Genomic DNA, 48,334 nt, shown 5'->3' with positions numbered 1-48,334 from the left:
CGCCCGTCCGCCTTGTCCGCGACCCGCGACACCAGCCCCGCGTCGACCGCGCTCGTGACGAGCTTGCTGGCGCGCGGCTGATCGACGTGCAACGCCGACGCCACACTGGACACCGTCGCCTGCGTGCCGGTGCGCTCGGCCGTCTCGACGACGTCGAGCACGTCAAAGGCCGGTACTGCCAGGTCTGCGAGCGCTCGGCGTGACTGACTGCGCCGCATCGCGATCAGCGCCTGCTCCACCGCGGCGAGGTGGGAGTCCACATCCACCGTGAGATCATTGCGGTCCTGCGCCGTGACGAAAGCTGTCAGCCGACATCTCACCCCAGAGAGCGATTTATGCCGTAGGCACGGATCGTTATCTGCTCGACGGAGTTACCCGCCGCATCCACCGCTTTCACTTTGAGCGACACGAACTCGGCCCCCTCCGGATGCCCGACGAGCGCCTTCCACCGCGTCTTCGCGCCGACCACCGGCACACTCCGCCACGTCGTCCCGTCGTCGGTGGACGCCTGCACCGTCACGCTCTTCACCGCCGCGGCACCGTCCGACCCGGTCTGCGGCGTGACGCTGATGTCCACCGGAAACACTCGGCATGCCGCCGGCACGCGGTTGAGGTCGTCGAACGGCCCGGTGATCCGCAATGTCGGCACTGGCAGGTAGACCTGATCGTCCGTCTTGGAGGAACTGAACGTGAACCGAGTCGTCGCCTTGGGAGCGAACGGCGTCCACTTCGGGCTGCGCTGCGCCTCGACGTCGAGCACGTACCGGGTCGGCTCATCCGGCAGATCCCGGAAGTTCGCGAACACACCGGCGCTGTCCGCGAGCACCTTTCCGTCCACAGTGGACAATCTCGTCCGCGCCTGGACGTACGGCCCGCCGAAGATGAACTCGTCCGAAGCGCCCGCGTCACCGGGCGCGAACGGCCAGTGCTGCACGTACCCGTTGTTCCCGTACCGCACGAGCCCGTGGAACCCGCGCAGGTTCAAATCCGTAGTCGCAGCAACGCTGTTCCACGACCGCTCGCCACTCCGTCCCGCCACGAAAACGGGCCGCCCCGCCCCGATGTGCCCGTCGAACCCGAGACTCGGCTGCGACAGTGGCCGCTGGAAGAAGTCCATGACCCACTTGACGTCCGGCCGCCCGGTGAAGTGCTCGACCCGCCGCTGCGGAACGGGCAGGTCGAACACGACACCGAACGTGATGCTCTGCCCCTTCACGTAGAACGGCGTCGACGACCGCGACCCGATCGCCGGCGAGCCCTGCGCCCGATACCGCACCTTCTCCGTGTAGAGCTCCCGGTCCCGCACCCTCGGCGTCAGCTCGACCGGAATCCCGCCTTCGTGCGGCGACGCCACGAAGTACTCGTGCCCGTCCGCGCCCCAGATCTGGAACGTCCCGAAGTTGAAGTACCCCGAGCCTGCCTTCACCGGCACCGCGAACAGCGCGTCCTGCGACCGCGTCGACACGCCGGTCTGCACCCTGCTGCCACCGGCCTGGTAGACCGCGTCCACCCCCACGTACTTCCGCCCGACCTTCCGGTCAAGCCTTGCCCCGACCTCTTTGCCTTGCCGCGCATCGATCGTGATGGCCGTCGGCTTGTCGAGGCTGATCTTCCCGGTGCTCGCCCACGTGTGCTCGTGGTCGCCGTGCACCAACGCGTCCACGGAGTAGTTTCCCTTGAGCAGACGCAACTTCACGACCCCGTTGACCGGCTGCGCGAAGTCCTGGCTCTCGCCACTGTCGAGCTCCAGCGCACTGACCTCGGCGTCCGACGGCTTCCCGTCCCGTCCGATCGTCGTCACGGTCAACTCGTGCATCTCTGGCTCAGCCGTGAACCCGATCGCGACCGCGCTGCTCCCCGCCGTGATCCGTGCCCCGCCAGACCCTGCCGCGACCTTCGCCGGATCCAGCGTCACCTCGACGTCCGCACTCCCGTTGCCGGGCACGGTGATCCGCTCGGCCCCGGCCTTGATCGCGGCATGATCCACGCTGATCGGAACGGTGACCGGTTGAGCCGACACGTTCCGGTAGGTCAGCTTCTTGGTGATCGGCGGCAACTGCACGTGCGGAAACGCAAGCAGCCCGAAGTTCAAGCTGGACACCGTCGCCACAACCGGGCCGGCCACCGCTTTGGCGACGTCGAGCCGCCCGCTTCCCTCCTCGTACACACCGCGGCCGATCGACGTGGCCGCGCCCGTGAGCGCCGCCTTCAACTCCCTGCCGGACCACCGCGGATGCGCCTGCTTGAGCAGCGCCGCCGCCCCGGCAACGTGCGGTGCGGCCATGGAAGTCCCATCGGCCCGCGTGTGCACCGCGTCGATCGGCTGCCCCATGCTCGTCCCAGCAGCCCGCGCGGCCCCGATGTCCTCCCCCGGCGCCACAACGTCAGGCTTGACCGCCCAATCACCCACGCGCGGCCCCCGACCGGAGAACCCGCTCAACCGATCCGCCTTGCCCACGCTCCCCACGGCCAGCGCCGCATCGGCCGCAGCCGGAGCACTGACCGTCCCCGGCTGCCCGTCGTTGCCCGCCGCGACGACGAACAACGTCCCGTGCTGCTCGGAGAGGCGGTTGACGGCAAGAGACAGGGGATCCGTGCCGTCCGTCGCCCCGCCGCCGAGACTGAGGTTGACCACCTCAGCCCGCGGCGCAGCCCACTCCATCGCCGCCAGCACCGCCGACTCGTCACAGGTGTCCCGCTCACACACCTTGCCGACGAGCAACCGCGACTCCTTGGCAACGCCCCCGAACGCCCCATCACCGGCAACGGTCGCCGCCACGTGCGTCCCGTGCCCGAACGTGTCCCGCACCCCGCTCCCGGTGAAGTCCTTGGCCTCCAGCACCTTCCCCTGCAAATCGGGATGCGCCGCGTCGATCCCGCCGTCCAGCACCGCCACCGTGACCCCACGCCCGGTGAGCCCCAGCCGCCACGCCGCGGGCGCCCCGACCTGCTCGAAGCTCTCGGCATCCAGCAACCGGACGCGCCCGTCCAACCAGACCTTCGAGCCCGAGCTCTTGATGCCCTCCCAGGTCGTGGCGAGGGTGCTCTTGGCAGGAGCACGCGAGTCGCGGTCGACGATCAACGGCAACGTGTCCCGGCTGCCGTCATCCCGCCCTTGCTCGATGAGGGTGGTGACGTCGAACAGCCGCTTGTCGACCCGACCGGTGCGAACGAGCCGGACGGCGTCCTGAGGCACGACGTGAACGTGCCCGTCCTTGGTACGCCGCTGGTGGAAGAGCACCTGCTCACGCCCGGCACCCGGCACCACCGTGACCTGATCCCCTTGCACGGCAACGCGATCCCCGGACACGAGCGTGACCGACTTGAGCGCGGCCGGCTGCTGATGCGGCGACGGTCGTCGTTCAGCGCCCGCCGTCGGGACCAGCACAGTCCCGGCGAACACGACAAAGACAGCACCAACCGCCACTCCGCGCAGCATGAAACGCCTCCCGCCGACAGCGACCGGACCTCGGTTGCGCAGCGGCGAGTGCGCGAGATCGACACTGGCCGGGAAAAGGTTTTCCGTCAAGCGCCATCAGGAGCAGCAGCGCACACTCACGTGCACGGCCCTGACGCCCTGCCGGCAACTGCTCGATGAACGGTGATCCACCCGCGGCGGCGAGCGCGTGCAGCCGGATCGACCTACAGCGTGCCCGGTGACGGCGCGCTCATCGTGCGGCCGGGAACCTGGCCTTCCGCCTGGGAAACCTCAGGTACCTCCGCAGTCGCGGCGACAAGCTCCTCGACGAGCCGGGTACGAGCCGGCAGCCAGGCGTCGACGTCGGCGTCGACCGGCGCTCTTCCCCGGCGCCGGCCCGCCAGACCACAGGTGACGACGATCGTCCGGACCGATCTCGCGTCGACGGGTTCCAGATCTGGAAGTCGCTGCACACCAGCACGCCCGGCTACCGGTGGATGATGGGCGAGCACTCCTCGAAGGACGCCGACGCCGGCAGGGTCGGATCCAACGGCACACCGGTGCAGCTCTGGTACCTGCTCGGCGACGAAGCCCAGACCAACCAGCGCTGGACCTTCAAGCACGCCGGGGACTTCTGACCGGCTCCGCCCTGATGTGCGGGGACGCGCGTGCCCACCCAGTGAGCACGCGCGTCCGCGTCACTTGACCCCGGCCGCGTCCATCCCCCGCAACTCCTTCTTCAAGTCCTGAATCTCGTCGCGCAACCGAGCCGCCAGCTCGAACTGGAGGTCCCGAGCCGCGTTCATCATCTGATCGGTCAACGACTGCACCAGGTCCGCGAGCTCCGACCGAGCCATCCCGGCCCGCTCGTGCGCCTGCAACACCCCGGCCGACCGGCCGCCCTCGCCAGTGGCCCGCTTCCCCCGAGACTGGTTACGCCCGGACCCGCCGACCGGAACCTCGTCCTCGATCTCGGAGTACACCGCCTCCAGGATGTCGGTGATCTTCTTGCGCAACGGCTGCGGATCGAGCCCGCGCTCCGTGTTGTAGGCGACCTGCTTGGCTCGCCGCCGATTCGTCTCCTCGATCGCGTGCCGCATCGAGTCCGTGATCCGGTCCGCGTACATGTGGACCTCGCCGGACACGTTGCGGGCCGCGCGGCCGATCGTCTGCACCAGCGACGTTCCCGACCGCAGGAACCCTTCCTTGTCCGCGTCGAGAATCGCCACCAGCGACACCTCGGGAAGGTCGAGACCCTCCCGCAGCAGGTTGATGCCGATCAGCACGTCGAAGTCGCCCAGCCGCAGCTGCCGCAGCAACTCGACCCGGCGCAACGTGTCGACCTCGGAGTGCAGGTACCGGACCCGGATCCCCAGCTCCAGCAGGTAGTCCGTCAGGTCCTCCGCCATCTTCTTCGTCAGCGTCGTGACCAGCACGCGCTCGTCGCGCTCTGCCCGCTCCCGGATCGAGTGCACCAGGTCGTCGATCTGGCCCTCGGTCGGTTTCACCACGACCTCGGGATCGATGAGACCCGTCGGGCGAATCACCTGCTCGACGAACTCACCGCCGGCCTGGCCCATCTCGTACGGGCCCGGAGTCGCCGACAGGTACACGACCTGCCCGATCCGGTCGGCGAACTCCTCCCAGGTCAGCGGCCGGTTGTCCAACGCGGAAGGCAGCCGGAACCCGTGCTCCACCAGGTTCCGCTTGCGAGACGCGTCGCCCTCGTACATGCCACCGATCTGCGGGACGGTCACGTGCGACTCGTCGATGACCATCAGGAAGTCGTCGGGGAAGTAGTCGATCAGCGTCGCCGGCGCCGTCCCCGCGCCTCGCCCGTCGATGTGGCGGGAGTAGTTCTCGATGCCGTTGCAGAAGCCGACCTGACGCATCATCTCGATGTCGTAGGCCGTCCGCATGCGCAGCCGCTGGGCCTCCAGGAGCTTGCCCTGGCGCTCCATCTGAGCCAGCGTCGTCTCCAGCTCGGCCTCGATGTCGCGGATCGCGCGTTCCATGCGCTCCGGGCCCGCCACGTAGTGGGTGGCTGGGAAGATCCGCAGATCGGAGACCTCGCGGACGACCTCGCCCGTCAGCGGGTGGAGGTAGTAGAGCTTGTCGATCTCGTCGCCGAAGAACTCGACGCGGACGGCCAGCTCCTCGTAGGACGGGATGATCTCGACGGTGTCGCCGCGCACGCGGAACGAGCCGCGGGTGAACGACATGTCGTTGCGGGTGTACTGCACGTCGACCAGCAGGCGCAGGAACGCGTCGCGGTCGACCTCCGCACCGGCCTCGAGCGGGATCGAGCGGTCGAGGTACGACTGGGGCGTACCCAGGCCGTAGATGCACGACACCGAGGCGACCACGATGACGTCGCGCCGGGTGAGCAGCGACATGGTGGCGGAGTGGCGCAGCCGCTCGACGTCCTCGTTGATCGAGGAGTCCTTCTCGATGTACGTGTCCGTCTGCGGGATGTACGCCTCTGGCTGGTAGTAGTCGTAGTAGCTGACGAAGTACTCCACCGCGTTGTGCGGGAAGAGCTCCTTCAACTCGTTCGCCAGCTGCGCGGCCAAGGTCTTGTTCGGCGCCATCACCAGCGTGGGGCGCTGCAGCCGTTCGACCAGCCAGGCCGTGGTCGCCGACTTGCCCGTACCGGTGGCGCCGAGCAGCACCACGTCGCGCTCGCCTGCGCGCACGCGGCGTTCCAGCTCGTCGATGGCCGCGGGCTGGTCGCCAGCCGGCTGATAGTCGCTGACGACGCGGAACTGCCCGTCGGTGCGGACGATATCGCCGACGGGGCGGTGCTCGGAGTGCGCCTTGACGGTGCTCTCCTCTGGCGGGAGCTCGGTTGCGAAAGCCACGGGAAGCACGTTACGCCGGAGGTCTGACAATTTCAGATCGCGCCTGGTCAGAGCCCCTTAGTCGCACGGGCAACAGTTGCAATCGCAGTCGCAGCCGTCGCAGTCGAACGGGTTGTCCCGCCGCTTGTCGCTCCACGGGCCGGGGAACGGGTCGCGGCAGCAGAACTGGCAGGTCCCGCACATGTAGAGGAACGCACCGCACCCGGCGAAGCACCCGCGCGGCTGCGGCTGCCAGTTCAGCCTCGGGTACGCCCACAGCCCGCTGCCGGGATCCGACCAGGTCGGCTTACCGGACCCACGCCGCTTGCCGAAGACCCGGATGATCGACTCTTCCAGCTCGTGCACCAGAAGCTTGTGCACGAGACGCGCGTCGGTGAACTCGACCTCGTCGAGTGCGAGCCTGATGCCTGTCACGGCGTCAAGGCACAGCCGATGCGCCTCGTCGACCGAGGTTCCGGTGGAGAGCAACGGGTTCCACGCGCCCGACGCGCGGTCGTCCTCCAGGTCCTCCACCGCGTCGATCAAGTGCGCGACCCGCCCGAACAGCCGCCCCACCTCGCGCAACGGCTCGGCGTTCTGCGGCTTCCCCGCGATGAACGCGGTCTGCGCGACGGCGAACCCCGTCGCGGTCTCCGTCGGCTCGGTGACCACGAGCACCGAGCTGCCGAGCCCGGCCGCGGCCTCCACCTCGGGCTGCCGTCGCACCGAGTCCACCATCACCGACGCGTCGAACCCGAGGTCGGCAGCCGTCCCGAGGCCCTTGGCGGCCCAGCGCTGCGCCACCGCGCGCCCCGCCCACCCCATCCGGCCGGCCAGGCCGTCACCGTCGTCCACGTGGTCGTGGATCTTCAACGACGCCAGCACCAGCGACACCGACGCCGCCAGCCGCGCGCCGGAGCCGACGGCCACGTCCGCGGACTTCAGCCCGCGCAACGCACACGGACCCGCCGGACGCCGCGAGACTCCGGACTGCGCCTCCACAGCGGCCGAGATCATCAGCCCGTCGTAGTTCGTGACGAGGCGCGAGAGATGACCGTGCTCGTCGCGCAACGACAGGCACATCCCGCACAGGTGCGCGAGCCACGCGGACCGCAGCTCAGCGCCCATTCTGTTGCGGCAGGGGCGGATGATCCCGAACATGCGCGGCATCCTAAGTGGCCGCACGGCCGAACGATGGCAGTATCGCGGACGTGGCACACATCCATCCGCCGAAGATCGAGTACTTCGACCTGGACGCCAAGAGCAACACAGATCCCAAGGGACAGCTGAGGAGCGTCGACGAGTTCCGCCTCACCCCGACCGGCCTCTACATGTTCCGGCCGCTCGCCGGGCATCCGAAGATCAGTCACTTCGAGAGCTGGTTCCTGCCCAAGCTCAACATCCGGGTCACGCGCCAGTCGTGGCACCGCGGTCATCAGATCGACTTCGACTTCTACGTCGACGTCGTGGAGATCTCCGCGATAGGCAGCGTCTGGAAGACGACCGACCTGTACCTCGATCTGATCGTCCGAACGGGTCACAGCGTGACTGTTCTGGACACCGACGAGTTGATCGCCGCGGTGCAACACAACTTGATCTCTGCAGAACGCGCGCAATGGGCACTGGAAACCACCTACTCGGCGGTATCGGGCATTTCGGCGCACGGTCACGATGTGGTCAGGTGGCTCACCTCTTCAGGGTGTCCCACCTCGTGGCGTTGATACACAGAGTGTGGTCGTCATCTGACCGTGACGTAACAAATCAACCCGGCGTGTTACTGGGAGCACTTATTTGACTACCCTCGGCGTCGTGGGAGCGGTCACTACACCTCAGCTGGTCGATGTCGTCGACACCATTTCGGGCGTGCGAAGTTATTCATCCGGCGGCACGCGGACCCTCAGTTCTTGCTACGTGGAACGCTGGGGTCTGCGGATCGAGCATCCCACCCCGGAAGATCCTTTCTCGGACGCCGAGGTCACGTGGCTGCTGCCCGATCTGGGTCTGCGCCTGACGACCTACCGCCCGCGCTCCCGGCACGCGCGCAGCGGCCCGAGCGTGCTGTCCGCGGTGCGGGTCGAGCGCGACCACCGGCACTGGCAGACCACGGACCTGTTGCTGGGACTGGCGGTTCCAGGCGGCACCACGGCCCGCATCGTGCGCAGCGAGGAGTTCGCCGCCGCCGTCGCGGGCCGCGTGCTGCGACCGGGTGACGCCGACCAGGCGCTGCGCACGGTCCACCGCACCCTCGAAGAGCTCAGCAACGTCAACCACAACCTCACGTCGTGGCTGACGTGGCACGGCATCTACGACGCCTGGCCACCCTTGTAAGACTCGACGCGCTTGACAGCCGCCTCCATCCACGGTTCCTTCGCCTCACCGTAGGCGAAGGCGCCGGTGTCGGCCGCAAACCGTTGGGACAGCTCAAGTTTGAGGTTCGCGTACTCTTCACGAGCCTGGGCGTCGTGCCGCAGCCAGTCGCGGAAGTCGACAGCCCACCGCCAGTTGGCAGCACCTTCGACGCGCAGGTGCAGGTTCACCCGCCGCCCAGGATCCGCCCCGGCGTGCAGCCTCTTGCTCCAGTCACCCGCGCCACGCGGCGTGTCCTCGTACGGCCCCACGTACGGGAAACCGGCCCGTGCCAACGTCTCCCGCAGCAAGTCGGCCGTCTCCATGTCCTCGACGGCGAGCTGGAAGTCCAGCACGTCCTTGGCCGCGAGCCCGGGAACCGACGTCGACCCGATGTGCTCCACGTGCCGGCCACCGGCCGCCAGGCTGATCCGCCGCGCGATCCGCCGCGCCTGCGCGGGCCAGCGCGAGTCGTACGGCACGACGATCGGCGCCCCAGGCGCGTAAGACTGCGTGCGCACGTTCTTCTCGAACCCCACCAGCCGGTCCCACAACGCCGTGACGTCCGGAACCTCACCGCTGTTGTCCAGCCACACGTCCGCAACGGCCCGGCGCTGCTCGTCGGTGGCCTGCGCGGCGATCCGGTTCTCGGCATCCCGCCGATCCATGCCCCGGCTGGTGACGAGCCGCCGCAACCGCGTCTCCGAGTCCGCGTACACGACGATCACCAGGTGGTAGGCCGCCGCCATGTCCCGCTCCACCAGCAACGGGATGTCGTGCACCACGATCGCGTCCTCAGGCGCCTCACCCATCCGCTGACCGGTGAGCGCGCCGATGCGCGGGTGCGTGATCCCGTTGAGCGTCTGCCGCGCTTCCTCACTGGCAAACGCCTTGGCCGCCAGCGCCGCACGATTCAACGTGCCGTCACCGTGGAGAACGTCCTCACCGAACGCCTTGACGACCTCCTTGAGCCCGTCGGTACCAGGCTCCAGCACCTCACGCGCGAGCTTGTCCGCGTCGATGACGACAGCGCCGCGCTCTTCCAGCAGCTTCGCGACCGTCGACTTGCCGGACCCGATTCCCCCGGTCAACCCCACCCTGAGCATGCCGGTCAGGTTAGCCGGGCCAGCGGAACCAGCAGGACCGACACCACCACCGCGACCACGGCGACCGTGCCGAAACCCGTGGCAGCCCCGACCGTCCCGATCACCGCGACGCCCAGCGCCAGCCCGAACTCCATCCCCGTCTCCGACACCGCCGCCGCCGATCCCGCCTTCTCCGGCGGCGCCGCCCCGACGATCAGATCGGTGCTCAACGCCATCACCGGCCCCTGCCCGATATAGACCACGAAGATCCCGAGCACCGTCGCGAACGGCACGATCGCGAACCCGGCGGCCGCCACGACCAACGCCACCGCCACGGTCCGGCCGGCCCCGAAGGCACCGGCGAGACGCGGAGCGAGCACCGACGTCAGGACCATCGCGACAGACGCGGGCAGCAGGAGAAGCCCCGCCCGCAACGGCGAAAAGTGCTCCTGCAACTGCTGCGTGACCAGCAGGTAGACCCCAGCCGTGACCGCGGCGTCCGCGATCAGCACCACCACAGCACGCCCGAACCGTCCCCGGAACAGCGTCATCTCGATCAACGGCCGCGCGATCTTCCGCTGCCGCCGCACGAACCACACGCCGAGCCCCAGCCCCGCAACCGCCGGAACCACGTCGAAGTGCTTGATGCCGTAAACCGTCAGAACCGTCGCCCCGAGCACGAGCCCGACACTCGGCAGATCCACCCGCTCCTTCGGCCCATGCTGCTCCGGCAGCACAAACGGCCCAATGACCAGCAACAACACCATCACCGGCACCGCCGCCAGAAACGCCGACCCCCACCACCACGTCTCCAGCAACGCCCCGCCGACCACCGGCCCCAGCGCCACACCACCGGACATCGCCGCCGCCCAGACCCCGATCGCCGTGCTCCGCCGAGCCCGGAACATCGTGCTGATCAACGCCAGCGTCGACGGCATCAACGTCGATCCCGCAACACCGAGCAGTGCCCGTGCCGCGATCAACGCCTCCGGCGAAGGCGCATACGCCGCCAGCACCGACGCTCCCGCGAACGCCGCCGCACCGATGAGCAACAGTTTCCGCCGCCCGATCCGGTCGCCGAGCACCCCCATCGGGATGAGCAGCGCGGCGATCACGAACCCGTAGCTGTCGAGAATCCAGAGCAACTCCGTGTCGCTCGGCTGCAAACTCCTCGCGAGGTGCGGCGACGCGAGGTAGAGGATCGTGACGTCCATGGCGAGCACGGCCGTGGGCAGCGCGAGGACCGCCAGCCCCAGCCAGGACCGCACACCCTCCGTTGATCGAGTTGTCATGTGCCGACGCTAAAGTCTCACATGGGTGTGAGAGTCAAGGGGGAATTCGCATGCGGATCGGAGAGCTGTCCCGCCGCACCGGCGTGAGCCAGCGGCTACTGCGCTACTACGAGGAACAGGGCCTGCTCACGCCACAACGCCTGCCCAGCGGCTACCGCGTGTACGGCGACCCCGACGTCCTGCGCGTGGCCCACATCCGCAGCCTGCTCGCCGCCGGCCTCTCGACGGAAACGATCGCGGAAGTGCTGCCCTGCATGGGCGTGGACGGCGAACGCCTGATCGCCTCGATCTGCCCCGAACTGGTGGACGAACTCCTGGTCGAACGCGCCCGGATAGCCGAGTCGATCCGCGCGCTTCAAGAAGCTCAGTCCGCTTTGGACACCATCATCACCGCTAGACCGGCGGCGTCATCGACTGCTGCGCGAGTACCGGCAGGATCGCCGTGAGCTTGGCCTGGGGGATGAAGTTGTGCCGGTTGCGCACCACGAACGTGGACTTGCCGAGCCACCCGATCAACAGCTGCTCGTCCTTGCCCTCGATCAACATGCCCTTCTGCTTCCCGACGTCGACCTCGGTGACCTTCGCCCCGTCCTGCCGCTCAGCCTCAACACTCTCGTTGACCCGAGTACGAGCCGTCAGCTCGTCCGTGTAGGTCGAGAGCCCGATGACGATCTTCGCGTCCGGCAGGTTCCGCTTCTCCGGAATGCCGTAGTAACAGTCGATCTTGCCAGTGCGCCCGATCCCCGGCTCCTTGATGCCATGATGATCCGAGGCTCACCAGGAAGCTCCTGCCCCAGCGCGGCGTTCATCGCATCAGCGGACACGACGAGCTCGCAGTCGTCAGGCAACGGCCGATCAACCATCAACGGAACCCGCGACGGCGTGGTCGGCGGCGTGATCTTCGGGATTTGTGGTGGCGGCGCTTGGGTTTGCGGAACCGCGGACGAGCAGGCCGCGCAGACCGACAGCGCCGCCGCGCTCAGCACCACGAAGAACTTGTTCCCACGCATAGGTTTGCCAACCTACACAACGGACTTGACCCTCCACCACAGAGTGAACGGTGACGCGCCACCACGAAAGCAAGGCCGAGCAGTCCCTCCGCGATGGCGCAGCCGAGCCCGTCCACCCCCGCGAAGGCGCAGCCGAGCCCGTCCTTCACACACCCAGTGGGTGGGGTGGTCCCGTCACGAGTCGTGCCGATGCTGTTGCCGCGCCCAGGGAGGAGGGTCAAGTCGACACGCTTTTCGTCGACTTGACCCTCCTCCCTGGGTGTGGCTGCCTTCGAGTACGACTCGTGACGGGACCACCCCACGCCAACCGCAACCACCTACGCAGCAGCAAGCCGCCAACAGCAGCAGGCGTGCCATCAACCCGCCGACGGCGCTGGACAGGTCTTTGATCAGATTGGCGGGGTCTGGGGCGGAGCCCCAGAAAGCAACCGGCACACCAGCACGCAACCCAACCCACCTACGGACAACAAACCGGCACCCGCCAACGAAACAGGGGGACGACCCACGGACCGTGGGCGACCACCTCCGGCAAGAGCGCGCACACCGCACGCTAACGCAGGCGTCCCCCCGATCCGGGAACCCCTACAACTCAACCTACTCAGCACCCCCGACAAAAAACGACAAAGACCCCCGCACCCAAAAAGGATGCGAGGGCCTCCGTCAGTCAGCTACACGAAGCAGCGACAGCGACTCACATGCCGCCCGACAGCTTCTCGCGAAGCGCCGCGAGCTGCTCGTCCGAAGCCAGCGTGCCACCGGACTGAGCCGGCGCACCGACCGAAGCGGAAGGAGCGTCGCCACCGGAGGTGTAGTTGCCCGCACCCTCGGCCGTCGCCTCTTCCTCGGCCTCGGCGGCCTTGCGGATCTGCTTCATGTGGGCCTCGTAACGAGTGTGCGCCTCGGCGTACTGGCGCTCCCACTCCTCACGCTGCTTGTCGAAGCCGTCCTGCCACTCCTGGGTCTCCGGGTCGAAGCCCTCGGGGTAGATGTAGTTGCCCTGGTCGTCGTACTCGGCGGCCATGCCGTACTGGGTCGGGTCGAACTCGGTGTCGACCGTGAAGCCCTCGTTGGCCTGCTTGAGCGACAGCGAGATGCGGCGACGGTCGAGGTCGATGTCGATGACCTTGACCATGACGTCGTCGCCGACCTGGACGACCTGCTCCGGGATCTCGACGTGGCGCTCGGCCAGCTCGGAGATGTGGACCAGGCCCTCGATGCCCTCGTCCACGCGGACGAACGCACCGAACGGAACCAGCTTGGTGACCTTGCCCGGCACGATCTGGCCGATCGCGTGGGTGCGGGCGAACTGGCGCCACGGGTCTTCCTGGGTCGCCTTCAGCGACAGGGAGACGCGCTCGCGCTCCATGTCGACGTCGAGGACCTCGACGGTGACTTCCTGGCCGACCTCGACAACCTCGGACGGGTGGTCGATGTGCTTCCAGGACAGCTCCGAGACGTGGACGAGACCGTCGACGCCACCCAGGTCCACGAAGGCACCGAAGTTGACGATCGAGGACACGACGCCCTTGCGGACCTGGCCCTTCTGCAGCTGGTTGAGGAACTCGCTGCGGACCTCGGACTGGGTCTGCTCCAGCCACGCGCGGCGGGACAGAACCACGTTGTTGCGGTTCTTGTCCAGCTCGATGATCTTCGCCTCGAGCTCACGGCCGACGTACGGCTGGAGGTCGCGGACGCGACGCATCTCGACGAGCGAGGCGGGGAGGAAGCCGCGGAGGCCGATGTCGAGGATGAGACCACCCTTGACGACCTCGATGACCGTGCCCTTGACGGGCTCGTCCTTCTCCTTGAGCGCCTCGATGGTGCCCCAGGCCCGCTCGTACTGAGCGCGCTTCTTGGAGAGGATCAGGCGGCCTTCCTTGTCCTCCTTCTGGAGAACAAGCGCCTCGACCTCGTCACCGACCTTGACGACCTCGTTGGGGTCGACGTCGTGCTTGATCGACAGTTCACGCGAGGGGATGACGCCCTCGGTCTTGTAGCCGATGTCGAGCAGGACCTCGTCCCGATCGACCTTGACGATCGTGCCCTCAACGATGTCGCCATCGTTGAAGTACTTGATCGTCTTGTCGATAGCTGCGAGGAAGTCCTCCTCCGTCCCGATGTCGTTGATCGCGACCTGCTTGGGAGCAGCGGCAACGGGGGCGGTGGTGGTGTCGGTGGACATTAGGTAGGTGGCTCCGGTACGGATTGGCATTGATGGCTGGTAGTGGTGCGCGCGCAGCGTCGCAGCGACCTGGAATCCCGACCGTTCTGGATCATGGGCAGCACTAACCCACTACGCACGCGATATCGTACGCGGCCGCGAGACGCGCAAGCAAACCAGCCCCCATGTGAAGGAGCAGTGTGTCCAACCAGCACGCGAGCGCGGAACAAGCGCTCGGCACCGCCGGCATCGTCAAGCGCGGGGCGGACGCCGCCGAGTCACGCGTGGCGAACCGAATCTGGTGGGACGCGGACGCCGACGACTACCACGAGACGCACGGCGACTTCCTCGGTGCGGCGGACTTCGTCTGGTGCCCTGAGGGCCTGCGCGAGGAAGAGACCAGGTTCCTGGGTGACATCGCTGGTCAGAGCATCTTGGAGGTCGGATGCGGCAGTGCCCCGTGCGCACGCTGGCTCAAGGCCAACAAGGCGAACGTCACCGCACTCGACATCTCCGAGGGCATGCTCCGGCACGCGCGTGAAAGCAACGCCAGCACCGGCATCGACGTACCACTCGTCCAGGCGAGCGCCGACCAGTTGCCGTTCAGGCAGGACACCTTCGACGCCGCCTGCTCGGCGTTCGGCGCCGTGCCGTTCGTGGCCGACGTCCAGGAGATCTTCAGCGAGGTCGCCCGCGTGCTCAAGCCCGGCTCGCCCTGGGTCTTCGCGGTCAACCACCCGATGCGATGGATTTTCCCGGACGACCCCGGCCCGCTCGGCCTCACGGTCACGCAGTCGTACTTCGACCGCACTCCTTATGTAGAGGTCGACGGCGAGGGCCACGCCACCTACGTCGAACACCACCGCACGCTCGGCGACTACGTCCGGGCGCTCACGAACACCGGTTTCGTCGTCGAGGACCTGGTCGAGCCCGAGTGGCCGAAGGGGCACACCCGGATCTGGGGCCAGTGGAGCCCGCTGCGCGGCAAGCTCTTCCCCGGCACCGCGATCTTCCGCACCCGCTTGACGTCGTAATCTCATCGTTCATGACCTCGGCACGCGGACTGGTGGCGGCCCAGTCAGCACGTTTCGCGTCGCTGGACCCGTTGCTCCCGCCCGCCACCGAACCGCCGCCGGACGGCCACGTCATCACGGCGGCGCTCGCGGACGGGACGCGCGTCGCCGGGGTCATCAGCCACCAGACCTTCGAAGCGCACTCGATCACGAGACTGTGGTCGGCGGCGGAGGTGTGGGAGCTGCTGCCACTGGTCGGCACCACGCAGGGCATGGACGCGTTGCTCACGCGGTGGCGGAAGCACCTCGACACACAAGAGATAGGCGAAGACACGGCGTGCGTCGTGCACTGGCCGAGCCGTGACACGAAGGCCGCACGCGCGTTCCTCGACCACGGCCTGGTGCCGCTGTCCGTGCTCGGCATCAGGCTGCGGACCCCTCAGCCGCACGTTCCGCGGACGCTCACGATCCGCCGCGCCACCCCGCACGACCTGGAAACCGTGCTGGAGCTGTCACTGGCCGAGCTGGAGTACTCGTCGTTCGTCGGCTCCACGATCGTTCGACCCGAAGCACCGGCTCTCAAACGACGCGCGCTCGCCGAGCGTCTCACCAACGCGAGCCCCATCTGGCTCGCCGAACGCGACGGCATCGCGGTGGCGCTCGCCGAGTGCGCGATCGTGTCGTCCGAGCCGGGTACCAGCGCGGCGGCGAGACTGCCGCGCGGACGCTGGGGCTATGTGAACTGCGTCTCCGTGCTGCCGGGCGCCCGCGGCACCGGCATCGGTCAGCAGCTCGTCGCCCACGCCCACCAGGAACTTCACCGGATGGGCACGGTCGGCACGTACCTCTACTACAACCCGCCGAACCCGCTGAGCTCGGTGTTCTGGCCACGTCAGGGCTACCGGCCGCTGTGGACCGTGTGGGAAGTACGCCCCGCCTCCGCCCTTAGGTGACCTATGTCCGAGTTGCCACGCGGCCATGACTGCGTGAGAATTTGTACTGACCGGTCAGTTTAAACGGAAGGTAAAGCCGTGGAGATCCGCGCTCAACGCGCAGGCGTCAACGGGGCACATGGTCCTCTGCTCCTGCCGACTTCGCTCACCGCGAAGCCAGGAGAGCTGACGCTGGTCGCGGGCGAACCCGGCACCGGTCACACGGCGCTCGGCCTGCTGCTCTCCGGCCGGATGAAGCCCTCCACGGGCACGGTGTCGCCGGACGCCAAGACGCTGCGCAAGCAGGTCGTGCTCATCGACGCCCCCGAGGTGAACGAGCCGGAGGAGGCGCTGTCGCTGGCCGCCGTCGTCGGCGAGGAGCTCGCGATGAACGGCATGCCGTCCGGCAAGAAGGCCGTGCACGACTGGTTGGTGGAGCACGCCGCCGACGAACACGCCGCCAAGCGCTTCGAGCACGTGCCGGCGCAGACGCGGTGCGCGGTGATGCTCGAACTGGCCTCCGCGCGCCCCGGCGTCACGGCGCTCGTCCTCGACTGCCCTGACCGCTACCACCCCAACCCGCGCGAGTGGTTCGCCTTGGCGCACAACTACGTGACCCCCGAACGGTCCGTGGTCGCCCTGTGCTCGAACTCCTCCGCTCACATTCTCCTTTCGGCCAACATCCTCGACATCCCGCACGCACGCCTTGGTGAGGACAACGACACCAAGATGGAGATCACCGCATGAGTGCCCTTCGCATGGCCTTCAACGAGCTTCGCCGGGTCACCTCCGGCAAGCTGCCCAAGCTCGCCGTTCTGGCACTGGCGCTCGTGCCGCTGCTTTACGCGTCGCTCTACCTGTACGCCAACAAGGATCCGTACGCGAACCTCAACCAGGTTCCCGCCGCGTTGGTCGTGAAGGACAAGGGTGCCAAGGACCTCAACGCCGGCAAGGAGGTCGCGGACGAGCTGCTGAACGGCAAGAAGTTCAACTGGCAGGTCGAGGAAAGCGCCGCCGATGCCGACGAGGGCGTGCGCAAGGGCAAGTACATCTTCGCCCTGACGCTGCCGGAGGACTTCTCCGAGGCGCTCACGTCGCCGGAATCCCAGAAGCCGCGCCAAGGCGTGCTGACCCTCACGACCAACGACGCCAACAACTATCTGGGCAGCACGATCGCGAACCAGGTCGTCTCCGAGGTGCGCCGCGCCGTCACGGCGAAGGTCTCCACCGAGGCCGCCGACAAGCTGCTGCTCGGCTTCTCGACGATCCGCCAGGAGACCACCAAGGCGGCCGACGGCGCCACGCAGCTCGCTTCCGGCAACGCCGAGCTGCGCGACAAGCTGAAGGAACTCGACAAGGGCGTCCAGCAGCTCTCCACCGGCGCGGTGACGGCCGCGAACGGCGCCGCGCAGCTCCGTGACGGCACGCACCAGATGCGTTCTCAGGCCTCGGTGCTGCCCGACAGCACCCGTCAGCTCGCGAACGGCGCACGCCAGGTCGCGGACGGCAACGAGACCGCCGCGCGCCAGGCCGAGGAGTACGCGAAGAAGGCCCAGGCGCTGGTCGGCGTGCTCGACCAGGCGAACGGCGACATCGCGAACCGCTTGCGTGCCCTCGGTTTCAGCGAGGACCAGGTGCAGAACGTGATGAACACGCTCGGCCAGGTCCGCAAGCCCGTCGACGACGCCAACGGCAAGGTCCAGGGCGCGTCGGGCGATCTGCGCAAGCTCGCGAACGGCGCGGACCAGGTGGCCGACGGCGCCGAGACGCTCGCCTCGAAGATGCCGGGCCTGTACGACGGCATCGTGAAGGTCGACGACGGCCTCACCACACTCGCGGACGGCAACGCGAAGATCCGCGACGGCCTGCGGACGGCCGCGACGGGCACTCCGCAGTTCGTTGACGGCTCTTCGAAGCTCGCGAACGGTTCGGCGGAACTGCGCGACGGCCTGACCGGCGGCGTGAACAAGATCCCGAACGCGGACGACCCGACGCGCGCCGCGATCGCGCAGGCGATCGGTGACCCGGTGGCGGTGCGCGGGCTGTCCCAGACGAAGGCCGCCACGTACGGCGCCGGCCTGGCCCCGTTCTTCCTGGGCCTGGCGACGTGGATCGGCGCGTTCGTGCTGTTCCTGCTGCTGCGCCCGTTGTCACGCCGTGCGCTGGCCGCCGGTCAGTCCGCGCTGCGAGTCGCGGTGGGCGGATGGTTGCCGGGTGCGTTGCTGGGCATCGTGCAGGTGCTGGTGATGTTCTCGGTGGTGCGGTTCGTGGTGGACAATCGAGCCGTCGAACCCCCTCGGCACGTTCGCGTTCCTCGTGCTGATGTCGCTGACGTTCGTGGCGATCCTGCACGCGCTCAACGCCGCGTTCGGCGCTGTCGGCAAGTTCCTGGGTTTGATTTTGCTGATCCTGCAGCTGGTCAGCGCGGGCGGCACGTTCCCGTGGCAGACGATCCCGGTGCCGCTGTATCCGCTGCACTACGGCCTGCCGATGGGCTACGCGGTCGACGGCCTGCGCCATCTGATGTACGGCGGCGACCTGGGCAGCGTGGGACAGGACGCTTTGATCCTTCTCGCCTGGCTGGTCGGAGCCCTAGCCTTGTCGTCCGTGGCGGCCTACAAGCAGCGGGTGTGGACAGCGTCGAAGCTGAAGCCGGAGCTCGTGCTGTGAGCGCGCGGACCACGGCGACCAAGCAGAAGCTCTTCGACGCGGCGTTGAAGCTGGTCGGCGAACGGGGCGCGGCCTCGGTGACGGTCGACGAGATCGCCGCGGAGGCGGGCGTCGCCAAGGGCACGATCTACTACAACTTCGCCTCGAAGGACGCACTGGTCGAGGCCCTGCTGCGGCACGGGGTGGAGATCCTCGCGGTCCGGCTGCGGTCCGCGGACAGCTCGGAGGACTCGCTGGAGGCACTGGTCGACGAGATGCTCGGCTTCTGGGCCGAGTACCCGGCGTTCGGCCAGCTGCTGGTCTCCGAGCTGTGGCGCACACCGGGCCAGTGGCACGGCACTCTCTCGTTGCTGCGCGACGACATCGTGTCGATCGTGCGAGGTCACATGAAGCGCCTGTCCGACGCGGGCCGCCTCCCCGACGGGGTCGAGGTCGGCACCGCGTCGGCGGCGTTGTTCGGCACCCTGCTCGTGATCGCGCTGGACTGGCAGGTGTTCCAGCCGGAACGGTCGCGGGCGGAGGTGCGCGAGTCGGTCATGCTGCTGGTGCGGGGCATGCGGTCGGCTCGCTAGGCCAGTCGTCCCCACGCGACGAACACGCACAGGGCCAGCAACACCAGGTTCGTCGCCACGGCACGCGGCTCCTTCAGCCGCGTGTGGCTGGCTGCCGCGCCCACCATCACCACGCCCAGCCCGATGGCAGCCGCCGGCGTGAGCACTGGTGCGACGCCGGTGAGCCCCGGCAGCAGGAGCCCGGCGACGGCCACCAGTTCCAGCGCGGCGACCGTCCTGATCACCGGGAGCGGGAAGAACACCACCCCGGTCTGCCCGGTCGCGAGCATGCGGTCCTTGGACTGGCTCGACTTCAGCGTGCCCGACACCAGGAACACGGCGGCCAGCACGCCCTGACAGATCCACAATGCGAGGTTCATGTCATGAAGACGTCGCTACGCCTCCCGGCGTGACAGACGGCCCGTACGGAGCGGGTCCGCCAACCGCCCGATCGAGCGACCCGTTTGGCCGCGCGGGGCCACATGGCCGCCGGTACGAACGAAGACATGCCGAAACCGCTCAGCATCCTCGTCGCTCTGCTCGCGTGCACCGTGCTCACGGCGCCCCAGGCCATCGCCGCCGCTCCCGTGACCGCCACCGCCAGCTTCCAGGAAGCCCTGTTCTCCCCCGTCGACGGCACCCTCGACTTCGAGGAGACGGCCGACGGCATCAAGGTCACCGGCAAGTTCAAGAAGGGCTTCGCCTCCGAGAAGCCCGCCGACTACCAGGTGCAGGTCCTCGACGGCACGACGGTGGTCGTGGACTTCAGCGAGGACTTCCGTGAGGTCGCCGAACTGGAGCCGCCTGCGGTCGCGGACTTCGAGTTCACGACGAAGACGAAGACGAAGATCGCCGACATCCGCAACGAGGACGCGGTGGTCCGCCAGCTCGTGGACGTCGCGGCCGGCATCAAGGTGCAGGCGGAAATCGGCCGGGCGAAGATCCAGAAGGGCTGAGACCCGGACGAACGCTCAGCGGGCGTCCTCGTAGTGCAGCGAGGGCGCCCGTCCTTCCAACGCCCGTTCCACCGCCTCCAGCACCGCACGGCTCGTGCGCTGCGAGGCATCGTGTGCGAAGTGACCGAGCAACACCTGCTGCGTCGGGTTCGGCAGCACCGGGTCCGGCACCGGTGTGCACGTGTGCACCTCCACCACCGGCGCGCCTTCTGCCAGAAGGCGCTGAACGGCGTTCAACACACCCGCTCGATAGCTGTCGTGCACCCACGCCACCAGCAGGTTCACCGCACGGCCCTGCAGCTCGTCCTCGACCTCGGACGCGAGCTCGTGAGGCTTGGTCCAGTCGGCCCTGATCCACGTCGGCCGGTGCCCCTGGCTGATCGACGCCCGCGCCGCCCGTCCCGGCCCGTCGTCCGCCATCAGCGGCCGGGTCCGCGACGGCAGCACCACCTGCCATCCGCGTGCCACCAGTTGTTGCGCACATCCGGCCAACATCCCGGTCCCGCCGAGCACCAGCGCCGTTCTCACCGAGCACGCTCCTGTCCGACCGAGGCCAGCGGCCCCGCCAGCCACCGCTCCACCTGCCCCTGCCCACGCAACCGCACGACCACGACCTCGTCGACCAGGGCGAGCACCCTGGTCCGGTTGCGCCGGTAGGTCTTCCAGCCCCACCGCAGAATGTGCTCGGGATCCGTGAACGCCGACCACAGCGACGGTTCCTGGTTACCGTTCCACAACTCCACCCTGCGCGCGCGACGTCTGACCGTGCGGCTGACCAGCCGTCCCATCACCATCGCGAACGGATGATCGAGCCACACCAACGTGTCCGCCCGCGCCAGCAGCGAGCGCCGCACCTCGTTGTACTGGAACTCGGTGACCCAGGTCTCGTCCTGGGCGAACGCCGCGACCTCGTCGCGGAACTCGGGCCGCGGAGTCCACTGTGGACCCCAGTAGAGGCTGTCCAGCTCGACCCGCCGCAGGTCATGCAGCTCGGCGATGCGCGTGCAGAGCGTCGACTTGCCGGATCCCGCGTTGCCGGCGACGAGGACGCGCCGGGGCGCGTGCGGCAGCGGATCGGCTGGTCCGAGCAACGGCATCGGGCCAGGTTAACGAAAACCCGATGATCACAAAACGAACGCAGGGCCCCCGGAACACCGGGGGCCCTGCGCTGTGAACGGACGTCAGAGAGCGGTGACGTTCGTCGCCTGCGGGCCCTTCTGGCCCTGCGTGACGTCGAACGAGACCTTCTGGTTCTCCTCGAGGCTGCGGTAGCCGCCACCGTTGAGGGCCGAGTAGTGGACGAACACGTCAGCGCCGCCGTCCTCGGGGGCGATGAAGCCGAAGCCCTTTTCGGCGTTGAACCACTTGACGGTGCCGTTTGCCATGTACTGCTCCTTCAATGCTGAAGAGCAACCGCACTTTACGGATGCCCCGTGGTTGGTCGTGAGCCGACATCCCAACCGCGAAGAAGGAGAAGCGCTCGCAACTGAAGTTCGGCGAGCGTGCAAAATAGACACGAACACAAAACCGCAACCAATTAGACAGTGTAGCGCATGTTCGCCGTCTAGTGGCGCTTGCGCTGCGGGACCGCGAACCGCTGCTGCATCGTCGAGATCCTGAAGATCAAAAATCCGGCGAACCCGGCCGCTACCAGCGCAAACACCGTGGACAGCGTCGAGAACACCACGTACACCGGCGTGTCGAGCATCAGCGACTCGAGGACGTCGGACAGCACCATCGCGAGGAACGTGTACTGCCACGGCTTGATCAACGGGCTGGCCACGCGCTGGTCGAACGGCACGTCGCGCTGCGCGGGGTCGCTGGCCTTCCACACCTGCGGCATCGTCCGCACGCCGCGCAGCGCGATCGCCTCGGCGTTGTGCGTGGCGGCGCGGAACCACAGGATGCACGCCACGGCGGCCGGCACGACCAGCACGATGGCCAGGAAGCTCCACGACGACGACCCGCCCTGCCAGTCGTTGATCGTGCCCCAGACGGACTCGGCGGCGACCAGGGCGATCAGGCCCGTGCTCACGTACCCGGTCAGCCGGACGTCCTTCAAGTCGATGTAGGTGTCCAACGCACAAACCCCCGAACACAGCGGACTCGGCGGGGAGACTACCGCCCGAAACCGCAGCCCAGCTCGGCGAACGTCGCGATCTTCTCCGCGGCGCGCACGACGACCTCGTCGACGCCGTCGAGCACCATCCGGTCGCCGACGCGGCGGGCGGGCAGCAGCGGCACGTCCGCCTGTCCGCACTGCTCGACGACCGACGTGAACGCCCGCGCGGCCGCCAGCGGTGCCACGAGGGGCTCGCCGGTCTGCCGGTGCCGGATGAGGTTCTCGAGGAGGTCAACGGGCGGCGACACGGCCATGCGGTGGTCGTTGACCGTCAGCCGGTCGTCGTCGTACCACCAGACGGCCTGCCCCAGCGATCCGTGCACCAGAACGACCGGTGGCAACGATGTCGCGGCACACAGCGTCGTCGCGACCACGACCGGCGGTGCGCCATCAGCCGTCACCCTGACGCAGGCGGTGTCGTCCGCACTGATCGTGTCGCGGCACCGGAACAGCTCCAGCTCGACGGCGATGTCCGCACGTTCCTCGACGTCGGCGAGCAACAGCGCGTTCTGAAGCGCGTGCGCGAACGGGTTCACCAGCGTCCCGTCCTCGCCCAGCCGTCCGGCCCAGGTCGTGCGCGAGTAGTAGTCGTCCGTGCGCACCCAACGCCCGGCGGCACCGATGCCCGAGATGTCGCCCAACGCGCCGGAGCCGATCAACGAGCAGAGCCGCCGGTACGAGCCCGTCCCCTGCGACTGGAACCCGACCTGGCACACCAGCCCGCGCTCCAAAGCCGTGGTGGAGATCTCGTCGAAGTCGGCCGCCGACAGCAGCGCCGGCTTCTCGACGAGCACGTCGCACCCGAGCGCGAAGGCCGACAGCACGATGTCCCGGTGCGTCGACGGCGGCGAGGAGACCACCACGATCTCGGGATGGAGCTCGGCGGCCAGCGACGGCAGGTCGGGGTACGACGGCACCGGCACGTCGACGTCCGCCACGTCGACGACACCGACGAAGGTCGCGACCCCGTCGTGGCCGAGCCGGAGCAGGTTCTCGACGTGCCGTGCCCCGTGCCCACGCGCTCCGACCAGCGCAACACGCATCGTCCTCACCCTTCTCGGGTGGACTCCGCCGCCAGCGCGAGGGGTCCGGCGATCACCAGCGCCAGCGGAGGCAGGGCCCACACCAGCACACCGGCGACCACCAACGCGGCCATCAGCATCGGCCGAGGTGCTTCGAATTTCAATGCGCCGCGCCAACCAAGACCGGCTTGCGCCAGCAACCAGGCACCGGCAGCGGCCGAAGCGGTCAGAACAGCCACCCGAACGGGCGCAGGCGCCGGCAACACGGTCAGCACCACCACGACGTCCACCACCAGCACCGCCCACAGCACCGCGAACACCACCCCCGGCACCCACTGAACGCGCAGCAACGACCAGAACCGCCCGGCGGGAAGACCGCCTCTCAGGACGGCGCACCCCGCCCCGAACGCCGAGAACGCGGTCACCAGCGGCAGCGAGGCCACGAACACGAACAGCCCCACGAGCAGGGTGTCGGCGAGGACCTCCAACCGTTCGCGAGTCATCCCTTCAGCCCCGTCGTGGCCACCCCGGCGACCAGGAACCGCTGGAACGCCAGGAAGAACAACCCGATCGGCACCAGCGACAGCACCGACATCGCGAACATCGGCCCGTACGAGGACGACGAGGTCTGGTCGATGAACAGCCGCAGCCCCATCGGGATCGTGTAGTTCTCCGTCGAGGACAGGTAGATCAGCTGGGAGAAGAAGTCGTTCCAGGTCCAGATGAACGTGAAGATCGCCGTCGTCACCATCGCCGGCCTCGACAGCGGCAGCACCACGTACCGGTAGTTCCTGATCGGCCCGCAGCCGTCGATCTTCGCGGCCTCGTCCAGCTCGTACGGGATGCCGCGCATGAACTGCACCATCAGGAACACGAAGAACGCGTCGGTGGCCAGCAGCTTGGGCAGGATCAGCGGCACGAACGTGTCGATCATCTCCAGCCGCTGGAACACCACGTACTGCGGGATGAGCGTGACGTGGGCGGGCAGCATGATCGTGACCAGCGCGAACGCGAACAGCGGGCCGCTGAGCCGGAACCGCAGCCGCGCGAACGCGTAGGCCGCCAGTGAGCACGACACGACGTTGCCGATCACCGCCCCCGAGGCGACGATCGTGGAGTTGGCCAGGAACGTCCAGAACGACTCGCCGCCCACGCCTTCCAACGCGCCCGCGTAGCCGTCGGTGGTCACGCGTCCCGGGAACAGCGACCGCAGGTTCGCGACGAGGTCCTCGACCGGTGTCAGCGACGCCGAGATCAACCACACGATCGGGTACAGCACCAGGGCCAGCGCGGCCAGGCACAACGTGAAGATCGCTGCCCGTTTCATCGCTCGTCTCCGTAGAACACCCAGTACCGCGAGGTACGGAACAGCACCGCGGTGATCAACGCGATCGCCACCAGCAGCACCCACGCCATGGCCGACGCATAGCCCATGCGGAACTCCGTGAACCCGCGCTCGTACAGGTAGAGCGTGTAGAACAACGTCGAGTCGGCCGGTCCACCGCGGCCGCCGCTCACCACGAACGCCTGCGTGAACGCCTGGAACGCGTGGATCGTCTCCAGCACCAGGTTGAAGAACAGCACCGGCGACAGCATCGGCAGCGTGATCGACCACAGCCGCCGCCACCACCCCGCGCCGTCCACCGCGGCCGCGTCGAACAGGTCGCGCGGGATCTGCTGCAGCCCGGCCAGGAAGATCACCATCGGCGCACCGAACTGCCACGCGGACAGCAGCACGATGGTGACCAGCGCGTGGTCCGGCGTGTCGACCCAGGTGTCGAAGATCGCCCGCCACGCCAGCGCCAGCCCGACCGACGCGCCCAGCAGCGAGGGCGCGTAGAAGGCCGAGCGGAAGAACGCCTGTCCCTTGCCGCGCAACGAGTTCAGCAGCAACGCGACGGCCAGCGCGAGTACGAGCTTCAACGGCACCGACCACGCGACGTACCGCAGGGTGACGCCGACCGAGTGCAGGTAGCGCGGGTCGTCGCCGAAGAGCTTGGCGTAGTTGTCGACGCCGACCCACCGCGGTTCGTTGAACAGGTCGTAGTCGGTGAACGACAGGTACAGCGACACGACCATCGGTGCGACGGTGAGGCCGATCGCACCGAGCAGCCACGGACCCAGGAACAGGTAGGCAACGCCCTGCGAGCGCCGTTGAGCAAGCGCCACTACTTCAACGCTTCTTCCGCATCACGCCAGAACTCGTCCAACGCCTGATCGATCGTCTTCTTCCCGAAAACGACCTCCTCGTGCTTTCGCTGCATCAGCTTGTAGATCGTGCCGTCGCCCTTCGGCGGTGCGGCCGGGGCGTCGCCGAGCTTCGCGTCGACCGACTTCTGGTACTCGAAGATCACCTTGTTGGCACCGCTGAGGTTCTGCGCCACGGCCTCGCGGATCTTCAGGTTCGCCGGCAGGCCGCGGTTCGCGCCGAGGATCTTGCCCGCTTCCTGGTCGTTGAGCAGGAAGTCGATCAGCTTGACCGCAGCGTCCTTGTTCTTGGTGCGGGCGGACGCACTGATCAGCTGCGACGGCTTGCGGTAGGAACCCAGGGCTTCTTTGCTGTCACTGGGGTACGGGCCGAGCTTGAGCTCGTCAGGGCGCACCGTGTTGTAGCCGCCGTAGAGGCTGTCGTAGCTGTGTTCGGACGCCGAGAGCTTCTTGCCCATCGGGGTCTGCTCTGCGCCGGCGTTCAGCGTGGTCACCAGCTCGGCGGGCGTCGTGGCCTGGGCGTCGCGGAAGTCCTTGGACAGCTGCCAGAACGCCTTCAGGTCGTCCTTGGTGTAACCGAGCTTGCCGTCTTGGTAGAGAGCCTTGCCGCGCTGCCGCAGCCAGGTCTCGAAGACGTCCTCGGTGCCGCCGAAGTCCGTGGAACCCGCGATCTTGCCGCCGGTGCTCGCCTGGATCTTGCCGGCGATCTGTTTGTAGTCGGCCCAGGTCCAGCCGATCGTCGGTTCAGGCACTCCGGCGGCAGTGAACAGCTTCGGGTCGTAGACGATCGTGGTGGCGTTCTGCGCCAACGGCATCGCGACCTGCTTGCCGTTCAGCTTGCCGCTGCCGATGAAGCCCTGGTTCCAGTCCGCGGTCCGGATCTCTTTGCCCACGTACGGGGTGAGATCCAGCAGCACGTTGCGACCCGCGTACTCGTTGAGGTAGCGGTAGTCCATCTGGATCACGTCCGGCGCGTTGCCGCCGGCGATCTCGGTGGAGAGCTTCTCGAAATAGTTCTGGAAGTTCTGGAACGACGTCGAGACCTTGATGTCCGGGTTGCGGCTCTCGAACAGCTTCACCGCCTCGTTGGTGACCTTGGCGCGGTCGTCGTTGCCCCACCAGATGAAGCGGATCTCGGCCTGGCCGCCGCCGCTTTTCGAACCGCATCCGGCCGCCGCCAGCACAGTGCACAGCATCAAGCCCACAGCCTTGTGTGCTCCCACAGATCTCCCTTTCAGCGAAGGTCGATGACGTCTGCCACGCGGACCGGTTCCCCGGTCTCGAAGCTGCGGTTGGCGGCGAAACCAGTCAGCAGCGAGAGCGCGCCGTCGTAGTGCGTTGCCTTGCGTCCCAACGGGTCTTCCTGCCCGGCCGGTCCGTACAGCGCGTCGACCATCCGTTTGTCGGCGCCACCGTGACCGTCACGGTCGTACTCCAGCGGGATCTCCTCCCGTTCCTCGAACAGCCGTTGCACGGAGAGCTTCGCCCACCCCTCCTCCGGGTTGGCGTTGACGCCGTGCACAGTCGGGTTCTGGCTCGACACCCAGGAGTTCTCGACCACCTCGAGCTCAAGGCGTCCCTTGCTGCCGTTGACCATCAGCCGATAGCCCTCCCACGGCGAGTAGGCCGTGAGGTGGTAGGTCAGGTTCGCGCCACTGGCGTAGCGGACGAGCACCGACATGTCGTCCTCAATGGACACACCTGGCTCGAACGGGTTCTGGTCGCGCCGGTAGCCGTCTTCGTGCTGTGCGTCGAGGTAGAGCTTCTTGAGCCAGTCGTTCTGCTCCAGCTTGATCGCGAACCGGTCGTCGTGGGAGTAGCCGTGCCGCTCGCCGTTTTCCTCGCCGTAGAAGAACAACCGGCCGTGTGCGTACACGGTCTCCGGCACCGAGCCGACCCACCAGTTGAGCAGGTCGAAGTGGTGGGTCGCCTTGTGCACCATGAGGCCGCCGGAGTTGGCCTTGTCGCGGTGCCAGCGGCGGAAGTAGTCGGCCCCGTGCCTGGTGTCGAGCAGCCACTCGAAGTGCACGGACCCGATCTCGCCGACGGCGCCGTCCGCGAGCAGTTCGCGGACCTTCTCGTGGACCGGGTTGTAGCGGTAGTTGAACGTGACGGTGACGTTGCCGTCGTTGCGGTGCACCGCGTCCAGGATCTTGCCCGCCGACGGGACGTCCGTCGTCATCGGCTTCTCCGTCACGACGTCGCGACCGGCGTCCAGCGCCTCCACGACGTACATGTCGTGATACCGGTCGACCGTGGTCACCACGACCACGTCGACCTGCTGCTCGTCGAGCATCCTGAGGAAGTCTTGGGCGTCGTAGGTGGGAACCGGCTCGACCCCCAGATCGGCGAGCCGGTCGTTGTGGACGTTCATCCGGGTGTGGTTCACGTCGGCGAACGCGACGAGCTGACAGGTGTCCGCGTGCTCGACCGCGATGGCGTGGATGTGCCGCTCCGCCCGTGATCCCGTGCCGACCACGGCGTAGCGCCTGCGGACCATCGCAAACCTCCCCGGTAAACGGTGTCCACACGCTAGCCGCACCGGCCCTGACCTCGTCAAGAGTTCGCGAAAACGTTTTCGGCTGTTTCATAGACGTGAACTGGATGATGGGCCCATGCCGACCCCTGTTGTCCTCGACTGCGACCCCGGCCACGACGACGCGATCGCGATCTTGCTGGCCGCCGGTGCACCCGAGATCGACCTGCGCGCGATCACCACTGTCGCCGCCAACCAGACGCTCGACAAGGTCACTTTGAACGCTCAACGGGTCTGCTCGGCCGCCGGAATTTCGGTGCCGATCGCCCGTGGTTGCGCACGACCGTTGGTGCGGCCGTTGTACGTGGCGGAGGACATCCACGGTGAGTCCGGAATGGACGGTCCGGCGTTCGGCTCGCTCTCCGTTGACGTGGTTGAGGATCATGCGATCGACGTGATGCACGCCCAGATGCCGGCGACGTTGGTCGCGACCGGGGCGTTGACGAACGTGGCTTTGTACTTGCGGCGCTACGGAACGTCCGCGGTGCGCGAGATCGTGTTGATGGGCGGGTCGACCGAGCGCGGCAACACCACGCCGTACGCGGAGTTCAACATCTACGTCGACCCGGAGGCCGCCGCGATCGTTTTCGGAAGCGGTGTGCCGGTCACGATGATCGGGCTCAACGTGACGCACCAGGCGCTGGTCACACCTTCCGTTGTGGCGCGGTTGAACGCGTTGGGCTCGCTCGGGCGCATGTGCGGGGAGCTGATGACGTTCTTCGCCGCGACCTATCGCGAGGTGTTCGGCTTCGAGGCGCCGCCGTTGCACGACCCGGTGGCGGTGGCTCGGGTGATCGATCCTTCACTGGTGACGTGCGTCGAGGCGTTCGTGGGGATCGAGACCTCGGGGACGTTCACGCGTGGCGCGACGGTGGTGGATCTGCACGGCCGGTTGGGGCACCCGCCGAACGCGCGGGTGGCCATCGGGTTGGACGTGGACCGGTTCTTCGATCGGGTCGTCGACGCTGTGGGGCGCCTCACGTAACAGCTTTGACGCTGTGGCGATGGAACGCGAAAGGGGCCGATCCTGGGGGGACCATGACCAATCCCGTTTTCGATCCGCAGCAGCCTGCGGACGCCGCGGTGCAGCCGGAGATCCCGCCTGCCGGGCAGGAGATTCCGTCGGCTGGTCCGGAGATTCCGCTGGCAGGGCCGGAGTTCGAGGTGTACACGCCTCCGGCGTTCATGCCACCGCAGCCGCCCGTCATGCCGGCTCCGGTTCCGCCGAAGCCGAAGAAGACCGGTGTGGTCGTACTCGCGATCTTCACCGTGCTGCTGTTCGGCACGGCGGGTGCCTTCGGCACGCTCTTCTTCGTGGAGAAGAAGCACTCCGCCGACCTGTCCACGCAGATCGAGTCCCAGGATCGGGAGATCGCCGACCTGACCAAGAAGGCCAAGGACAGCAAGGACGAGGCCGTCAAGGCCGCGGACGTGCAGAAGAAGGCCGAAGAGGCGCAGAAGCGGGCAGAGGCGGAGGCGGCGACGTCGCTGCAATGCCGTGACGCGGCTCGTGCGCTGAGGGCGGCGGCCATCGCGAACGACCAGACCAAGGGCGAAGCGGCGGCGAGGGACGTCTTCACCCACTGCTGATACCCGAACAAAAAGCCGGGGCCCGCGGCCCCGGCTTTTGCTTTGTCAGATCAGGCGATCCCGCGGTCGCTCAGCAGCGCCCACTGGCTCCAGCCCGCCTTCTCCTTGTGGAAGCGGCGGATCAGCTTGCCGTCGTCCGTGCGGGCGAAGACCTCGACCGTCTTGGTCTGCGCGTGGTACATCGCGGTCGGCGCCTCGGCGACCTTGGTGGTGCCGAGCTTGGCCCACGGGGTCCAGCCGCTGTCGGTCGCGCGGGAGTGCTCGGCGTAGCCGCCCTCACCAAGCTGCACGACGTCGATCGAGCCGGTCGTCGTGTTGAACACCGCCGACGGCGCGCCGGTGCCCTTGCCGCCCAGCGACTTCCAGACACCCGCCGCGTACTGCTCGACGCTGCCGGACGCGGTGCGGACGAAAACCTGGTCGACGGCGACGCTCGGGTCGCTGACGATCTTCGTGTCGCCCTGGTCCTTCCAGGCGGTGCCGTCCCACTTGACCAGCTTGTCGTCGGCGGAACGCGCGTAGACGTCCTTGTCGGCGACGGCCGGGTTGCCCTGGATCTTGCGGTCGCCCAGCGGCGCCCACTTGTCCGTGAAGCGCAGCAGGAGGCCGTCCGCGCCACGAGCGAGGACCTCGACGGCCTTGGACTTCTCGTTCCACTGCAGCGTCGGGTCGCCCGCGACGGCCGTGTCGCCCAGCGCGACCCACTTGCCGTCGACACGGCGGTAGACCTTGTCGTCCGTGCCGCGCGCGAACACCTCGACGATCTTCGTCTCCGGGTTCATCAGCGCGACCGGGTCACCGGCGAAGAGCTCGGACCCGAGCTGCTGCCAGCCGTTCCAGCGGCTCGTCTTGTGGAAGTTCGTGATGATCGTCCCGTCGGCGGCGCGCGCGTAGATCTCGAGCTGCTGCTGGCCGGTGTTCGAGATCTGCGGGCCGGCGTTGACGATCGGCTTGTCCGTCACCGGGGTCTCGCTGCCGGCGCTGCTGCCACCGGACTCGACGAGGTTGTTGTAACGCAGCGGCACGTACCTGCGCGCGGTGGCGGCGCTCCAGACCCGCTGGACCGGCCGGCTGCCGTCCGGGCCCGCCTGCTCGCGCACGATCGGCCGCGTCTTGGCGGCGTCCGCCCAGCCGATGAACAGCGCGACGTGGTTCAGGCGGTCGTTGAGCGCGTCGCCGGGACGGAGGTCCTCCCAGTCGATGCGGTGCGCGACCTGCTCGAGGATGTGGGTCGTGTAGGAGATGCGCAGGCCCCAGGCCATCGACACGAAGCCGGAGCAGTCCGTCCGGTAGGCGCCGTACTTGTTGCCGAAGCAGTCGCTCTGGCTGTACGGCACGCGGGCGCTGATCCACGTGCGCGAGCGCGCCAGGACCTCGCTGCGGGTGATCTTGGAGTTCGCCGCGTACGTCCCGCAGCTCACCCCGCCCTCGGCAGCGGCAGCGGCGACCGCGACGTCCGGCATCGCCAGCGTCGAACCGAACGTGATGGCCGCCGCGGCGACCGTCAACATCCCCCACGATCTCATGCCGTGCACCGTAGCAAGGCGATGTGAAGTTTTGGTCCAGTCGAAGGTCCCATGTTCCTACACATCGCGCTGCCGACTCTTCGCATTACCTGCGGCGACTTCGCCTTTCGATGCCGTCCAGCCGGTCAACCGTGAAAGGCCAGCCGAATCCTCGGGCGGCGAACTCCGCCCGTGCGGCCGCCACCAGCTCGTCCACGCGGGCGACGTCGCCCTGCTCCGCGAGCAACCGCGCCGCCACCGGTTGCACGGCGAGCCAGGTGAGGTCCTGCTCGTCGCTCACCGCCGCGGCCATGGCGAGTTCGGCGGACGCCTCGGCGTGGTCGCCACGGCGCAGGAGCGCGTAGGCGAGGTCCACGCGCAGCAGACCGGTGTCGGCGCCTGCCTCTGCGTCGTCCAGCACGGTGCGGAGGCGGTCGACGGCCTCGTCGAACCGGCCGGCGAGCAGGGCGGCCCTGGCCCTGATCATGCCCACGTGGGTGGCGCCGATGGCGTCACCGAGGCGTTCGGAGAGGGACTCGGCCTCGTCGGCACGGGACAGTGCCGCCTCGACGCGAGAGCCAGCATGCAGCTCAACCGCTCGTGCAACGGATGCTCGCTGACGAGCTCCTCCAGCTCGGCGCGCAGCTCGATGCCGGCGCCCGCCTCCTGCGAGCCGGCCAGCAACGCCACACGGAGATCAACGCGCAGAGCGTCGAGGCGCTCCCCCTCGGCGAAACCGAACGGCACCGCGCGCAAGTCGGCCAACGAGTCGCCACGCCACAACGCCAAGGCACTGGCGACCGCCTCACGGCTGCCATCGGACAGCGCCTGTTCGGCGGCGACCACATCGGACGGTTCGGCGTCCAGGACGTAACCCGCGCCGGTCCGCGACAGAGCGGAGGAAGCCTCACCGAGGTTCGCGCGCAGCCGCGATGCCAGCACCCGCAAACGTTCGCGCGGACGGGCCAGGTCGACGTCACCCCAGAGGTCGCGGGCGAGGCGCTCGTCGGAGACGGCGACGCCGCGCGCCAGCGAGAGGCGTGCGACCAGCGCGCGTTCTAGCGGCCGGTCCAGCGTGATCGTGACGTCGGAAAAGCGCACGTCAACGGGCCCGAGAAGGTGTACCGCGAGGGTCGGCACAAGGTCAGCATCCCACGGTGAGACGTCCGTGAAACGCCGGATCGCCACGCTCTGTTCCATAGACATCACGACGTTGTGCACGGCGGTCAGGGGAACCGTGCGGACGCCGGCCTCCGGGGCGAGCGCCGAGGTGCGTGTGGCCACGCCGCACGACATCTCGGCGACCATGAGGTTCGCGCGGCGGCAACGGCTCGGGTCACGACGAGCAGCCGACCGAAGCGGAACGAGATCGCTCTGGACCTGACCGCGTTGAAGGGGATCACGGTCAACGCCGGGGAGCGGACCGCCGAGGTGCAGGCGGGCGCGACCTGGGCGGAACTGGACGCGGCCACGCAGGCGCACGGCCTGGCCACGCCGGGATCGAGGCTGTCGCGCACCTCGGTGGTGAGCGCCGTGCTGGGGAGGGCGCAGGGCTGGCTGACGCCGTTGCACGGGACGTCTCGCCATGTGCCGCACGATCTGCGCTGCGAGACCGCCGAAGTCTCCGCGTTGACGGCCGAGCTGTTGCGCCACTTCGAGGACACGAGCACCGCGTTGAGGGTCCTGGTGCCGAAGCCGTCGGGCTGGACCGTGCACGAGGGAATCACGGTTCGAGCAGGCTGACGTAGCGGCGCGGCACGTACAGCTCCGCCCCCGTCTCGTACGGTAGGTGACGGCGCGCAGGCGGGTGCGGTGACCACCCGCCTGTTCGTACGCCCAGTACCGGCCAGGCTCCTCCGCCCACGCCGCGAAGATCACGACGTGCCGGGTGAGGTTGGTGCCGTCCGCGCGGATGATCACGTCACCCGCGCGCAGCTCCTCCGGCAGGATCAGGCTGCTGACCACCACCAGGCCGGGGGTGTCGAGCCCGCCGTGCCGGTCTTCCGGTTTGCCGGGCAGCCCCCACGCCATCGACACGAACCCGGAGCAGTCGGCGCGGTAGATGCCGTGCTCGTTCTGGTGGAACCTCGTCTGGCTGTACGGAACCGAGTCGCGCAGCCACGAACAGGCGCGCTCCACGATCTCGGAGCGGCCGATCAGGTGGCCGGCGGGACGTGCGATGGTCACGCGGCCATCGTCGGAGCACGACCTCTAAATCCCCTGCAAGCTGTCTATAAGGTCGGCGTCGGTGATCTCCGCGGTCACCCACGCCAGCGGGTAGCTCAGCTGGATCGTGTCGATCTCCCTGGTCAGACGCACGCCCGGCAGCACCTTGCGCACCAGCGCGAGCATGGCCTCGTTGTCCGGCAGCACGTCGCCGTGCAGTTCCGCGACACCCATCCTGGCCGCGACCGCGGTCAGCTCCTCCAGCAACCGGCGCCCCACGCCACGGCGTTGCCACAGGTCGACGACAGCGACCGCGATCTCCGCACAGCGCTCACCGGTCTTGATCAGCCGGGCGATGCCGACCGGGTCGCCACCGATGCGCGCACACACGGCCGCGTGACGTTCGCCGTCCACGTCGATCAGCACGCGGCGGGCGGACGCGGTCAGGCGTGGCGTCGGCGAGTGGAACCGCAGGTAGCGGCTTCGCGCGGACAGTCCTTCGAACACCGCGTCGACAGCTTCCGGCGCGGTGTCGCGGTTGAGCTCGGTGACGCGCATGAGGATCGACTCCCTGAGTTCGGAATCCGAACTGTAGCTGAGTTCGAAAAACGAACGCAAGGAGTATTCTTGGCTCATGCCGTACGCGAGTTTCGCCAGCATGCCCTGTGCCCTGGGCCGTCCCGCGGCGCTGCTGGGCGAGCGCTGGACGCTGTTGCTGCTCCGCCAGATCTTCCTGGGAACCCGCCGCTTCGAGGACTTCCAGGCGACGATGGAGATTTCCCGCAGCGTGCTGACAGACCGCCTCAACGTGCTGCTGCAGGAAGGCGTGCTCAAGCGCGTGCCCTATCAGGAAGACGGCCGCACACGGCACGAGTACCGGCTCACGGAGAAGGGCAGGGATCTCTACCCGGTGCTGATGGCGCTGCGCACGTGGGGTGAGAAGTGGATGGCTCCGGAGGAAGAAGAGTCGTTCCACCTGCACCACCGCGACTGCGGCGGCGGCGTGCGGGCGAGGGTCGAATGCACCGACTGCGGCGCCGAACTGACCGCGCGCGACGTGCAGGTGACGGCCAGGCAGTGAACTTGTACTGACAACCGTCGAAGCCCGGGTGAACTTGAAGCCCAATCCATTGCTGAAGACGGTTTCAGAACGCAAGTCTGCTTGTCATGACAAGAGCTGCTCTTGCGTTACTGCTGCCCCTGCTGCTGGTCATCCCGGTAGCCGTCGCGGAACCCGCGAAGACGCCGAAGGTGCTCGTGATCGGGCTCGACGGCGCGCGGTACGACAAGCTGCTGAGCGCCGACACCCCCAACATCAAGGCGCTGCTGAACCGCGGTTACGGCGCCCGCAGCGCGCTGTACGGGTCGGGCATGGCCCAGACCTCCAGCGGCCCCGGCTGGTCCACCGTCCTCACCGGGGTCTGGCCGGACAAGCACAAGGTCAAGGACAACTCGTTCGCCGGCAACGCCCTCGCGTCGTACCCGAGCTGGCTCGAGCGCGCCAACACCGCGAACCCGGCCCTGTCGACGTATGCGGCGGTGGACTGGAAGCCGATCAGCGACCAGATCCTGCGCACCGGCCAGGACCGCAAGTACGTGCTCGACGGCGACACGGCCGGCTACACGGGTTCGGACGAGAAGATCACGGTCGACGCCGAGCAGCACCTTCGCACGAACGCCGCTGACGCGTCGTTCGTCTACCTCGGGCAGATCGACATCGCGGGCCACAGCAACGGCGCCGACTCCTCCCAGTACGCCGCGGCGATGCGCACCAACGACGCGCAGATCGGCCGCCTTGTCAGCGCCATCGAGTCGCGCCCGTCATACGCCTCGGAGGACTGGCTGATCATGATCACCACCGACCACGGCCACACGGCGGCGGGCGGCCACGGCGGTGACTCTCCCGAGGAGCGGATGACGTTCGTGATCTCGACGGGCTCCGCGCGGCCTGCGGTGGCGCCGAAGCTCGTGGACGTGGCAGCGTCCGCGTTGAAGCACCTCGGCGTGTCCGCTTCCCTGGACGGCTACGCGATCGGCACCGCGCCGGTGGACCCGTTCGACTCGGCGACGCTGAAGCCGCGCCAGGACGAAACCGGTGTGCCCGCAAGCGTTCTGGGCTGGACCCACCAGGGTCCGGCCGGCTGGACGGTGACCACCGCGTCGTCGATGCCGCAGGGTGTCGCGGAGTGGCAGGGCTGGTCGTTCACGACCGACGACTTCTGGACCCGCACCGCGCCTTCGCAGCAGCGTGAGGCGAACGTGCGTGCGCGCGGCGTTTTCGCGGTCGCCGACCCGGACGAGTGGGACGACAAGGGTTCACCGTCGTCGCGCGGCAAGTTCGACTCCACGCTGGCCTCGCCCGCCTACGACGTGACGGGCAAGTCGAACGTGAAGCTGGAGTACGTCTCGCACTACCTGCAGGAGGGCACCCAGCGCGGCACCGTTTCCGTGTCGTTCGACGGCGGTCCCGAACAGGTCGTCCGCACCCACAACACGAACGGCCTCGCCCAGCAGATCTCGCTGGACGTGACCGTCCCGCAGGGTGCTCGTACCGCCAAGGTCTCCTGGCGGCTCTTCGAGGCCGGCAACAACTGGTACTGGGCGGTGGACGCCCCGCGCCTGTCGTAGCTCTCAGAGGGCTGAGCGCCAGTCCGCGGCGCTCAGCCCGTCGAGCTCGTTCGCCTCCCTCGCACCGCGCGCCGCAGCGACGACACGTAGGTGTGGACCAGCGCGCCCGCTGTCTGCGGCGGCGACTCATCCCAAATCAGATCGATCAGCCGTTCCACCGGCACGACCTGACGTGGCTGCAACAACAAGGCGGCGAGCAACGTCCTCGGCTTCGGGCCGCCGAGACTCACCTGTTTGTCTCCGACCCACACCTCGATCGGCCCCAGCACGAGCGCTCTCACGCTCACACCCCATCCCCCAGTGAACTTCGGTGCGCTACGAGAATGCCTCATTTCCGTTGACCGCGGCACGTTTCAGCGCAACGAGTCGAGGTGCTTGCGCAGCAACGACACCGTGAGGTCCGGGGTCATCCGGTCCGGGTGCAGCACGCCGTCGACGGTGAGCCCGTCCAGCAGCGACGCCAGCCGTTCGGTCTCCAGCGCGATGTCGAGGTCTGCCGCCACGGTGCCGGACTCGACCATCACGGTGAGCACCCGGCGGCACAACGCACGCAACCCGTCGTAGAGCTGCTCGGCGTGCGGCAGCAGCGAAGGACGGGTCCTGGCCGCGGTGGCGAAAGCCAGCCACAGCACGGCCTCGTCGCGCCGGCGGTCATCGAGCGGCAGCACCTCGGAGAGCACGCGTTCGGCTGGGCGACGGAGGTCCGTGCGGTCTTCGAGCGACCGCACATGGGCGAAGACTCGTTGTTCTATCGATCGGATCAGGGCCTCGACCGCAAAGATGATCATGTCGTCGTGGCTGTCGAAGTAGTGCCGGATCGAGCCGATCGCGAGGCCCGCCTCCAGTGCCACGTTGCGCAGTGAGGCCTGTTCGACGCCATCCCGTACGACCACGCGGAACACCGCCTCGGCGACGGCTTGGCGGCGGGCGGCGGGATCGACGACTCGAGGTGACACCTCCCTTTTGTAGCATGACCCTGCTAGTTTAAGTAGCAAGGTCATGCTACTAAGGGGGATGCAATGACGTATGCGCTGATCGCGGCCGGTGTGCTGTACGTGCTCGTGCGCAGGTTCATCGGCGAGCCGCTCAACGCGAGAGACCTGCTGGCACCGCCCGCGTTCCTGCTGTTCTTCGGCATCCGCGCAGTGGACGAGTTCCACCTGATCTACCTGCTGCCGCTCGCCGCCGGTTTCGCGTTCGGTGCGCTGAGGGGCATGACGATCAGGCTGTTCGAGCGGGACGGCCACCTCTGGCAGCGCTACACGCCGTGGACGTTGCTCGTGTGGGTGACGTCGCTCGGCGCGAGTGTCGGACTGGGGCTGCTCATCGGCGGACACGCACCGATTCAGCTGTCGATCGGCGTGAGCATGCTCGGCGAGCTGTGCACGATCGGCGCCAAGGCTCTCAACACGGGAATTCCTTTCGCTCCGGAGAAAACGCTGCGCAATCCGGCGCAGGAGCGGTTCCATGGGAGGCATGGAGCGTCGTGACTTCCTCGTCGGAACCGGACTTCTCGCCATCACACCGACCGCTGCGTCAGCCGTGCCGGGAACGGACTGGGGCGCTGTGCGCCGCGAGTTCCGGCTGGACCCGTCACTGACCAACCTGGGCCTGTTCTACCTCGCGTCGAACCCGCGTGAGGTGCGGACGGCGGTCGAAAACTTCAAGCGCAAGCTGGACGGCAACTCGCACGACCTGATGACCGAGCAGGAACAGGAGGTCGCCGTCGCGCTCGGGCAGTACGTCGGCGGCGCCCCGGACGACATCGCGTTCGTGCCCAACACGACCATCGGGCTGTCGATCGTCTACGGCGGCCTGAAACTGCGCCCTGACCAGGAGTTGCTGCTCAACGACCAGGACCACGCGTGGCACCAGCAGTCGGCTCGGCTCGCGGCGGGACGGGTCGGCGCGAAGGTCAGGATCGGCACGCTCTACGAGAACTCGGCGAAGGCCACCGAGGACGAGATCGCGACCCGGCTGCGGAACTCGATCACGCCGCAAACCCGTGCCGTCGGCATCACGTGGGTGCAGTCGAGCACGGGCCTGAAGATGCCGGTACGGGCGTGCGCACAGGTCGTCGCCGAGGCCAACAAGGGCCGCAAACAGGAATACCGCTGCCTGCTCGTCGTCGACGGCGTGCACGGACTGGCGGCGGTCGACGACGACGCGGCACGCATGGGCGCGGACGTGTTCGTCGCGGGCACGCACAAGTGGCTGTTCGGGCCGCGCGGCACCGGCATGGTGTGGGTGAATCCCGAGGTGAGCGACCAGATCGTGCCGCTGCTGCCGAGCCTGAGCAACCGCAGCCAGACGGCGTTGCTCGGGCCCGGCGGCTTCCACGCGTTCGAGCACTACTACGCGGTGAAGGCGGCCGTGCAGTTCCACCAACGCCTCGGCCGCAACCGCGTGGCGGCACGGATCACCGAGCTGGCAACGAGGTTCAAGGACGGCCTCGCCGAGATCCCCGGCGTTGTGATCCACACGCCGCGCGATCCCCGGTTGTCCGCGGGCATGGTGTGCTTCGACGTCGCCGGGATGGAAGGCAGCGAGGTCCTGGCGCGGCTGAAGCCGAAGCGCATCCAGATCACCACGGCGGCCTACCGGATCCCGTACGCGCGAGTCGGTACGTCGATCCTCAACACACCACAGGAAATCGATCGGACCCTGAAGGAGATCCGCGCGCTCACCCGCTGATCCGGGGCAGCTCCGCCGTTCCGGGCGGCGCGAGTTCCACGCTGGTGGTCTCCATCATCACCCGCGGCCGGTTCATCGCCTCGTGCGCGGCCCAGCCGCCCCCGATGACGAGCGCGATGAGCGCTGCCGCGATGAACGGCGTGGTGGGGATGTGCCGCTTCGGCTTTTCTTCTTCCCGCGGCGCCGGTATTTGAACGGTCGGTTCTTCCGCGGGTTCGGGTTCCAGCTGTCTGGCTTCGAGCAGGGCACCCATCGCGGCCGCGCCGTCGGGCGCTCTCATCACCGGGATCTTCAGTCGTTCCGCGATCTCCTTGGCCACCAATGGAATCCGCGCCGATCCACCGACGAGCAGGACGACGTCGGGCCACGCGAAGCAGGCCGCACGTTCCAGCGCGTCCACGGCCAGCTCGACCGACGGCCGGATGATCGCCTCGAACTCCAGCCTGCTGAGCCTGACCTCGCGCACCTCCCCGCCGACCGCGATGTACGGGATCCGCACCTCCGGATAGCTGCCGAGCAGTTCCTTGGCCTCGACGCAGCTCTGGACGAGCTCCCGGCTGTGCGTCCCGATCTTCGCGATCACGTGCTCCACCACCAGGCCGTCGAGGTCGAACCCGCCGATGCCGACCCGCTCCAGCCGCCCTGCCACCAGGAACACGCCTTCCTTGCGCAGCACCGTGACGTCACACCCGGTGGCGCCGAAGTCGAACACCGCGACCGTGCTGTGCTCCGGCATGTGCACGTCGGCGTCGAACGCGATGGCCGCGGCGTGCGGCGCGGGCACGAACAACACGTCTGCACGTCCCTCGTCGATGAGGTCCTTGCGGAGCTGTTCAAGGTGCTCGTGCGGCCAGCTCGGGGAATGCGTCATGGCCACCTTGCTCGGCGGCTCCCCGTGACGATGTGCGAGATCGTCGAGGACGTTCGTGATTTCCCTGGCCGGTGCGCCGGCCTGGCGGCGGCAGTTGGTGGTGACACCGCGGTCGGTGGCGACCGTGGTGCCTGCGGATCCGAGATCGAGCCCAACCTGGTACGGCATCGCGGGTCTCCCTCATGCGCGGACACCCATCACACGTACGTCTCAGATGGCTCGGTTCACCTGAGTTGCCATCAGGCGTTGCGCGGCGGCCCTCGCACCGTCCGTGCGCACCTGGGTGCCCACCTTGGCGGCCTATTCGCTCAGCTGGAGCGTCTCGTCGAGGGTTTCGGTCGTCACGGACTTCGCCGACCGGCCGACGTTCAGGCGCTCGATCTGGTTGCCCCAGTAGTACTGGTCGTACATGTGGGGCAGCACGATCTGCGGCGTGCCCGCCGCCGCGGCCGTCGTGGTGGTGCCGGCACCGCCGTGGTGCACGATCGCGGCGACACGGCGGAACAGCGCCTGCTGGTTCACCTCGCCGATCGCGATGCAGTCCCCGGCGTCGTCGGTGAGCTGCAGATCCGCCCAACCGCGTTGCAGGACAACGCGTTTGCCGAGCGCGCGGGCCGCCTTGACGGCGTTTGCCGCCGTGTCCTGGGCACCTCGCACACTGCCCAGCCCGAAGTAGATCGGCGGTTCGCCGCCGTCCAGGAACGCCTCCAGTTCCGGGCCTGCGTGATGACCCGGAACTGTTCCTTCACCGACTCCTCTGCCAGCCTGCCGAGGTCCTCCGGCTTCAGCTTGACGGCCGCGACGGTGCGCAGGGTCGGGCCGACCGGCGTGAAGTCGACGCCGTTGCTGGTCACGAGCTCCTCGAAGTCCGGCGGCGCAACGACTTTCACCTCGTTGCCCAGCTCTTTCAGCTGCACGGCCAGCGCGGTGACCGGCTGCGCCTCTCCCCGCGAACCGATCGTGGACACCAGAAACCGCATGGTGAAACCCCCTCAAATCCCCTGGTCGGGGAGGAAGGAACGTTTCCCTCTCAATCCACAGTGGACCGTCTTCGGGTCCTCCCGCGCCGCCCACCCGCGCGCCCTGGCGTTCAACCTCACTCATTGCAACGATTGAGGATCTCACGTTGCGTTAGATTTCCACACCATTGCAACGATCTTCTAGCTCTTAACTGCATAAATACGATTCCATCGCAACAAGCGTGTTGTCTGTACCCCTGAACGCAACGTAGCTTTTCGCTCATCAGAAACGACGAGCTACAGGAGCCAGAGATGCAGACGTTCGCCACCCCCGACCCGATCGCCGCGGTCCTGGACATCCCCGCCGGGCGCGTCCGGTTCATCGCCGCCGACCGGGCCGACACCGCGGTCGAGGTCCTGCCCGCGGACGCCTCGAAGAGCCGCGACGTGAAGGTCGCCGAGCAGACCACGGTCGAGTTCACCGACGGCGTCCTGCGGATTTCCGCCGAGGCGAAGAACCAGATCCTCGGCGCCTCCGGCTCCCTCGACGTGACGGTCCAGCTGCCGGAGGGTTCGCGCGTCGAGGCGAAGGCCGCCAGCGTGGAGTTCCGCGGCGTCGGACGGCTCGGTGACATCGCGTTCGAGAGCTCGCACGGTGACGTCCAGCTCGACGAGGCCGCGAGCGTCCGCCTCACCACCCAGGCCGGTGACGTCGCGATCGGCCGTCTCACCGGTCCCGCGGAGATCACCACCGCCCAGGGCGACATCAAGATCGCCGAGGCCGTGCGCGGCACCGTCGTCCTGCGCACCCAGGCCGGCGACGTGTCGGTCGGCGCCTCCGTGTCCGCCTCCCTGGACGCCGGCACCTCTCACGGCCGCGTTCACAACTCGCTGCACAACGACGGTTCCGCCGTCCTGAACATCCACGCCACCACCGCGTCCGGCGACATCACCGCACGCAGCCTCTGACAAACTCCGGAAACTGGGGAGAACGACCATGAGCACCACCGAGAACTACCAGGCCGCGGAACAACTTCTCCGCCGTCTCGCCAACCCGGCCGAGCTCGTCGTCGGCGACAAGGTCCGTCCACAGTGGATCGAAGGTGGTACCCGTTTCTGGTACCAGGTCCGCGACGGCGACAGCAGGCAGTTCGTGCTGGTCGACCCGGCGGCGGGCACCCGTACGCCGGACTTCGACCCCACTCCGTTCATCGGACAGCCGGGAAACCCGCTGGAGGTGCCGTCCCCGACGGCAAGATCGCGGTGTCCCGCCGCGGGAACGACCTCTGGGCCCGCTCCGGTGACCGCGAGTGGGCGCTGACCACCGACGGCGAGCAGGACCACGGGTACGGCTACGGCCCGGACTGCACGAGCTTCCGCACCCTGATGCGCAAGTTCGGCCTGCCGCACCTGCCGCCCGCACTGGCCTGGTCGCCCGACTCGACGAAGGTGCTGGCGCACCGGACCGACGAGCGCAACGTCCGGCTCACACACCTCGTGGAGTCCGCACCCGCTGACGGCGGCGCCCCGGTGGTGCACACCCAGCGGTACGGCTATGCCGGTGACGAGCACATGTCGCAGGCCGAGCTGGTCGTGCTGGACGTCGCTTCCGGCACGGTGGTCCGCGCCCAGGCCGAGCCGCTGCTCATGCAGCAGGTGTCGCCGATCCTGACCGGCTGGGCGTGGTGGGCTCCGGACAGCTCGGCGGTCTACTACCTCGCCCAGCCCCGTGACCAGCGCACGCTCACCCTGCACCGGATGGACCCGGCGACCGGCGAGGTCAGCGTCGTGCTGAGCGAGTCGGGGCCCACCCGAGTCGATCCCAACCAGTGGCTCTTCGAGCCCGCGATCATCCGCGTGCTGGACGACGAGGTGCTGTGGTTCTCGCAGCGCGACGGCTGGGGCCACCTCTACCGCTACGACCTGCACACCGGCGAGCTGCTCGACCAGGTCACCTCCGGCGAGTGGACGGTGCGCCAGATCCTGCACGTCGACGAGACGGACCGGTTCGTCTACTTCACGGCTTCCGGCTTGGTTCCCGAGGACCCGTATCGACGGACGGTCTGCCGGATCGGCCTGGACGGCACCGGGTTCGCCCGCGTCACGGACGACTCGCTGGACCACGTCGTCACCGTGTCGGAGAACAAGGAGTACTTCGTCGACTCGGCGTCCACTGTGGACACCGCGCCGGTGACAGTGGTGCGCGACTGGACCGGCCGCGTGCTGGTCGAGCTGGAGCGCGCCGACATCAGCCGGTTGCTCGCCACCGGGTGGACCGCGCCGGAACGCTTCTGCGTCAAGGCGGCCGACGGTGAGACCGACATCTACGGCGTGCTGTACCGGCCGCGCGGATTCGACCTCTCCCAGAGCTACCCCGTGGTGGACACCATCTACCCCGGCCCGCAGGTCAACCGCGTCGACCCGTGCTTCGACCCCGGCGGCATGGGCATGGACGCGGAACCGTTGGCAGCACTGGGTTTCGTGGTGGTGGCCATCGACGGCCGCGGCACCCTGGGTCGCGGCAAGGCCTTCCACGACGCCTCGTACGGCCACATCGCGGACGCGGGCAGCCTGGACGACCACGTCGCGGCGCTGCACCAGCTGGCCGCGACCCGGCCGTGGATTGACCTGGACCGCGTGGGCGCGTTCGGCCACTCGGGAGGCGGTTTCGCCACCATGCGGGCGCTGCTGACGTTCCCCGAGACCTACAAGGCCGGTGTTTCGCTGTCCGGCTGGCACGACGCCCGCTTCTTCAACCGGGGCTTCATCGAGACCTTCGACGGCGCGAACAACCCGGAGGCCTACGCCCGTTCCTCGAACGTGGACATCGCCGACCGGTTGGAGGGCAAGCTGCTGCTCGTCCACGGCGAAATGGACGACCAGGTCCACGCGGGCCAGACCCTGCGGCTGGCCGACCGGCTCATCGCCGCAGGCAAGGACTTCGAGATGCTCATCGTGCCGGGTGCCGAGCACATGTTCATCGACTGCCTGTCCTACGTCCGCACGCGCAGCTGGGACTTCCTGGTCCGCTCGCTGATGGGCACGGAGCCGCCTGCCTACCGGCCCGCGCCCATCGCGATCGACCCCGAGCTGCTGGGCGAGATCTTCGGCTGAGCAGCACACCGCAACGCCGTCCAGGCCTCGGCTTGGACGGCGTTGCGGGCATTAGGGCGTGTATAGGGCAAGAAACGCGGCCGGCCACCGATGTGGATTCGGCGGCAGCTGATCAACGACATACGCTTCCGGGTTCGTACCGGCATCCCGTGGCGGGACATGCCCGCCGAGTACGGGCCGTGGGCCGCGCGTACGACCTGTTCCGCCGCTGGCAGCGCAACGGCACCTGGCAGCGCATCTTCACCGAACTCCAGACCTGGGCCGATGCCAAGGACCTGATCACCTGGGACCTCAACGTCGACTCCACCGTCCGCCCGGCCCACCAGCACGCCGCCGGAGCGCGGAAAAGGGGGACCTGCAGAAGGAGCCCTCTCTGAGGCGGCCAGCAGCTGATGAACCGCTCGCCCACGCCTGAGCGCTACGGCGTCTGACAGGGGATACCTGTCAACGCCGGTGATGTCAGGAAGACGTCAGGCAGAAGGGGTGGCCAGCCGGATCCAGGAGTACCCGCCAGCGTCCGTCGCCGGGCTGATGGTCCGGTTTGGCCGCGCCGAGTTCCAGCGCCAGCTCTTCCATCGCATCGAGGTCGTCAGCGCGGAAGTCCAAGTGGAACTGTTGTGGCACATCCTGACCCGGCCATTGCGGAGCCCGGTATCCGTCAACCCGCTGGAATCCCAGATCACAGCCGGAGTCGTCCGTCAGAGCGACGAACTCGTCCGTACTGAAGAGCTCGCGCATCCCGGTCAGTGCACCGTAGAAGCCCGCCAGCGTCTGCGGGTCGGCACAGTCCAGAGTCACCCCTCGCAGTACAGCGCCTGGCACCATCCGCTCCTTCGCGTCCGCGCGTCTGTCTCCGTAAACCGCCGCTGCACGCGATCACCGGCCACAGCCGCACCGTACTCGCCGCATCCACCGCTGAAGTAGCGGTTTACCCCTGCCTCAGACCAACGGATGGCTGTGACCGGCGCTTTCGATACACGCCCAGTAGGCCCTAGTGGGCGGCGTCGTCCCAGGAGCGGCCCACGCCGACCGAGACCTCCAGCGGGACCTGGAGCGGGTAGGCGTTGCCCATCTGGTCACGCACCAGGGCCTCCACGGCCTCGCGCTCGCCGTCGGCGATCTCCAGGACCAATTCGTCGTGAACCTGGAGCAGCATGCGCGAACGCAGGCCGGACGACTCCAGCGCGCGGAAGACGCCCAGCATGGCCACCTTGATGATGTCGGCCGCGCTGCCCTGGATGGGGGCGTTGAGGGCCATGCGTTCAGCCATCTCGCGGCGCTGACGGTTGTCGGAGGTGAGGTCCGGCAGGTAGCGGCGGCGGCCGAGGACGGTCTCGGTGTAGCCGTCCTTGCGGGCCTTCTCGACGATCTCGTTGAGGTAGTCGCGGACGCCGCCGAAGCGGGAGAAGTAGGCCTCCATCTGCTCGCGGGCCTCTTCGGTCGGGATGCGCAGCTGCTGCGACAGACCGAACACCGACAGGCCGTAGGCGAGGCCGTAGGACATGGCCTTGATGCGGCGGCGCATCTCGCCCGTCACCTCGGAGGTGGGGATCGAGAACGCCTGCGAGGCCACGTAGGTGTGCAGGTCCTCACCGCTGTTGAAGGCCGCGATCAGGCCCTCGTCGCCGGACAGCGTCGCCATGATCCGCATCTCGATCTGGCTGTAGTCCGCGGTCATCAGCTCCGTGTAACCGTCGCCGACGACGAAGGCCTGACGGATGCGGCGGCCCTCGTCCGTGCGGATCGGGATGTTCTGCAGGTTCGGGTCCGTCGAGGACAGGCGGCCCGTGGCGGCGATCGTCTGGTGGAACGTCGTGTGGATGCGGCCGTCGTCGGCCACCGACTTCAGCAGGCCGTCCACAGTGGACTTCAAGCGCGTGACGTCGCGGTGGGACAGCAGGTGCTGCAGGAACGGGTGCTCGGTCTGCTCGAAGAGGTTCTGCAGAGCGTCCGCGTCCGTGGTGTAGCCGGTCTTGGTCTTCTTGGTCTTCGGCATGTTCAGCTCGTCGAAGAGCACCGTCTGCAGCTGCTTCGGGCTGCCGAGGTTGATCTCCTTGCCGATGACCGAGTAGGCGTCCTGGGCCGCCTGCTTCACGCCCGCCGCGAAGTGCGCCTCCAGCTCCGAGAGGTGCTCGACGTCGATGGCGATGCCGACGGCCTCCACCTCGTCGAGCACGTTCATCAGCGGCAGTTCGAGGTTCGCCAGCAGGTCGGCGCCGCCGATGGTGACGAGCTCGGCGTCCAGGCGGTCGGCGAGCTCCGCCACCGCACGCGCGCGCAGGATCGTGCTGGTCGCGACCTTCTGCGCCTCCTCGGACTCGTCGGAGAGCAACGACAGCTGCCCGTCGCCGGACTCCTCGGCCCGCAGCTCGCGCTTCAGGTAGCGCAGCGCCAGGTCGTCCAGGGCGAACGAGCGCTGCCCGGGACGCACCAGGTACGCGGCCAGGGCCGTGTCCGAGGTCAGGCCGCGCAGCTTCCACCCGCGGGCGCGCACGCGGCGCAACGGCAGCTTCAGGTCATGGCCCGCCTTGGCCACGCTCTCGTCGGCCAGCCACGCGGCCAGCGCCTGCTCGTCGGCCTCGTTCAGCTCCGTGACGTCGACGTACCCGCCTTCACCGGAAGCCGTGCACAGCGCGACGCCCTCCAGGTCGTTCGTGATGCGCAGAGCAACGCCGACCCGCGTCTTGCGCGCGTTCTCGTCCAGCCACCTGGCCAGCGTGCCCGTGGGAATCGCGCCACCGGAGACCTCGAAGCCCTCCTCGGCCTCGGGCTCCGCGGTCGTCAGGGTCTGGAACAGCCTGTCGCGCAGAACGCGGAACTCCAGCTCGTCGAACAGCCGGTGCACGGCGTCGCGATCCCACTGCTGGGCCTCGAGACCGTCGATCGTGTACGGCAGCTCGACGTCCTTGATCAGCTCGGTGAGCTGGCGGTTCATGATGATGTTCGCCAGGTTGCCGCGCAGCGCCTCGCCGACCTTGCCCGGCACCTCGTCGATGTGGTCGACGAGCTCGTTCAGGCCGCCGAACTGGTTGAGCAGCTTGATGATCGTCTTGGGGCCCACGCCCGGCGTGTTCGGCAGGTTGTCCGACGAGTCGCCGCGCACCGCCGCGTAGTCCGCGTACTGGTCGGGCCGCACGCCATGCTTCTCCTCGACGTACGCGGGGGTGAACCGGCCCATCTCCGAGACGCCCTTGACCGGGTACAGCACCGTCACCTGGTCGTTGACCAGCTGGAACGCGTCGCGGTCTCCGGTGACGATCGCCACCTCGAAGCCCTGGGCCACCGCCTGGGTGGTCAGGGTCGCGATGATGTCGTCCGCCTCGTAGTTCTCCTTCTCCATCGTGGGGATCCGGAGCGTGGCCAGCACGTCCTGGATCAGGGAGACCTGGCTGCGGAACTCGTCCGGAGTCTTGGAGCGACCGGCCTTGTACTCCGGGTACTGCTCGGACCGGAAGGTCTTGCGCGACACGTCGAACGCCACCGCGACGTGCGTGGGCTTCTCGTCCCGCAGGATGTTGATCAGCATGGACGTGAACCCGTACACGGCGTTCGTGACCTGGCCCGTTGCCGTGACGAAGTTCTCGGCGGGCAGGGCGTAGAACGCTCGGTAGGCCATCGAGTGACCGTCGATGAGCAGGAGCCGTTTCACGTCTGAGTTAGTCACGAGCCCGAGTCTAGGGTGGGGGTCTGACACTTTCGCTTGAGCCCTTGGAGCCCGTGTGACCCCCGACCTGCCAGTGGACTTCGCCGACGAACAATTGCACGTCCGCATGGGCATCGAAATCACCCAATGGGATGTCCAGGAGATGGTCGGCACGATGCCGGTCAAGGGCAACCGCCAGCCGTTCGGGCTGCTGCACGGTGGTGCGAACGCGGTGCTCGCGGAGCAGCTGGGCTCGCTCGCGTCCGCGATGCACGCGGCGCAGTTCAACCGCGTCGCCGTCGGGCTCGAGCTGTCCTGCACCCATCATCGAGCCGCGCGCGAGGGCATCGTGACGGGCGTGGCGCGCCCCATCAACCTCGCCGCAGCACGACGACGTACGAGATCGTCGTGACGGACGAGGAGGGCAAGCGCACCTGCACCGCCCGCCTCACGTGCCTCCTGCGCCCGAAGCCACCCGGAGCCTGAACACTGGGGTTTACCCCACCCCAACTGTGCGGCCTGCACCACTGACTCGCCAAGATCAGGGCGAGATCGTGGTGCCATGGCTTTCTCGACTCGATTGACAGCAGCCCTCCTGTGCGGCGCCGTGGTCGCTTCGGCGGTCCCCGCCACCGCTTCCGCGGATGCCGCGAGGCGCGGCGAACTCCTCGACGTCGTCCCGGTGTCCACGATGGACACCAGCCAGTTGGTCACTTATCTGGGGGACTACGACCTGGACGCCTCGCGCGTCCGATTCGGTGTGGACGCGAAGCGGATCGTGTACCGCACCATCGACCCGCACGGAAAACCGACAACGGCCAGCGCCCTGATCGCCTTACCGCGCAACGGCGACAGGTCACCGCGCCAGGTCACCTGGTTGCACGGCACCACCGGCTACCGGGGCTCGGTCGCCTCGGTGGCGGACGGCAACGACCGCGCCGCGGCACTGCTGTTCGCCTCCGCCGGCTACCTCACCACGGCCCCGGACTACCTGGGCCTGGG

52 protein-coding genes and 4 pseudogenes are annotated in these 48,334 nt (G+C 68.0%); 25 read left to right on the top strand and 31 right to left on the bottom strand.

Features of this window, described 5'->3' with window-relative positions; all coding sequences use genetic code 11:
- From FXN61_RS15425 to FXN61_RS15415, 3 genes are all read right to left on the bottom strand, one after another.
- A partial coding sequence (locus tag FXN61_RS15425) for a MarR family transcriptional regulator (RefSeq protein ID WP_223165452.1) occupies positions 1-266 on the bottom strand: 266 nt, incomplete at its 3' end.
- 50 nt (positions 267-316) lie between these two features.
- Positions 317-3,403, bottom strand: a complete 3,087-nt coding sequence (locus FXN61_RS15420; RefSeq protein WP_167974480.1) for a S8 family serine peptidase — start codon at positions 3,401-3,403, stop codon at positions 317-319.
- Between the two features lie 239 nt (positions 3,404-3,642).
- Positions 3,643-3,891: a hypothetical protein gene (locus tag FXN61_RS15415; protein ID WP_167974478.1), complete on the bottom strand. Its 249-nt coding sequence runs from the start codon at positions 3,889-3,891 to the stop codon at positions 3,643-3,645.
- 24 nt (positions 3,892-3,915) lie between these two features.
- On the opposite strand from FXN61_RS15415, the gene FXN61_RS15410 reads away from it, so the two are divergent.
- On the top strand, positions 3,916-4,056 hold the full coding sequence (locus FXN61_RS15410) for a hypothetical protein (RefSeq protein ID WP_167974475.1): 141 nt from the start codon (positions 3,916-3,918) through the stop codon (positions 4,054-4,056).
- A 60-nt stretch (positions 4,057-4,116) separates the two neighbouring features.
- On the opposite strand, the gene uvrB is transcribed toward FXN61_RS15410, so the two are convergent.
- Together uvrB and FXN61_RS15400 are read right to left on the bottom strand one after the other, a co-directional pair.
- Positions 4,117-6,279 (bottom strand): excinuclease ABC subunit UvrB, encoded by a 2,163-nt coding sequence (gene uvrB, locus FXN61_RS15405; RefSeq protein ID WP_167974473.1) that lies wholly within the window; start codon positions 6,277-6,279, stop codon positions 4,117-4,119.
- A 57-nt stretch (positions 6,280-6,336) separates the two neighbouring features.
- Positions 6,337-7,419 carry a DUF5685 family protein gene (locus tag FXN61_RS15400; RefSeq protein WP_167974471.1) on the bottom strand — a complete coding sequence of 361 codons (1,083 nt, stop codon included), beginning with the start codon at positions 7,417-7,419 and terminating at the stop codon, positions 6,337-6,339.
- A gap of 50 nt (positions 7,420-7,469) precedes the next feature.
- Here FXN61_RS15400 and FXN61_RS15395 point away from each other — a divergent pair, with 50 nt between their 5' ends.
- Positions 7,470-7,979, top strand: a complete 510-nt coding sequence (locus FXN61_RS15395) for a ribonuclease FAU-1 family protein (protein ID WP_167974469.1) — start codon at positions 7,470-7,472, stop codon at positions 7,977-7,979.
- 88 nt (positions 7,980-8,067) lie between these two features.
- Entirely contained in the window at positions 8,068-8,586 is a 519-nt protein-coding gene (locus tag FXN61_RS15390) for a ribonuclease FAU-1 family protein (protein WP_167974467.1), read from the top strand.
- Here FXN61_RS15390 and coaE read toward each other — a convergent pair.
- Positions 8,562-9,710 (bottom strand): dephospho-CoA kinase, encoded by a 1,149-nt coding sequence (gene coaE, locus FXN61_RS15385; RefSeq protein WP_167974465.1) that lies wholly within the window; start codon positions 9,708-9,710, stop codon positions 8,562-8,564. The two genes, FXN61_RS15390 and coaE, sit on opposite strands and share 25 nt — an antisense overlap.
- Before the next feature lie 5 nt (positions 9,711-9,715).
- Positions 9,716-10,981 (bottom strand): MFS transporter, encoded by a 1,266-nt coding sequence (locus FXN61_RS15380; protein ID WP_167974463.1) that lies wholly within the window; start codon positions 10,979-10,981, stop codon positions 9,716-9,718.
- Between the two features lie 50 nt (positions 10,982-11,031).
- On the opposite strand from FXN61_RS15380, the gene FXN61_RS15375 reads away from it, so the two are divergent.
- On the top strand, positions 11,032-11,427 hold the full coding sequence (locus FXN61_RS15375; RefSeq protein ID WP_167974461.1) for a MerR family transcriptional regulator: 396 nt from the start codon (positions 11,032-11,034) through the stop codon (positions 11,425-11,427).
- Here FXN61_RS15375 and FXN61_RS15370 read toward each other — a convergent pair.
- Both FXN61_RS15370 and rpsA read right to left on the bottom strand, forming a co-directional pair.
- Complete coding sequence (locus FXN61_RS15370) at positions 11,375-11,527, bottom strand: hypothetical protein (RefSeq protein WP_167974459.1); 153 nt, start codon at positions 11,525-11,527, stop codon at positions 11,375-11,377. The two genes, FXN61_RS15375 and FXN61_RS15370, sit on opposite strands and share 53 nt — an antisense overlap.
- 1,155 nt (positions 11,528-12,682) lie before the next feature.
- Positions 12,683-14,173, bottom strand: a complete 1,491-nt coding sequence (gene rpsA / locus FXN61_RS15365) for a 30S ribosomal protein S1 (protein WP_167974456.1) — start codon at positions 14,171-14,173, stop codon at positions 12,683-12,685.
- A 179-nt stretch (positions 14,174-14,352) separates the two neighbouring features.
- Between rpsA and FXN61_RS15360 the strand changes: the two genes are divergently transcribed.
- From FXN61_RS15360 to FXN61_RS52155, 5 genes and pseudogenes are all read left to right on the top strand, one after another.
- Positions 14,353-15,186: a class I SAM-dependent methyltransferase gene (locus FXN61_RS15360; RefSeq protein ID WP_167974454.1), complete on the top strand. Its 834-nt coding sequence runs from the start codon at positions 14,353-14,355 to the stop codon at positions 15,184-15,186.
- Positions 15,187-15,197: 11 nt separating this feature from the next.
- Positions 15,198-16,118: a GNAT family N-acetyltransferase gene (locus FXN61_RS15355; RefSeq protein ID WP_167974452.1), complete on the top strand. Its 921-nt coding sequence runs from the start codon at positions 15,198-15,200 to the stop codon at positions 16,116-16,118.
- 78 nt (positions 16,119-16,196) lie between these two features.
- A complete protein-coding gene (locus tag FXN61_RS15350) occupies positions 16,197-16,844 on the top strand; it encodes an ATP-binding cassette domain-containing protein (RefSeq protein ID WP_167974450.1) in 648 nt (215 codons plus the stop codon).
- Positions 16,841-18,767: pseudogene (locus FXN61_RS15345) on the top strand (YhgE/Pip family protein). The gene FXN61_RS15350 and the pseudogene FXN61_RS15345 overlap by 4 nt, the downstream one beginning before the upstream one ends.
- Positions 18,764-19,339 (top strand): TetR/AcrR family transcriptional regulator, encoded by a 576-nt coding sequence (locus FXN61_RS52155; protein WP_167974448.1) that lies wholly within the window; start codon positions 18,764-18,766, stop codon positions 19,337-19,339. Before FXN61_RS15345 ends, FXN61_RS52155 begins: the two are co-directional and overlap by 4 nt.
- On the opposite strand, the gene FXN61_RS15335 is transcribed toward FXN61_RS52155, so the two are convergent.
- Positions 19,336-19,698: a DoxX family protein gene (locus tag FXN61_RS15335; RefSeq protein ID WP_167974446.1), complete on the bottom strand. Its 363-nt coding sequence runs from the start codon at positions 19,696-19,698 to the stop codon at positions 19,336-19,338. The two genes, FXN61_RS52155 and FXN61_RS15335, sit on opposite strands and share 4 nt — an antisense overlap.
- 126 nt (positions 19,699-19,824) lie before the next feature.
- Between FXN61_RS15335 and FXN61_RS15330 the strand changes: the two genes are divergently transcribed.
- Positions 19,825-20,274 (top strand): hypothetical protein, encoded by a 450-nt coding sequence (locus FXN61_RS15330; protein WP_167974444.1) that lies wholly within the window; start codon positions 19,825-19,827, stop codon positions 20,272-20,274.
- A 15-nt stretch (positions 20,275-20,289) separates the two neighbouring features.
- Here FXN61_RS15330 and FXN61_RS15325 read toward each other — a convergent pair whose 3' ends face one another.
- The 10 genes from FXN61_RS15325 to FXN61_RS15280 form a co-directional block, all read right to left on the bottom strand.
- Positions 20,290-20,802: a Rossmann-fold NAD(P)-binding domain-containing protein gene (locus tag FXN61_RS15325; RefSeq protein WP_312877756.1), complete on the bottom strand. Its 513-nt coding sequence runs from the start codon at positions 20,800-20,802 to the stop codon at positions 20,290-20,292.
- Positions 20,799-21,371: a P-loop NTPase family protein gene (locus tag FXN61_RS15320; RefSeq protein WP_167974442.1), complete on the bottom strand. Its 573-nt coding sequence runs from the start codon at positions 21,369-21,371 to the stop codon at positions 20,799-20,801. The genes FXN61_RS15325 and FXN61_RS15320 overlap by 4 nt, the downstream gene beginning before the upstream one ends.
- Positions 21,372-21,455: 84 nt before the next feature.
- Complete coding sequence (locus tag FXN61_RS15315; protein WP_086665400.1) at positions 21,456-21,659, bottom strand: cold-shock protein; 204 nt, start codon at positions 21,657-21,659, stop codon at positions 21,456-21,458.
- Between the two features lie 179 nt (positions 21,660-21,838).
- Positions 21,839-22,354: a hypothetical protein gene (locus tag FXN61_RS15310; RefSeq protein ID WP_167974440.1), complete on the bottom strand. Its 516-nt coding sequence runs from the start codon at positions 22,352-22,354 to the stop codon at positions 21,839-21,841.
- Positions 22,355-22,392: 38 nt separating this feature from the next.
- Entirely contained in the window at positions 22,393-23,439 is a 1,047-nt protein-coding gene (locus FXN61_RS15305; RefSeq protein WP_167974438.1) for a Gfo/Idh/MocA family protein, read from the bottom strand.
- A 5-nt stretch (positions 23,440-23,444) separates the two neighbouring features.
- A complete protein-coding gene (locus tag FXN61_RS15300; protein ID WP_167974436.1) occupies positions 23,445-23,921 on the bottom strand; it encodes a hypothetical protein in 477 nt (158 codons plus the stop codon).
- On the bottom strand, positions 23,918-24,745 hold the full coding sequence (locus tag FXN61_RS15295; protein ID WP_167974433.1) for a carbohydrate ABC transporter permease: 828 nt from the start codon (positions 24,743-24,745) through the stop codon (positions 23,918-23,920). Before FXN61_RS15295 ends, FXN61_RS15300 begins: the two co-directional genes overlap by 4 nt.
- Positions 24,742-25,587 carry a carbohydrate ABC transporter permease gene (locus FXN61_RS15290; RefSeq protein WP_312877755.1) on the bottom strand — a complete coding sequence of 282 codons (846 nt, stop codon included), beginning with the start codon at positions 25,585-25,587 and terminating at the stop codon, positions 24,742-24,744. The genes FXN61_RS15295 and FXN61_RS15290 overlap by 4 nt, the downstream gene beginning before the upstream one ends.
- A complete protein-coding gene (locus tag FXN61_RS15285) occupies positions 25,587-26,849 on the bottom strand; it encodes an ABC transporter substrate-binding protein (protein ID WP_167974431.1) in 1,263 nt (420 codons plus the stop codon). Before FXN61_RS15285 ends, FXN61_RS15290 begins: the two co-directional genes overlap by 1 nt.
- 11 nt (positions 26,850-26,860) lie before the next feature.
- Positions 26,861-28,126: a Gfo/Idh/MocA family oxidoreductase gene (locus FXN61_RS15280; protein ID WP_167974429.1), complete on the bottom strand. Its 1,266-nt coding sequence runs from the start codon at positions 28,124-28,126 to the stop codon at positions 26,861-26,863.
- A 115-nt stretch (positions 28,127-28,241) separates the two neighbouring features.
- Between FXN61_RS15280 and FXN61_RS15275 the strand changes: the two genes are divergently transcribed.
- Positions 28,242-29,147 carry a nucleoside hydrolase gene (locus FXN61_RS15275; protein ID WP_167974427.1) on the top strand — a complete coding sequence of 302 codons (906 nt, stop codon included), beginning with the start codon at positions 28,242-28,244 and terminating at the stop codon, positions 29,145-29,147.
- 53 nt (positions 29,148-29,200) lie between these two features.
- Positions 29,201-29,752 (top strand): hypothetical protein, encoded by a 552-nt coding sequence (locus FXN61_RS15270; protein WP_167974425.1) that lies wholly within the window; start codon positions 29,201-29,203, stop codon positions 29,750-29,752.
- A gap of 50 nt (positions 29,753-29,802) precedes the next feature.
- On the opposite strand, the gene FXN61_RS15265 is transcribed toward FXN61_RS15270, so the two are convergent.
- From FXN61_RS15265 to FXN61_RS56340, 3 genes are all read right to left on the bottom strand, one after another.
- Positions 29,803-31,278, bottom strand: a complete 1,476-nt coding sequence (locus FXN61_RS15265) for a DUF8189 domain-containing protein (RefSeq protein WP_167974423.1) — start codon at positions 31,276-31,278, stop codon at positions 29,803-29,805.
- Between the two features lie 85 nt (positions 31,279-31,363).
- A complete protein-coding gene (locus FXN61_RS15260; protein WP_167974421.1) occupies positions 31,364-31,744 on the bottom strand; it encodes a hypothetical protein in 381 nt (126 codons plus the stop codon).
- Positions 31,741-32,457, bottom strand: a complete 717-nt coding sequence (locus FXN61_RS56340; RefSeq protein ID WP_167974419.1) for an AfsR/SARP family transcriptional regulator — start codon at positions 32,455-32,457, stop codon at positions 31,741-31,743. Before FXN61_RS56340 ends, FXN61_RS15260 begins: the two co-directional genes overlap by 4 nt.
- Before the next feature lie 15 nt (positions 32,458-32,472).
- Between FXN61_RS56340 and FXN61_RS56335 the strand changes: the two genes are divergently transcribed.
- Together FXN61_RS56335 and FXN61_RS56330 are read left to right on the top strand one after the other, a co-directional pair.
- Complete coding sequence (locus FXN61_RS56335) at positions 32,473-33,000, top strand: FAD-binding protein (protein ID WP_167974417.1); 528 nt, start codon at positions 32,473-32,475, stop codon at positions 32,998-33,000.
- A 145-nt stretch (positions 33,001-33,145) separates the two neighbouring features.
- On the top strand, positions 33,146-33,319 hold the full coding sequence (locus tag FXN61_RS56330) for a hypothetical protein (protein ID WP_167974414.1): 174 nt from the start codon (positions 33,146-33,148) through the stop codon (positions 33,317-33,319).
- Positions 33,320-33,468: 149 nt separating this feature from the next.
- Here FXN61_RS56330 and FXN61_RS15240 read toward each other — a convergent pair whose 3' ends face one another.
- The gene (locus FXN61_RS15240) at positions 33,469-33,981 is read right to left on the bottom strand and encodes a GNAT family N-acetyltransferase (RefSeq protein WP_167974412.1); all 513 of its coding nucleotides are present in this window, start codon (positions 33,979-33,981) and stop codon (positions 33,469-33,471) included.
- Between the two features lie 76 nt (positions 33,982-34,057).
- On the opposite strand from FXN61_RS15240, the gene FXN61_RS15235 reads away from it, so the two are divergent.
- Positions 34,058-34,504, top strand: coding sequence for a winged helix-turn-helix transcriptional regulator (locus FXN61_RS15235; RefSeq protein ID WP_167974410.1), 447 nt, complete (start codon positions 34,058-34,060; stop codon positions 34,502-34,504).
- An 86-nt stretch (positions 34,505-34,590) separates the two neighbouring features.
- A complete protein-coding gene (locus FXN61_RS15230; protein WP_167974408.1) occupies positions 34,591-36,051 on the top strand; it encodes an alkaline phosphatase family protein in 1,461 nt (486 codons plus the stop codon).
- Positions 36,052-36,083: 32 nt separating this feature from the next.
- Here the strand turns inward: FXN61_RS15230 and FXN61_RS15225 are convergent, their stop codons facing one another.
- Together FXN61_RS15225 and FXN61_RS15220 are read right to left on the bottom strand one after the other, a co-directional pair.
- Complete coding sequence (locus tag FXN61_RS15225) at positions 36,084-36,332, bottom strand: AfsR/SARP family transcriptional regulator (protein ID WP_223165448.1); 249 nt, start codon at positions 36,330-36,332, stop codon at positions 36,084-36,086.
- Between the two features lie 72 nt (positions 36,333-36,404).
- Positions 36,405-37,007, bottom strand: coding sequence for a TetR/AcrR family transcriptional regulator (locus FXN61_RS15220; RefSeq protein WP_312877753.1), 603 nt, complete (start codon positions 37,005-37,007; stop codon positions 36,405-36,407).
- Positions 37,008-37,070: 63 nt separating this feature from the next.
- Between FXN61_RS15220 and FXN61_RS15215 the strand changes: the two genes are divergently transcribed.
- Positions 37,071-37,541: a DUF1453 domain-containing protein gene (locus FXN61_RS15215; RefSeq protein ID WP_167974402.1), complete on the top strand. Its 471-nt coding sequence runs from the start codon at positions 37,071-37,073 to the stop codon at positions 37,539-37,541.
- Positions 37,528-38,745: an aminotransferase class V-fold PLP-dependent enzyme gene (locus FXN61_RS15210; protein ID WP_167974400.1), complete on the top strand. Its 1,218-nt coding sequence runs from the start codon at positions 37,528-37,530 to the stop codon at positions 38,743-38,745. The genes FXN61_RS15215 and FXN61_RS15210 overlap by 14 nt, the downstream gene beginning before the upstream one ends.
- Here the strand turns inward: FXN61_RS15210 and FXN61_RS15205 are convergent.
- From FXN61_RS15205 to FXN61_RS55340, 3 genes are all read right to left on the bottom strand, one after another.
- A complete protein-coding gene (locus FXN61_RS15205; RefSeq protein ID WP_167974398.1) occupies positions 38,735-39,784 on the bottom strand; it encodes an Hsp70 family protein in 1,050 nt (349 codons plus the stop codon). The two genes, FXN61_RS15210 and FXN61_RS15205, sit on opposite strands and share 11 nt — an antisense overlap.
- 132 nt (positions 39,785-39,916) lie before the next feature.
- Positions 39,917-40,138, bottom strand: a complete 222-nt coding sequence (locus FXN61_RS55345; RefSeq protein ID WP_246291586.1) for a nucleotide disphospho-sugar-binding domain-containing protein — start codon at positions 40,136-40,138, stop codon at positions 39,917-39,919.
- Entirely contained in the window at positions 40,135-40,596 is a 462-nt protein-coding gene (locus FXN61_RS55340) for a glycosyltransferase (protein ID WP_246291575.1), read from the bottom strand. Before FXN61_RS55340 ends, FXN61_RS55345 begins: the two co-directional genes overlap by 4 nt.
- A gap of 291 nt (positions 40,597-40,887) precedes the next feature.
- Between FXN61_RS55340 and FXN61_RS15195 the strand changes: the two genes are divergently transcribed.
- The 5 genes and pseudogenes from FXN61_RS15195 (at position 40,888) to FXN61_RS52135 (ending at position 44,066) form a co-directional block, all read left to right on the top strand.
- Positions 40,888-41,544 (top strand): DUF4097 family beta strand repeat-containing protein, encoded by a 657-nt coding sequence (locus tag FXN61_RS15195; RefSeq protein WP_167974394.1) that lies wholly within the window; start codon positions 40,888-40,890, stop codon positions 41,542-41,544.
- A gap of 28 nt (positions 41,545-41,572) precedes the next feature.
- A complete protein-coding gene (locus tag FXN61_RS52140) occupies positions 41,573-41,896 on the top strand; it encodes a hypothetical protein (protein WP_246291574.1) in 324 nt (107 codons plus the stop codon).
- Positions 41,839-43,689, top strand: coding sequence for a S9 family peptidase (locus FXN61_RS15190; protein WP_312877752.1), 1,851 nt, complete (start codon positions 41,839-41,841; stop codon positions 43,687-43,689). The genes FXN61_RS52140 and FXN61_RS15190 overlap by 58 nt, the downstream gene beginning before the upstream one ends.
- A 90-nt stretch (positions 43,690-43,779) precedes the next feature.
- Positions 43,780-43,824, top strand: a pseudogene (locus tag FXN61_RS56325) (hypothetical protein); the annotation flags it as partial.
- 14 nt (positions 43,825-43,838) lie between these two features.
- Positions 43,839-44,066, top strand: coding sequence for a hypothetical protein (locus FXN61_RS52135; RefSeq protein ID WP_246291572.1), 228 nt, complete (start codon positions 43,839-43,841; stop codon positions 44,064-44,066).
- Between the two features lie 82 nt (positions 44,067-44,148).
- Here FXN61_RS52135 and FXN61_RS15180 read toward each other — a convergent pair whose 3' ends face one another.
- Both FXN61_RS15180 and polA read right to left on the bottom strand, forming a co-directional pair.
- On the bottom strand, positions 44,149-44,514 hold the full coding sequence (locus FXN61_RS15180) for a VOC family protein (protein ID WP_174876265.1): 366 nt from the start codon (positions 44,512-44,514) through the stop codon (positions 44,149-44,151).
- A gap of 166 nt (positions 44,515-44,680) precedes the next feature.
- Positions 44,681-47,305: a DNA polymerase I gene (gene polA / locus FXN61_RS15175; RefSeq protein WP_246291577.1), complete on the bottom strand. Its 2,625-nt coding sequence runs from the start codon at positions 47,303-47,305 to the stop codon at positions 44,681-44,683.
- Positions 47,306-47,408: 103 nt separating this feature from the next.
- Between polA and FXN61_RS15170 the strand changes: the two are divergent.
- Positions 47,409-47,818, top strand: a pseudogene (locus FXN61_RS15170) (hotdog fold thioesterase).
- Positions 47,819-47,894: 76 nt separating this feature from the next.
- Positions 47,895-48,334, top strand: a pseudogene (locus tag FXN61_RS15165) (hypothetical protein); the annotation flags it as partial.

This window comes from Lentzea indica (assembly GCF_012184385.1).
In the GTDB taxonomy this organism is placed as follows: Bacteria; Actinomycetota; Actinomycetes; order Mycobacteriales; family Pseudonocardiaceae; genus Lentzea; species Lentzea indica.
This window is presented reverse-complemented; position numbering and strand designations above follow the sequence as displayed.

Excerpts from the sequence above, each read along its gene's own strand:
- FXN61_RS15410 (WP_167974475.1), top strand. The coding sequence starts at position 3,916 with ATGATGGGCGAGCACTCCTCGAAGGACGCCGACGCCGGCAGGGTCGGA.
- FXN61_RS15400 (WP_167974471.1), bottom strand. The coding sequence starts at position 7,419 with ATGTTCGGGATCATCCGCCCCTGCCGCAACAGAATGGGCGCTGAGCTG.
- coaE (WP_167974465.1), bottom strand. The coding sequence starts at position 9,710 with ATGCTCAGGGTGGGGTTGACCGGGGGAATCGGGTCCGGCAAGTCGACG.
- FXN61_RS15380 (WP_167974463.1), bottom strand. The coding sequence starts at position 10,981 with ATGACAACTCGATCAACGGAGGGTGTGCGGTCCTGGCTGGGGCTGGCG.
- FXN61_RS15375 (WP_167974461.1), top strand. The coding sequence starts at position 11,032 with ATGCGGATCGGAGAGCTGTCCCGCCGCACCGGCGTGAGCCAGCGGCTA.
- FXN61_RS15370 (WP_167974459.1), bottom strand. The coding sequence starts at position 11,527 with ATGTTGATCGAGGGCAAGGACGAGCAGCTGTTGATCGGGTGGCTCGGC.
- rpsA (WP_167974456.1), bottom strand. The coding sequence starts at position 14,173 with ATGTCCACCGACACCACCACCGCCCCCGTTGCCGCTGCTCCCAAGCAG.
- FXN61_RS15355 (WP_167974452.1), top strand. The coding sequence starts at position 15,198 with ATGACCTCGGCACGCGGACTGGTGGCGGCCCAGTCAGCACGTTTCGCG.
- FXN61_RS15335 (WP_167974446.1), bottom strand. The coding sequence starts at position 19,698 with ATGAACCTCGCATTGTGGATCTGTCAGGGCGTGCTGGCCGCCGTGTTC.
- FXN61_RS15330 (WP_167974444.1), top strand. The coding sequence starts at position 19,825 with ATGCCGAAACCGCTCAGCATCCTCGTCGCTCTGCTCGCGTGCACCGTG.
- FXN61_RS15320 (WP_167974442.1), bottom strand. The coding sequence starts at position 21,371 with ATGCCGTTGCTCGGACCAGCCGATCCGCTGCCGCACGCGCCCCGGCGC.
- FXN61_RS15315 (WP_086665400.1), bottom strand. The coding sequence starts at position 21,659 with ATGGCAAACGGCACCGTCAAGTGGTTCAACGCCGAAAAGGGCTTCGGC.
- FXN61_RS15305 (WP_167974438.1), bottom strand. The coding sequence starts at position 23,439 with ATGCGTGTTGCGCTGGTCGGAGCGCGTGGGCACGGGGCACGGCACGTC.
- FXN61_RS15300 (WP_167974436.1), bottom strand. The coding sequence starts at position 23,921 with ATGACTCGCGAACGGTTGGAGGTCCTCGCCGACACCCTGCTCGTGGGG.
- FXN61_RS15295 (WP_167974433.1), bottom strand. The coding sequence starts at position 24,745 with ATGAAACGGGCAGCGATCTTCACGTTGTGCCTGGCCGCGCTGGCCCTG.
- FXN61_RS15280 (WP_167974429.1), bottom strand. The coding sequence starts at position 28,126 with ATGGTCCGCAGGCGCTACGCCGTGGTCGGCACGGGATCACGGGCGGAG.
- FXN61_RS15275 (WP_167974427.1), top strand. The coding sequence starts at position 28,242 with ATGCCGACCCCTGTTGTCCTCGACTGCGACCCCGGCCACGACGACGCG.
- FXN61_RS15270 (WP_167974425.1), top strand. The coding sequence starts at position 29,201 with ATGACCAATCCCGTTTTCGATCCGCAGCAGCCTGCGGACGCCGCGGTG.
- FXN61_RS15265 (WP_167974423.1), bottom strand. The coding sequence starts at position 31,278 with ATGAGATCGTGGGGGATGTTGACGGTCGCCGCGGCGGCCATCACGTTC.
- FXN61_RS15260 (WP_167974421.1), bottom strand. The coding sequence starts at position 31,744 with ATGATCAGGGCCAGGGCCGCCCTGCTCGCCGGCCGGTTCGACGAGGCC.
- FXN61_RS56340 (WP_167974419.1), bottom strand. The coding sequence starts at position 32,457 with ATGGAACAGAGCGTGGCGATCCGGCGTTTCACGGACGTCTCACCGTGG.
- FXN61_RS15240 (WP_167974412.1), bottom strand. The coding sequence starts at position 33,981 with ATGCGCGTCACCGAGCTCAACCGCGACACCGCGCCGGAAGCTGTCGAC.
- FXN61_RS15235 (WP_167974410.1), top strand. The coding sequence starts at position 34,058 with ATGCCGTACGCGAGTTTCGCCAGCATGCCCTGTGCCCTGGGCCGTCCC.
- FXN61_RS15230 (WP_167974408.1), top strand. The coding sequence starts at position 34,591 with ATGACAAGAGCTGCTCTTGCGTTACTGCTGCCCCTGCTGCTGGTCATC.
- FXN61_RS15215 (WP_167974402.1), top strand. The coding sequence starts at position 37,071 with ATGACGTATGCGCTGATCGCGGCCGGTGTGCTGTACGTGCTCGTGCGC.
- FXN61_RS15210 (WP_167974400.1), top strand. The coding sequence starts at position 37,528 with ATGGAGCGTCGTGACTTCCTCGTCGGAACCGGACTTCTCGCCATCACA.
- FXN61_RS15205 (WP_167974398.1), bottom strand. The coding sequence starts at position 39,784 with ATGCCGTACCAGGTTGGGCTCGATCTCGGATCCGCAGGCACCACGGTC.
- FXN61_RS55340 (WP_246291575.1), bottom strand. The coding sequence starts at position 40,596 with ATGCGGTTTCTGGTGTCCACGATCGGTTCGCGGGGAGAGGCGCAGCCG.
- FXN61_RS15195 (WP_167974394.1), top strand. The coding sequence starts at position 40,888 with ATGCAGACGTTCGCCACCCCCGACCCGATCGCCGCGGTCCTGGACATC.
- FXN61_RS52140 (WP_246291574.1), top strand. The coding sequence starts at position 41,573 with ATGAGCACCACCGAGAACTACCAGGCCGCGGAACAACTTCTCCGCCGT.
- FXN61_RS15180 (WP_174876265.1), bottom strand. The coding sequence starts at position 44,514 with ATGGTGCCAGGCGCTGTACTGCGAGGGGTGACTCTGGACTGTGCCGAC.
- polA (WP_246291577.1), bottom strand. The coding sequence starts at position 47,305 with ATGGCCTACCGAGCGTTCTACGCCCTGCCCGCCGAGAACTTCGTCACG.